Annotated in this window: 49 protein-coding genes, 4 tRNA genes and 1 other annotated feature (1 of these 54 running past the window's edge); of the genes, 21 read left to right on the top strand and 32 right to left on the bottom strand. The window is 45.2% G+C overall.

The window, feature by feature from the left end:
• Positions 1 to 39: 39 nt before the first annotated feature.
• The 14 genes from mepK to nrfB all read right to left on the bottom strand — a co-directional run bounded on the left by mepK (position 40) and on the right by nrfB (position 13,766).
• Positions 40 to 588, bottom strand: coding sequence for a peptidoglycan L,D-endopeptidase MepK (mepK, locus tag C1S73_RS17515; protein ID WP_038871788.1), 549 nt, complete (start codon positions 586 to 588; stop codon positions 40 to 42).
• Between the two features lie 173 nt (positions 589 to 761).
• Positions 762 to 2,327 (bottom strand): L,D-transpeptidase family protein, encoded by a 1,566-nt coding sequence (locus C1S73_RS17510; protein WP_483030212.1) that lies wholly within the window; start codon positions 2,325 to 2,327, stop codon positions 762 to 764.
• Between the two features lie 131 nt (positions 2,328 to 2,458).
• Complete coding sequence (locus tag C1S73_RS17505) at positions 2,459 to 3,541, bottom strand: DUF1513 domain-containing protein (protein ID WP_038871793.1); 1,083 nt, start codon at positions 3,539 to 3,541, stop codon at positions 2,459 to 2,461.
• The gene (locus tag C1S73_RS17500) at positions 3,522 to 4,559 is read right to left on the bottom strand and encodes an imelysin family protein (protein WP_038871796.1); all 1,038 of its coding nucleotides are present in this window, start codon (positions 4,557 to 4,559) and stop codon (positions 3,522 to 3,524) included. Before C1S73_RS17500 ends, C1S73_RS17505 begins: the two co-directional genes overlap by 20 nt.
• Before the next feature lie 10 nt (positions 4,560 to 4,569).
• On the bottom strand, positions 4,570 to 5,952 hold the full coding sequence (locus C1S73_RS17495) for a di-heme oxidoreductase family protein (RefSeq protein ID WP_038871799.1): 1,383 nt from the start codon (positions 5,950 to 5,952) through the stop codon (positions 4,570 to 4,572).
• Between the two features lie 94 nt (positions 5,953 to 6,046).
• Entirely contained in the window at positions 6,047 to 7,309 is a 1,263-nt protein-coding gene (locus tag C1S73_RS17490) for an imelysin family protein (RefSeq protein ID WP_038871802.1), read from the bottom strand.
• 177 nt (positions 7,310 to 7,486) lie between these two features.
• Complete coding sequence (locus C1S73_RS17485; RefSeq protein ID WP_170946265.1) at positions 7,487 to 8,134, bottom strand: GTP cyclohydrolase II; 648 nt, start codon at positions 8,132 to 8,134, stop codon at positions 7,487 to 7,489.
• Between the two features lie 227 nt (positions 8,135 to 8,361).
• Positions 8,362 to 8,538, bottom strand: a complete 177-nt coding sequence (locus C1S73_RS17480; protein WP_038871948.1) for a hypothetical protein — start codon at positions 8,536 to 8,538, stop codon at positions 8,362 to 8,364.
• 144 nt (positions 8,539 to 8,682) lie between these two features.
• The gene (locus tag C1S73_RS17475) at positions 8,683 to 9,093 is read right to left on the bottom strand and encodes a cytochrome c-type biogenesis protein CcmH (protein ID WP_038871803.1); all 411 of its coding nucleotides are present in this window, start codon (positions 9,091 to 9,093) and stop codon (positions 8,683 to 8,685) included.
• The gene (locus C1S73_RS17470) at positions 9,080 to 9,613 is read right to left on the bottom strand and encodes a DsbE family thiol:disulfide interchange protein (protein ID WP_038871805.1); all 534 of its coding nucleotides are present in this window, start codon (positions 9,611 to 9,613) and stop codon (positions 9,080 to 9,082) included. The genes C1S73_RS17475 and C1S73_RS17470 overlap by 14 nt, the downstream gene beginning before the upstream one ends.
• On the bottom strand, positions 9,591 to 11,498 hold the full coding sequence (locus tag C1S73_RS17465) for a heme lyase CcmF/NrfE family subunit (RefSeq protein ID WP_038871807.1): 1,908 nt from the start codon (positions 11,496 to 11,498) through the stop codon (positions 9,591 to 9,593). The genes C1S73_RS17470 and C1S73_RS17465 overlap by 23 nt, the downstream gene beginning before the upstream one ends.
• Positions 11,499 to 11,507: 9 nt before the next feature.
• Positions 11,508 to 12,479 (bottom strand): cytochrome c nitrite reductase subunit NrfD, encoded by a 972-nt coding sequence (gene nrfD, locus C1S73_RS17460; protein ID WP_038871808.1) that lies wholly within the window; start codon positions 12,477 to 12,479, stop codon positions 11,508 to 11,510.
• Positions 12,476 to 13,162 (bottom strand): cytochrome c nitrite reductase Fe-S protein, encoded by a 687-nt coding sequence (nrfC, locus tag C1S73_RS17455; RefSeq protein ID WP_038871809.1) that lies wholly within the window; start codon positions 13,160 to 13,162, stop codon positions 12,476 to 12,478. Before nrfC ends, nrfD begins: the two co-directional genes overlap by 4 nt.
• Before the next feature lies 1 nt (position 13,163).
• The gene (nrfB, locus tag C1S73_RS17450; protein ID WP_038871811.1) at positions 13,164 to 13,766 is read right to left on the bottom strand and encodes a cytochrome c nitrite reductase pentaheme subunit; all 603 of its coding nucleotides are present in this window, start codon (positions 13,764 to 13,766) and stop codon (positions 13,164 to 13,166) included.
• Positions 13,767 to 14,215: 449 nt separating this feature from the next.
• On the opposite strand from nrfB, the gene nrfA reads away from it, so the two are divergent.
• A complete protein-coding gene (gene nrfA, locus C1S73_RS17445; RefSeq protein ID WP_038871812.1) occupies positions 14,216 to 15,643 on the top strand; it encodes an ammonia-forming nitrite reductase cytochrome c552 subunit in 1,428 nt (475 codons plus the stop codon).
• Positions 15,644 to 15,748: 105 nt separating this feature from the next.
• On the opposite strand, the gene C1S73_RS17440 is transcribed toward nrfA, so the two are convergent.
• The 3 genes from C1S73_RS17440 to gyrA all read right to left on the bottom strand — a co-directional run bounded on the left by C1S73_RS17440 (position 15,749) and on the right by gyrA (position 19,739).
• Positions 15,749 to 16,303: a hypothetical protein gene (locus C1S73_RS17440; protein WP_038871815.1), complete on the bottom strand. Its 555-nt coding sequence runs from the start codon at positions 16,301 to 16,303 to the stop codon at positions 15,749 to 15,751.
• Positions 16,304 to 16,345: 42 nt separating this feature from the next.
• Positions 16,346 to 16,969 carry a TPR domain-containing protein gene (locus C1S73_RS17435; protein WP_038871818.1) on the bottom strand — a complete coding sequence of 208 codons (624 nt, stop codon included), beginning with the start codon at positions 16,967 to 16,969 and terminating at the stop codon, positions 16,346 to 16,348.
• A 121-nt stretch (positions 16,970 to 17,090) separates the two neighbouring features.
• On the bottom strand, positions 17,091 to 19,739 hold the full coding sequence (gyrA, locus tag C1S73_RS17430; protein WP_038871821.1) for a DNA gyrase subunit A: 2,649 nt from the start codon (positions 19,737 to 19,739) through the stop codon (positions 17,091 to 17,093).
• Positions 19,740 to 20,048: 309 nt separating this feature from the next.
• Here gyrA and ubiG point away from each other — a divergent pair, with 309 nt between their 5' ends.
• The 4 genes from ubiG to yfaE all read left to right on the top strand — a co-directional run bounded on the left by ubiG (position 20,049) and on the right by yfaE (position 25,029).
• The gene (gene ubiG / locus C1S73_RS17425; RefSeq protein ID WP_038871823.1) at positions 20,049 to 20,756 is read left to right on the top strand and encodes a bifunctional 2-polyprenyl-6-hydroxyphenol methylase/3-demethylubiquinol 3-O-methyltransferase UbiG; all 708 of its coding nucleotides are present in this window, start codon (positions 20,049 to 20,051) and stop codon (positions 20,754 to 20,756) included.
• Positions 20,757 to 21,254: 498 nt separating this feature from the next.
• A complete protein-coding gene (gene nrdA, locus C1S73_RS17420) occupies positions 21,255 to 23,537 on the top strand; it encodes a class 1a ribonucleoside-diphosphate reductase subunit alpha (RefSeq protein ID WP_038871826.1) in 2,283 nt (760 codons plus the stop codon).
• An 80-nt stretch (positions 23,538 to 23,617) separates the two neighbouring features.
• Positions 23,618 to 24,751: a class Ia ribonucleoside-diphosphate reductase subunit beta gene (gene nrdB / locus C1S73_RS17415; RefSeq protein ID WP_038871828.1), complete on the top strand. Its 1,134-nt coding sequence runs from the start codon at positions 23,618 to 23,620 to the stop codon at positions 24,749 to 24,751.
• Positions 24,751 to 25,029, top strand: coding sequence for a class I ribonucleotide reductase maintenance protein YfaE (gene yfaE, locus C1S73_RS17410; RefSeq protein WP_038871832.1), 279 nt, complete (start codon positions 24,751 to 24,753; stop codon positions 25,027 to 25,029). Before nrdB ends, yfaE begins: the two co-directional genes overlap by 1 nt.
• Before the next feature lie 80 nt (positions 25,030 to 25,109).
• On the opposite strand, the gene C1S73_RS17405 is transcribed toward yfaE, so the two are convergent.
• Positions 25,110 to 26,342 (bottom strand): CinA family nicotinamide mononucleotide deamidase-related protein, encoded by a 1,233-nt coding sequence (locus C1S73_RS17405; RefSeq protein ID WP_038871835.1) that lies wholly within the window; start codon positions 26,340 to 26,342, stop codon positions 25,110 to 25,112.
• Between the two features lie 199 nt (positions 26,343 to 26,541).
• On the opposite strand from C1S73_RS17405, the gene C1S73_RS17400 reads away from it, so the two are divergent.
• Positions 26,542 to 27,444, top strand: coding sequence for a DUF3943 domain-containing protein (locus tag C1S73_RS17400; protein ID WP_038871838.1), 903 nt, complete (start codon positions 26,542 to 26,544; stop codon positions 27,442 to 27,444).
• A 240-nt stretch (positions 27,445 to 27,684) separates the two neighbouring features.
• Positions 27,685 to 28,197, top strand: a complete 513-nt coding sequence (locus C1S73_RS17395) for a glycine cleavage system transcriptional repressor (protein WP_038871841.1) — start codon at positions 27,685 to 27,687, stop codon at positions 28,195 to 28,197.
• 81 nt (positions 28,198 to 28,278) lie between these two features.
• On the opposite strand, the gene nspC is transcribed toward C1S73_RS17395, so the two are convergent.
• From nspC to uvrY, 10 genes are all read right to left on the bottom strand, one after another.
• Positions 28,279 to 29,412 (bottom strand): carboxynorspermidine decarboxylase, encoded by a 1,134-nt coding sequence (gene nspC / locus C1S73_RS17390; RefSeq protein ID WP_038871843.1) that lies wholly within the window; start codon positions 29,410 to 29,412, stop codon positions 28,279 to 28,281.
• Positions 29,413 to 29,648: 236 nt separating this feature from the next.
• Entirely contained in the window at positions 29,649 to 30,902 is a 1,254-nt protein-coding gene (locus tag C1S73_RS17385; protein WP_038871845.1) for a carboxynorspermidine synthase, read from the bottom strand.
• A gap of 18 nt (positions 30,903 to 30,920) precedes the next feature.
• The gene (locus tag C1S73_RS17380; RefSeq protein WP_038871847.1) at positions 30,921 to 33,812 is read right to left on the bottom strand and encodes a pyridoxal phosphate-dependent class III aminotransferase; all 2,892 of its coding nucleotides are present in this window, start codon (positions 33,810 to 33,812) and stop codon (positions 30,921 to 30,923) included.
• Between the two features lie 750 nt (positions 33,813 to 34,562).
• A tRNA-Gly gene (locus C1S73_RS17375) sits at positions 34,563 to 34,638 on the bottom strand.
• A gap of 11 nt (positions 34,639 to 34,649) precedes the next feature.
• A tRNA-Leu gene (locus tag C1S73_RS17370) sits at positions 34,650 to 34,736 on the bottom strand.
• 80 nt (positions 34,737 to 34,816) lie between these two features.
• A tRNA-Gly gene (locus C1S73_RS17365) sits at positions 34,817 to 34,892 on the bottom strand.
• Positions 34,893 to 34,913: 21 nt separating this feature from the next.
• Positions 34,914 to 34,987: transfer RNA gene (locus C1S73_RS17360), tRNA-Cys, on the bottom strand.
• A 398-nt stretch (positions 34,988 to 35,385) separates the two neighbouring features.
• On the bottom strand, positions 35,386 to 35,943 hold the full coding sequence (pgsA, locus tag C1S73_RS17355) for a CDP-diacylglycerol--glycerol-3-phosphate 3-phosphatidyltransferase (protein WP_005530466.1): 558 nt from the start codon (positions 35,941 to 35,943) through the stop codon (positions 35,386 to 35,388).
• Positions 35,944 to 35,989: 46 nt separating this feature from the next.
• Positions 35,990 to 37,852, bottom strand: a complete 1,863-nt coding sequence (gene uvrC / locus C1S73_RS17350) for an excinuclease ABC subunit UvrC (protein ID WP_080869603.1) — start codon at positions 37,850 to 37,852, stop codon at positions 35,990 to 35,992.
• A complete protein-coding gene (gene uvrY / locus C1S73_RS17345) occupies positions 37,824 to 38,468 on the bottom strand; it encodes a UvrY/SirA/GacA family response regulator transcription factor (protein ID WP_005434947.1) in 645 nt (214 codons plus the stop codon). The genes uvrC and uvrY overlap by 29 nt, the downstream gene beginning before the upstream one ends.
• A 429-nt stretch (positions 38,469 to 38,897) precedes the next feature.
• Between uvrY and C1S73_RS17340 the strand changes: the two genes are divergently transcribed.
• Positions 38,898 to 41,261 carry a DNA polymerase II gene (locus C1S73_RS17340; protein ID WP_038871850.1) on the top strand — a complete coding sequence of 788 codons (2,364 nt, stop codon included), beginning with the start codon at positions 38,898 to 38,900 and terminating at the stop codon, positions 41,259 to 41,261.
• A gap of 26 nt (positions 41,262 to 41,287) precedes the next feature.
• On the opposite strand, the gene C1S73_RS17335 is transcribed toward C1S73_RS17340, so the two are convergent.
• Positions 41,288 to 42,055, bottom strand: a complete 768-nt coding sequence (locus C1S73_RS17335) for a nucleotidyltransferase domain-containing protein (protein ID WP_038871851.1) — start codon at positions 42,053 to 42,055, stop codon at positions 41,288 to 41,290.
• A gap of 187 nt (positions 42,056 to 42,242) precedes the next feature.
• Between C1S73_RS17335 and efpL the strand changes: the two genes are divergently transcribed.
• Both efpL and C1S73_RS17325 read left to right on the top strand, forming a co-directional pair.
• Positions 42,243 to 42,809 carry an elongation factor P-like protein EfpL gene (gene efpL, locus C1S73_RS17330; RefSeq protein ID WP_005431209.1) on the top strand — a complete coding sequence of 189 codons (567 nt, stop codon included), beginning with the start codon at positions 42,243 to 42,245 and terminating at the stop codon, positions 42,807 to 42,809.
• Between the two features lie 2 nt (positions 42,810 to 42,811).
• Positions 42,812 to 43,132 (top strand): HI1450 family dsDNA-mimic protein, encoded by a 321-nt coding sequence (locus C1S73_RS17325; protein ID WP_005431208.1) that lies wholly within the window; start codon positions 42,812 to 42,814, stop codon positions 43,130 to 43,132.
• Between the two features lie 166 nt (positions 43,133 to 43,298).
• Here C1S73_RS17325 and rluB read toward each other — a convergent pair whose 3' ends face one another.
• Complete coding sequence (gene rluB, locus C1S73_RS17320) at positions 43,299 to 44,237, bottom strand: 23S rRNA pseudouridine(2605) synthase RluB (RefSeq protein WP_038871854.1); 939 nt, start codon at positions 44,235 to 44,237, stop codon at positions 43,299 to 43,301.
• A gap of 345 nt (positions 44,238 to 44,582) precedes the next feature.
• Between rluB and C1S73_RS17315 the strand changes: the two genes are divergently transcribed.
• A complete protein-coding gene (locus tag C1S73_RS17315) occupies positions 44,583 to 45,293 on the top strand; it encodes a calcium-binding protein (protein ID WP_038871856.1) in 711 nt (236 codons plus the stop codon).
• 112 nt (positions 45,294 to 45,405) lie between these two features.
• Here C1S73_RS17315 and C1S73_RS17310 read toward each other — a convergent pair whose 3' ends face one another.
• Both C1S73_RS17310 and rnm read right to left on the bottom strand, forming a co-directional pair.
• Complete coding sequence (locus C1S73_RS17310) at positions 45,406 to 46,026, bottom strand: L-threonylcarbamoyladenylate synthase (protein WP_038871858.1); 621 nt, start codon at positions 46,024 to 46,026, stop codon at positions 45,406 to 45,408.
• Positions 46,027 to 46,065: 39 nt separating this feature from the next.
• Positions 46,066 to 46,941, bottom strand: coding sequence for an RNase RNM (gene rnm, locus C1S73_RS17305; RefSeq protein WP_038871860.1), 876 nt, complete (start codon positions 46,939 to 46,941; stop codon positions 46,066 to 46,068).
• 94 nt (positions 46,942 to 47,035) lie between these two features.
• On the opposite strand from rnm, the gene trpL2 reads away from it, so the two are divergent.
• The 10 genes from trpL2 to luxN all read left to right on the top strand — a co-directional run.
• Positions 47,036 to 47,161, top strand: coding sequence for a tryptophan operon leader peptide (gene trpL2 / locus C1S73_RS17300; protein WP_038871861.1), 126 nt, complete (start codon positions 47,036 to 47,038; stop codon positions 47,159 to 47,161).
• Positions 47,108 to 47,211, top strand: a sequence feature (Trp leader region). Its footprint overlaps the gene before it by 54 nt.
• 125 nt (positions 47,212 to 47,336) lie before the next feature.
• The gene (locus tag C1S73_RS17295; RefSeq protein ID WP_038871862.1) at positions 47,337 to 48,902 is read left to right on the top strand and encodes an anthranilate synthase component 1; all 1,566 of its coding nucleotides are present in this window, start codon (positions 47,337 to 47,339) and stop codon (positions 48,900 to 48,902) included.
• A gap of 16 nt (positions 48,903 to 48,918) precedes the next feature.
• Positions 48,919 to 49,527 (top strand): aminodeoxychorismate/anthranilate synthase component II, encoded by a 609-nt coding sequence (locus tag C1S73_RS17290; protein ID WP_038871864.1) that lies wholly within the window; start codon positions 48,919 to 48,921, stop codon positions 49,525 to 49,527.
• 37 nt (positions 49,528 to 49,564) lie between these two features.
• The gene (gene trpD / locus C1S73_RS17285) at positions 49,565 to 50,575 is read left to right on the top strand and encodes an anthranilate phosphoribosyltransferase (RefSeq protein WP_038871865.1); all 1,011 of its coding nucleotides are present in this window, start codon (positions 49,565 to 49,567) and stop codon (positions 50,573 to 50,575) included.
• Positions 50,576 to 50,588: 13 nt separating this feature from the next.
• Positions 50,589 to 52,028 (top strand): bifunctional indole-3-glycerol-phosphate synthase TrpC/phosphoribosylanthranilate isomerase TrpF, encoded by a 1,440-nt coding sequence (trpCF, locus tag C1S73_RS17280; protein WP_038871867.1) that lies wholly within the window; start codon positions 50,589 to 50,591, stop codon positions 52,026 to 52,028.
• Between the two features lie 64 nt (positions 52,029 to 52,092).
• Positions 52,093 to 53,283: a tryptophan synthase subunit beta gene (gene trpB / locus C1S73_RS17275; protein WP_038871870.1), complete on the top strand. Its 1,191-nt coding sequence runs from the start codon at positions 52,093 to 52,095 to the stop codon at positions 53,281 to 53,283.
• Positions 53,283 to 54,089 carry a tryptophan synthase subunit alpha gene (trpA, locus tag C1S73_RS17270; protein ID WP_038871873.1) on the top strand — a complete coding sequence of 269 codons (807 nt, stop codon included), beginning with the start codon at positions 53,283 to 53,285 and terminating at the stop codon, positions 54,087 to 54,089. Before trpB ends, trpA begins: the two co-directional genes overlap by 1 nt.
• 337 nt (positions 54,090 to 54,426) lie before the next feature.
• A complete protein-coding gene (locus C1S73_RS17265; protein WP_038871875.1) occupies positions 54,427 to 55,686 on the top strand; it encodes a dicarboxylate/amino acid:cation symporter in 1,260 nt (419 codons plus the stop codon).
• 158 nt (positions 55,687 to 55,844) lie between these two features.
• A complete protein-coding gene (locus C1S73_RS17260) occupies positions 55,845 to 57,044 on the top strand; it encodes an acyl-homoserine-lactone synthase (protein WP_038871878.1) in 1,200 nt (399 codons plus the stop codon).
• Positions 57,037 to 57,671 carry the start of a quorum-sensing autoinducer 1 sensor kinase/phosphatase LuxN gene (gene luxN / locus C1S73_RS17255; RefSeq protein ID WP_038871881.1) on the top strand. Its footprint extends 1,909 nt past the window's final position, so 635 of the gene's 2,544 nt are visible here — the first part of the coding sequence; its start codon is at positions 57,037 to 57,039; its stop codon lies beyond the right edge, outside the window. The genes C1S73_RS17260 and luxN overlap by 8 nt, the downstream gene beginning before the upstream one ends.

The raw sequence follows: 57,671 nt of genomic DNA, 5'->3' as shown, positions 1-57,671 counted from the left end.
ACGGCGATTTATCACAAAAAATAGAGTATCAATAAGGTGTTACCAAGAACGTACTGCTCCGGTATCGATATGAACAAAGTTACTGCGTGGATAATAACCAACCCCACCCGCTTTTAAGCTAAGCGCGGCTTCACGCACGGTAGAGAGCTTCACGCCATCTAAACGGAAATCAATGGCCTTTCCTTCCATGTGCATGCTTTTCTTCGCTACACCTGAAGAGCCATTACGTAAAGATGCATTGGTTACCGGAGAGCGATAGCCGGAAATCACAATGACTTCTGACTCAGTCCCAATTAACTTTTGAATTTGGCTGATTTGGTCGAACAAGCGTCGATCCATTGGGTGCACTTCGTTACGGCGATGATCGCGACAGAACTGATCCAAGCGTTTCAACTCTTCATCCACATAACCTTTACCATCGAAGTAGCAGGACTCTAGCAACTCACCTGTGTTTAAGTTGTTCATTGCGAGTACTCGTGGTTCATCAGGCAACGCAGCCCAAGAGATACTTGGCATTGCAGATGCGACAACCACACCACCAGCGGTCATTTTAAGAAAATCACGACGGGAAAAATTACGACTTACCATTTAAAAGATACTGCTCATTTACTGTACAAGCAGCGGACATTACCGAAACCAATTTAGCGCGTCAAATGCATAAATTGGTCCGGCTTGTCACATTTAGGCTGGAATTCTTGTTTACTTATTGAACAGCAAACAGATTTTATGAATTGTAAATTTTTTTAAATTGAGAACGAATCTCACCCTTGATGATCGTATTGATAAATGTCATCACGATAGTAAAGCACACCCTCTTCTAACCATGCCGTTTGATAAATGATATGCACTTGAATGCGTTCACTCAATGGTACGGAGTTATTTGAACGAAGTGAGCTTTGACGCTTCTTAGCTAACCGCTCTTCTAAGCCTTGAGTTTTGAACAGCAATTCTGCTAATTGATCGGCATTCTCTACTCTCACACAACCTGAACTATAAGCCCGTCGATCTTGCTGGAACAAGTTTTTACTTGGCGTATCGTGCAAGTAAATCGCTTGTGGATTAGGCATGTTGAATTTGTACAGACCCAATGCGTTGTGCGCACCAGAAGACTGTCGCATGCGGTAAGGGAACGTTCTTGGATTTACGGTTGCCCAGTTGATCGTCGTAGGGTCGATGATCTCACGCGATGTCCAAGAGCGAATAATCTGAATGTTGTGTTCCATCAGGTACATTGGATTACGCTTCACCTTAGGAATGATGTCTTTCACCATGATTTTCCAAGGCACGTTCCATGTAGGATTAAGAATGACGGAATCTAACGTCCCCGTCATGATTGGTGTCTTACGTGACGCTCGCCCAACCACTACCTTCGATTCAAACAGAGCTTGGCCATCATGCCAATAAGTGACCTCATACCCAGGCACATTAACAAATACGACATTGTCACGCTCTTTTGCCCAAATACGAGAGCGCTCAGCATTTAACGCTAATGAATGTAAACGTTGTTGTGGCGAAAAATTAATCCAACGAAGCGTGTTTGGACCAATCACACCGTCTTGTTTTAGGCCATGAATACGCTGAAACTCTTTGACTGCAAGCTCTAGATTTTCATCGTAAAGTGTTGTTTCAGTCTCCAAATGTCCTACGTCAACACCGACAATTTGCATTCGTGCAATCAAACTTGCTTTATCAAACAAGTCGTCACCCACTTTCGCCAAGCGTTGATCTTGTTGATACAAAGGGAACTCAAATTTGGCGTACGTCGACAAGGACGCAAATGCCGTGTTAAACGACTCATCCATTTGTAGGGGGGAACGAAGACCATCAAGAAATTGGCCCATCTTTCCGACAGTGATTTCATTACTCAACAGAGAAAGGGTTTCAATGCTCGGAGCAGGAAGCTTGATGTGGTCTTTGTTTGCGAACAACCAATTGATGCCTTCTTCAGGCACTTGCTCAAGGTAACTAAGATACATGAGCAATGAGTCCGTCATCACAAGATCGAAGTCAAGCTTATCACCTTGTGCTCTAACTTGTTCGATACGACGAAGCTGATCGTCAAACTCTTGAGTTACGTCTGCTAGTGCCACCAAATTCATCTGGAACACTAATCGATCGACATCACTGTCATTTTCCCAATTCAGGCGGTAATTGGTGCTTTGGTAAAGTTGATCAATCACTTCTGGGTAATGGATCATCTTCTCGACTGACAGCTGAGCAACTGCCCCTTCTTGCTCTGTTTGTGCAGAAGCATCGAGAGAAACTACAGTAGAAAAGCTGCAAAACGGCACCATAAGTGCCGTTATTATAAGGAATCTAGCAATCACTGAATCGATCCTTCCGTTGTTTGCCATAAAAAAAGTATGGCAAATATCTCACGGGTTGCAGCTTTAAAATTAAGAATCTGAAGATGAAATCGGCAACAAATTTCTCAATAAGCAATTAAGTCATGATCTTTCTAGATAATTCGCGACCAATGGTTGTCCCATTGGATGCCGCTAGAGAAGCTTTTTTTTGACTCTAATGGCCGTTGCTCAACCACTTTTCCTGCACCCGAACTCACTCGAAATTCATCGCCATAAATCACGACGCCAGACGCATCCGGCAAGGCATTAAGCTCAACCAACTTGCCGGTAGATTTAGACCAGATTCCATAACAACTACCAGGGGGAGAAGTCGCTAAAATCCATTCATCTGTCGCAGCAATACTCGCCACATAGTGATTGAATCGGGCCCACTCTTCAGGCTCAGCTTGAAGATCTTGCATTTCACCACCACGCGTGTGCATGGCGATCAAGGCTGGATACTCGTCCGGTTCGCCACGATATTGCTGACCACAAAGCACGGTTTCCGCACCATCATGAGCTAAATGACGAATACTTAGCTTATGATCTGGTAAAGAAACCTGATCCAATAACTCGCCATCTTGCGAGAGGTAGCTCAAGCTAGGTGCCATATTGTCGAGGTTTAACGGTTCACGACCGTTGGTGTGTACTCCACCGACTCCAATCGCTAATGCGCCGTCCGGCATCATGATCACTTCATGAGGCCCAAGGCCAAAGCCCGTTAACTCATCGATCTTTTGATATTGCTTTTGCACATCATAAACACCAATGATCCCACGACTTGTCCCCCTCTCCCCTTCTGTGGCAAATAGCAACGTGCCATCATGGGAGTAAACACCATGACCATAGAAATGGCGATTCGGTTTTGCTAGCTGCAGTTTGATCATCTGCTCTGAGCGATAGTCAAACACCATGAAGAAAGTACCAGGTCGGCGGCCAAAAACCACGGCATGACCTTGTGGGTTTGTCGCTACACCATGACCACGCTCTGGGATCGGCAATGTCGTGATCGGCATACCGTGTTCATCAGCGACGACCGCTGCAAACTTATCTCGGCCTATGATTGAACAGCCAATCAATGCAGGCTCTCGCGATGTTGTCGAAGCACAACCAAATGGCATAACGGGTGCTGCCGCTCCAAACAGAGCGGCCTTTAATAATGTGCGGCGGGTTTGATCAGTCACCATCGGTAGCATTGAATCCTATTACGACACCAAGTTCGATCGCCACTTCTTCGTGGATCAAGTACTTCAATTGCTCTAGCTTATTGTATTGAGCGAGCACCATGCGATAGCCTTCTTTTGTTTGTAGTGCAGCAAATAAGCTTTTATCTTCTGGCCAAGTTTCTAACGCCATTTCAAACTGATGAACGACACGGTCTGCGAGATCTGTATGGCCTTGCTCTCTCAGTAGCGCATCTAGACCATTTCCGTTAGCAAAGTACAACGCTTCCATCCCTTGAAGGTTGGCTTTTAAGTTTGAAAGCGAGGTCTCTGAACGCCACGATTCTGAAAAATACGGGCGAGGCTTACCAATCTTCGCTAATGGTCGACTGAGCTTCTTCATGCTGTATTCAAGCTGATTCGACAAAAGAGAAATGTACTCTGACTCCCATTCCGCCATCTCTAATGACTTCCATGGATTTTCTGCCCAAGAATCTGCGATGATCTGTGCTTTCTTATGCAAGTTTTCAGCAATCGCAACGCCAGTTGCACAAGTGTTGTTATTGGTAGAAAGTGTCGATGCATTGTCGTAAATCAACCATTCCAACGCCCCCAGGCCTTGCACAGTAACGCTTTGTGTCGCAATCTGCTCTGATGTCCATTTTTGTTCAGATTTCGTTAGTACCGACATTTTACGTCCAGTAGTGTTCTTTTTATCTGGCCAAAACTGAACATTCCAACTTTGCTCTAATGCCGTAGCAGGACCGCGCTCTTGGCCTTGAAGTGACATCCAAGACAACATGGTTTGGTGCCATTGCTGCTTTACTTGAGCATCATTTTTCGACTCTGATGCACAATAATCTGCGAAACGTTGTTCAAGTTCTGTGCTTTGCGCTAAAAATGTCTGAGCTGATTGAAACTCGACCTCGTACACGCTTTGAGAAATATGACTTGTACTCTCAGGCTTTGCAGAGCTCGAACTAATGGTCGATTGGCAACCAACCAAACTTAACGTTGCGGTAATCGCACTCACTAACAGTGTTTTTTTCATGGTTGCTTCCTTATAGAGAATTCAGAAACGCAATCAATGCATCTCGTTCTTTTTTGTTCAGTGCTAAGACGTTTTGTTTCGCCGTTTCAGCTTCACCGCCATGCCACAACACCGCTTCCATTAGGTTACGAGCACGGCCATCATGTAAGAAGTACGTGTGACCGTTTACTTCTTCGGTATAACCAATGCCCCATAACGGCGCAGTTCGCCACTCACGGCCGTTTGCTAGGTATTCCGGGCGGTTATCGGCTAAGCCTTCACCCATGTCATGCAGAAGCATGTCTGAGTATGGGTGGATAAGCTGCTCAGAAAGCGCTGGCAATTCAGGTCGTTTCGCCGTTTTTACGCTGGTCTTGTGGCAACTTTCACAACCCGATGATGCAAAGATCTGCTGTCCTAGTTGCACTTTCGGATCCTTGACATTGCGACGAATTGGCACCGCCAAGTGCTGGCTGTAAAACTCAACGAAGTCGAGAATATTTTCACTCACTTCTGGTTTGCCGCCATTTGGCATGTCGTCACAAATGCTTTGCTTCGAGGTGCAGTTTTCGTTCGGGAATAAATGGCTTGTCAAACCCACATCGCCATTGAATGCCGCCGCATTTTGCTGCATCAACGTCGGTTGTCCTGCTTTCCATCCAAAACGACCAATTGAGAAGTCACCCTTCTCAATGTCCCACACCTTATTTACTTTGCCTGAGATACCATCTTTGTTGGCATCTTGCTCATCAGCCCAAGTAAGTAGCGTTTCGTCAGGAATACTCTCCAACAAACCAAGACCGATCATTGGCGGCGCAACACGCGCGGAAAATTCCGTATCTGGGTGCATGTCACCATAGCCTAATTCGGTAATTTTCAGGTTTGGTTTTCTCAAAACGACTGTCGTTCCATCTTTAAACTGCACCGGAACATCGGTATAGGTAATGTCGATTTTTCCTTCTGGTTTTTGGTCTTGGAGTGCAAAATCTTGTAACTGGCCGCCGTATGTTGGTTCAGGAATTCCGCCGTCTTTGATGAACGCTTTCTTTTGTTCTGGGGTCATTGCAGGAATGCTTAAGCGCACCAGCATAGACACCGCATGTAAATCGTCTTTTTCTGGTGGATGACCACGGCCATCTTTGATGTGACAGTTCTGACAACCATTAGTGTTAAAAAGCGGGCCTAAGCCATCACGAGCATCTGTTGACGCTGGCGCTTGTACCCAAGGGTTACGAAAAAAGCTGTTACCTACACTGAAATCGAGGCGCTTACTCATCGGCAAGTTGGCAGCAGGAAGAGAATAAGCATTCGCGCCGTCTTTTTTAACACTGGTTTTGCCACCAGACTTAACATCGTAAGCCATGGCAGAAGAAGAAAGGAGCGCGGCTAGCGCAGAAATTAGGTATGGCTTCATATCATTGCTCTACATATACAACAAGGGTGATAACAACGAGCTCAAACGGCAAAAGGGCTCACAAAGAGCCCTTATTTATTATGGTTATGAACGATTAAAACTCGTGGTCAGCAGTATCAGGGCTTAGGCTGTCGATGCCGACAATGTTTGCCGCTCGCTCAATCGCACCGGTCTGGGTTACCAATGACATGATGGTGTCGTTTACTAGCGCGTTGCCTTGTGCGTTGCCCGCTGCGATCAATTGATCGAAGTGCTGGTTGTTCTTCTCAGCAGACGTTACTAATTCACCAACTTGGCTACGAGTCATGTCAAACTGCTTTTGGATCTCTTTCGCTGCTTTTTGATCTTTTTGAGCAACAAGATCAGCGATACTTGGACCAGACAATTCTTTACCGTTTACACCTTTGTAGGTACCAGTGTAAACGTTGTAGATACCTTGCTCATTGTAGTAGTGAGAGTTATGCGTGTTATCTGAGAAACAATCGTGCTCGTCTTCTGTCGAGTTCGCTTCTAGTGCCACCTTCATACGCTCACCCGCCAGCTCACCTAGAGAAAGAGAACCCATGCCGAATAGCATTTTGCGTAGACCATTTTCAGCCGAGCCAGCAAGTAGCTCTTCGCGGTAGTTGCCTTTCACTTCTCCAGACCACTGTTTTTCCATCCACTCAAGGTCTTGAACCAGCAAATCAGCAGCGGCTTTTAGATACTCGCCGCGACGGTCACAGTGACCGTTAGTACATTCAGATCCCACAACAAAATCTGTGTAAGCACGTTGACCAGCACCTGCGTTAGTGCCGTTTAAGTCTTGGCCCCATAATAAGAACTCAATCGCGTGGTAACCAGAAGCCACGTTTGCTTCCGAACCGCCAACTTCGTTCAAGTCCGCAATTAATTCTGGTGTAATTTTTGATACATCGAGTTTAGACGCACCAATCTGTAGGCTTGTATTGGCAATAATGTTAGCAGAGGCGCCTTCGTTGCCTAATTCGTATTGGTAATCTGTCGCAACGTAATCGATCAGCCCTTCATCCAGTGGCCATGCATTTAGCTGGCCTTCCCAATCATCAACGACTGCGTTACCAAAACGGAAAACTTCAGACTGTTGGTAAGGTACACGAGAGTCAAGCCAAGCTTGTTTTACTTCTTCAAGCTTTGCAGCAGATGGGGATTTTAGGAATTCGTCGATTTTTACGTCGAGTGCTTTAGCTGTTGTCACTGAATCAGCAAATACAGCATGAGCAATGTCCGCGTAATGTTCGACAACTTGTTGTTGAGTTACTGAAGCAGCAACCGTAGAACCACTAGCAATGAGAAATGATGCAGCAATAGATTGGACTAACACTTTTTTTGCATTCATCAGAAGCATCCTTGTTGAGCGTTTTTAATAATCTTATTCGTAGTGCTAATTATTCTTATTTGCACTTTTGTCCCGAGATAATACAAATTTACAATTTATTTGCAACTCTAGATACAAAAAAAGCCTCATAAATATGAGGCTTTTAAAATGCTTTATTGTTAGATTTATCTTTAAAGATTAAACCTTTAGGTGATGTTTACCATGGGAAACTTTCGCCTTCAGATAATTTTCATTGCCATCTTTGATGTGCGCAGACGTGTTGACAACCTCTGCGATTTCAATTCCGTACTCTGACAACTCGCGTATCTTCTTAGGGTTGTTAGTAACAAGCTGAATCTTATTCACACCTAGTGCTTCAAGCATTTGTGCTGCTTCTGTGAAGTCACGTAAGTCATCATCGAAGCCCAAATGATTATTTGCTTCGTAGGTATTCATACCCTGACTTTGAAGACGGTATGCATCAATCTTGTTATAAAGACCGATACCGCGGCCTTCTTGACGAAGGTATAGGATAATGCCACCTGATTCACCCATTCGATTGATGGTCTCTTCTAGTTGCTCACCGCAGTCACAGCGTGAAGAGTGAAACACATCGCCAGTCAGACACTCAGAGTGCATACGCACTAAAGGCATATCCTGCGTTTGATCCGCTTGTTTAAAGATAATTGCTACATGCTCTTTATCTGTCTTTAGGCCATGGAAAGACAGGATTTCGGCATCTATGTTGCTGTTAGCCCCGACTTTAAAATCTACTCTGGCACGTACTTCCGCCATATCTACACTCACTCGATTTATTGCTTGATGCATTTTCGTTATCGCATTCATGGGATTGCTCTCATTTGCTCTTCAACTATGGGGATTGATACCGCATTTTTCAATGTTGAGATCACAACGAGGCGTACTCTTATTCTAGCAACAGCGAGAATTCATAGCGAAAATGATCCCCAACTGCCGACTTTACATTTGTTATAGTATAACATTTACAGCTAACTACAATAAAAAAACCCCAGACAAATTTGCCTGGGGTTTAAAGTCGCTAAGTTTGAATCGGTTTAATGAGTTTGGCTTCGCTTCCATACAGCGAGCTCAATCCAAACGGCTTCGAGTTCTTGAATTTCCTCGTCGGTTAAGACGGCGAGAGACGAAGTGACTTGTGGCAGCTTCGGTGACTGCAATGCACGAATCTGCGAATAAAAGTCCTTTTTTAATTGCGATATAACTGAATCCACTGCGTACACCTTTCGTTCTTTTATTACTTCTCCAGCTCATTTTTATGGTCTGCTATTCACTGGAGCCTTCATAAATTCTGCAAAATGATAACATTCTGCTTGTTATGTGCACAATTTATTTTTAATAGTGGAATTATCATCACATTAATTACGTTTTGTCATTCGGATCGAATATAAGACAAAAAAGATCAAAAATAGCGCAGGAAAGATCCACAACAATGCTGTGAAATAATTAAACGGCGGCTGATAAAGAACAATATTCCCATATCTTGCAACTAAATATTCTTTGACCTCTTGTTCACTACTCCCCTCATTCACCATCGTGTAGACCTTCAAACGTAAGTCTTTTGCCGCTGGGGCATTTGATTCAACAAGGTTTTGATTTTGGCATTGAGGACAGCGTAATGTCTTGGCTAGAGCGGTTGCCTGTTGTTGCACTTCAACAGAATGAAACTGAAATAGATCAACATTCTGCTTAATGTCTTCCGCTTTCACTAAAGATGAAAATAACGTAAAAGCCAACAAACAGGCGAGTAGATAATTAAATCGAAACATCAAAATACTCCGAAAATATATCATTCCATTTATCTTTAGTGAGCTCTCCACGATATTTGATCAACACGATTCCATTTTGATCAATCAAGTAAGTTTCTGGTGTACCGATTACACCAAGTTCAACAGCAAGCTTTCCATTGGGATCACTGATTACCTCTTTATATGGATTTCGTTTAAAGCTCAAATATTCACGAGCGGCTTGTTTTTGGTCTCGATAATTCAAACCAATGATGGGTACACCCTGCTCTGCTAATAGAAGTAATTCATCGTGCTCACTCTTGCATATTCCACACCAAGAAGCCCAAATATTCAGCAATTTATAACCTTCGCTTTTAAACACGGTTTGGTTTACTTCCTTTTCAGAAAGCAATGATATCGAGGTAAAGCTAGGAATCACCAACTTGCGCTGCTCAGACAATTCAACATTGGGCCTGTCAGACAGAGCGGTCGCCGTAAGAGCAGCAAACAAAGCTACAACGCTAACAAGAAAAAACAACTTAAGCGTATTCTTCGACACCATGTGCCACCTTTTTTCTTTTGTTCGCGAGTGTCATTAACGCACCAAATACTGCGATTAGCCCACCACTCCAAATCCACCAGATACCGGCTCGATACTGAAGTTTAATTGCATAGGCATTGGAATCTACTTTATCGCCTAGCGTGACATAGTAGTCTCCATGCCACAATGAACGAATGGCTGGCTCGGTCATATTCATAACTCGAACTGGATAATGGCGTTTTTCCGGTTGAAGGGACAAGGTACGACCATCTTCCAAATGAAGATAAATACTTGCTCGTTCTGCGGTGTAATTTGGACCAATTACCCACTCAATGCCATGATAATCAATACTCACGTCTGAACGTTGGTGCGAGCTCTCAGGCTCAACTCGCAAATGATATTCATAAGAATAGTCACTGTTTATCACCGCCCCAGTTGCGGCGAGGGCAAAACCAATATGTGCCATTACCATAGGAACCAGCGTCACCTTAGTCTCAGACGTTAATATCAGCAAAAAATGGGCGACCACAACCCACACCGCTAACATAATCGTGATCAAACTGGTTGTACGCACGCTTTCAACCGAGAAAACAAACACGAAAGCAGAGCTCACCACTGCCAACATAGCAATCAAGGCAAAGATAAAAGCATTTTTATCCGCTCCCTTTTGCCACCTAAGCAAAGGAATAATCGCCATTACGCCCAATGCTAATAATGATAATGGGAATAGCAAGCTGTTGAAGTAAGGAGCACCAACGGAAATATTACCAAGTCCAAACAGTTGGTAGACCATCGGGTAGAACGTACCCAAGAAAACAATCGCTGTAGTAATGACGAACAAGCCTATCGCAACGTAAGTCAAGTATGCTCGGCTAAGAAGAGAAACTAGCTTAAAAGCTTTGATGCCGTCACCTCGAACGATAAGTATCCCAAAAGTGACCACGACCAACAGACTCAACACCGCCAGCAGTAATAAGCCTTTGGTTGGATCAACCGCAAAAGCATGCACCGAGGTAAGAACCCCAGAGCGCACAATGAATGTTCCCAAAATACTCAAACTAAAAGTCGCAAATGCCAACGCATAGGTACTCCATAGAGCACTTTTATGTCTTTGAGCTAGAACTCCGCTGTGTAACAGTGCGGTTCCGGTTAACCATGGTAATAATGAAGCGTTCTCTACTGGGTCCCAGAACCACCAACCGCCCCACCCTAACTCGTTGTAAGCCCACCAAGAGCCAACCAAAATACCGACAGTGAGTGTCCCCCAAGCAAAGAAAGCGGCACGACGAGCAATCCCGTACCATTCACTCAGAGGACATTTACCCAGCAAAGCAGCTAAAGCAAAGGCCAATATCGCGGCATAACCGACATAACCTAAATAAAGCAGTGGTGGATGAATAATAAGCCCAATGTCTTGCAACATCGGATTCAAGTCTCGTCCTTCTGTAGCTAGGACTTGAGCGTATTCAAAGGGGTTAGAAGTTGTTAATGTGAACCACGCAAAGACGGCTATTAAGACGTTCATGATGCCTAAGCAGTCACCTATATATTGCGTACTAATAGGAGATTTAAACGCAATAAATGACGCCCACACGCTAAGCGTTACCACCCAAAACAGCATCGAGCCTTGATGCCCTCCCCATGCGGCAGCAACCTTAAAAGCGACTGGCAAATGGCTATTAGAGTGAGCTATGACATATTCAAGAGAGAAGTTGTCTTTAATGAAACAATGAACAAGAAGCAATAGACAGATAACGGAAGCTAAACTGATGATGTGCGACGTGGCAATTTGATGTGTTAACGCCACGCTCTTTCCGATAGCACGTCGAAACCAGTGCAACAATGCTGCGCTGCTGGACGCCATGACCACCAATACCAGTAAGAAAAACCCCAATTCAGCTTCCATTTTACCTCCTTATACAACCGTCATTTGGCCTGCATAAAGGATGAACGTACGTAGCATGAGTACACCGACCAAGCTCAAAGTGGTAACGACAAAGACATAACTGCCTTTATGGCGCACTTCTGAAGGTATCAGCCAGTTCATGGTAAGAGGTGTTAGCATACCTATTAGTACTACACCAACCCAGAACCACTGCGCCCAAAAGCCACTGGATATCGCGTTCCACGCAGCTGCTTCATTTTGCCCTCCACTGAAGATTAAGCCCGTGAAAAATGTCACCAATACGAACAATTCGAACAACACCACTGGGCGTTCAAACCCGTGAACCCAAGACACGCTAGGGCTGCTAGTCGGTTCTTTAAAGACGAGAATTCCGAACATCAAGCAAGCCGCTGCGCCAGAAGACAAGCTCGAGAACAAGAATAAAATAGGCAGCACTGGGTTGTTAAGCATTGGATAGGTCTTCAATGCAGACAGTAAGAAACCGGTGTATGCAGCTAAGATTATCGCTAAAAATCCCAGAAAAAGTTCTATGGCGTTGTTGCCTTTACCTAACTTAATAAGCAGACCATCAACAAAGTCCAGTAGCTTACTTGGCAGCTTTCCTTCACAGAAGTTGATGATAGGATGGCGGAAAATTACGCCGATCCAGGCAAACAACACAATCATGTACACTTGGAACAGGATAACGCCCATCGACATCACGGAAGTCGGATTGTAGTAAATCATGATCTTCCAAAACTCTAGCGGTTTAGTTAGGTGGAAAATCAGAATAACCAAACCAACAATGATACCAAATGGCGCCAACCAAGCCATGGCCTTCATGATGCCGTTATTTGCTGGGTCACCCTCGATGACTTTACGTTTTAGATAGATGGCAATCATCACCGCACCAGCGGACATACCCGCTAAGAACAAATAGATCGCGATAATCCAATCCCAGACTAACGAGTCAAAGTGGAAAGCACTTTCAAAGCCGTTCATGATGACACCTCCCCTTTGCTATGCGGAATTTTATACAGCTTAGGTTGCGTACCTAGGTGCGATTTATCCCGGTAAACAACGTGGCCTTCTATCGCTTTGCTCACTTCACTCGTCGGATCGTTCAAATCACCAAATATCAGTGCCTTCGTCGGACAAGACTCCACACAAGCTGGCTGTTTACCTTGCGCTAAATTGGTATCGCGACAGAAATTACATTTATCTGCAGAGTGGTCAACAGGGTTGAAAAAGCGCACTTGGTAAGGGCAGGCCGCTAAGCAATAACCACAGCCGACACATTTCTCTTTGTGCACATCGACGATGCCTGTCGTTTCGTCTTTATATGCAGCTCCTGTTGGACAAACATACACACAAGGTGGGTTATCACAGTGCTGGCAAGATTCACGAGTGAATTGGTATTCCACATCAGGGAATTCCCCTATCGGCTCTCCTCGATGAATTTTAAGACGAGTCACACCTTCCGGAACATTATTCACTTCACGACACGCATCAGTACACGCGGTGCAACCAATACAAGCCGTTTCATCGTGTAACATACCTAAACGTTTAGCTCGCTCACTGTCACTGGCATAAAGAGAAGAGCTCACAACGGAAGTGCCTGCAACGCCTGTAGTCAAAATCAGTGCGCCGCCACCGGCTAAGAAATTTCTTCTAGAACATTTCATGCTATCTCTCCTCCTCTTTTGCGAGTTCAGGCTCGATGGCAAATTCAGAGTGACAGTCGACACATTGCTTAATCAGTTCTTTACGGTCGTATGCCAGCGCTTTGGCTTTCGCAGCATGCACATCATGACAATTTGAACACGTCAGGTTTTTCGCGTGTACATCATGCGTCCAGTGACTTTCACGTAACTTCAACGGTGTATGACAATCCACACATTGACTATTGGCTTTAAGGATTAAACTTGGATCAAGAAAGACTTTATCGTGAACGGCTTGAGATTGTGCTGCGGAAAACTTAATCACCTCCGAAGCACCTTCACGGTGATCGGGTCCGATATTACTATGACAATTCGTGCAGTTGAGCTGTTTGCCCTGGCTTAATAGCGCTTGCGGGTCATGCGATAGATTCAGAGTATCTTTGGCGTCCTTATGACACTGGAGACATTTATAGTCTCTGTCACGGATTAATTCGACTTGATGGCGCTCAGTTTGAGCACCTTCAACTGGCTCTGAAGAAGTCGCATGGGCGGCGATGGAAAAACCATAGACGGCAAAGATGAAGAGAAGTTTCAACATTGTCTCTATGGCCAATTTTATATTGCCCATATTTTCTTTCCTTAGCTCTTAAATAAGTGATAATTATTCTCAATTATTTATTTGAGCGACAATTAATTTCCTCTGAAGATATTTTTAACATCTTCAAATGACATCAATTCTTATTTCAGAAAGCCACAACGCTAAACCTATATTTATAATACCTCTATTATTCATAAGAGGTAGAGACAACCGTTCAAAAAGCGAGCTTAATCACCCTATTTTTAAAATGGTTAAAAAGCTAACCCCTTATCAAACAAAGCATTGATAACTACCCCTTTAGGGTTATATAAATTCAAACATGATTGAGATCACTGGTATAAATTGATCTAAAACAAAACAAGTTCCGCTCACTATTTCATCTATTTAATTAAGCCATATTATAAACAGTAGATCTCCGATTCTTATTTGGAATAGCTTCTCACAACGCTGCTAATAAAAATGAATATGGAGATAACACCGTGAGCATAAAACACTGGATGAGCACACCTATCGCGGTTGCGACCTTATTTGCCAGCCAATTATTTTTGGTCGGCGCTCCGTTGGCGGCGGAAGATAAAGGTCTCATCGATCCACGCAATGACGCCTTCGAACAAAACCACCCTGACCAATACCATTCTTGGAAAGCGACATCTGAAAGCGAACATATTGAAGATGCACTCGGAGAAGACCCTAATATGGTCATTCTTTGGGCTGGCTATGGCTTCGCTAAAGACTACAATAAGGCTCGCGGGCACTTTTACGCTCTCGATGATGTTCGTCAAACACTTCGCACTGGTGCGCCCACCGATGAAAAATCAGGTCCCATGCCAATGGCGTGTTGGAGCTGTAAGAGCCCAGATGTCGCACGTGTGATTGATGAACGAGGTGAAGATGGGTATTTCGAGGGAAAATGGGCACGCTTGGGCTCAGAAATCGTAAATCCTATTGGCTGCTCTGACTGTCACGATACTCGCTCTGAGGAGTTCAAAAATGGCGAGCCAGCACTTGCGGTCACTCGCCCGTATGTTGAGCGAGCTTTTGATACGATTGGCAAAAAATTTGATGAGCAATCCCGCCTCGATCAACAAGCCTCTGTTTGTGCACAATGCCACGTTGAATACTACTTCACAGGCCCAACAAAAGCGGTCAAATTCCCTTGGGATATGGGAACTTCAGTAAACGACATGGAGAAGTATTACGACGCACTAAACTTCAAAGATTGGACGCATGCCGTTTCTAAAGCACCCATGTTAAAAGCACAACACCCTGGTTACGAAACTTGGCGAGAAGGCATCCACGGTAAGAACAAAGTAGTTTGTGTAGACTGTCACATGCCGAAAGTAACCAAAGAAGATGGCACTGTGTATACCGATCATAAAGTCGGTAACCCATTTGATCGCTTTGATGATACGTGCGCGCAATGCCACACTCAAACAAAAGAGCAGCTACAGGGCATCGTTTCAACACGTAAGGCGCAAGTATTGAACATGAAGCTAACCGCCGAGAAACAAATCGTTGCTGCACACTTTGAAGCAGGAGCGGCTTGGGATGCCGGTGCAACAGAAGAAGAAATGCAACCAATCTTACAAGACATCCGTCACGCACAATGGCGTTGGGACTATGCAATAGCGTCTCACGGTGTCCACATGCATGCACCTGAAGTTGCGCTCGAAGTGCTCGGTACCGCCGTTGACCGTGCTGCGGATGCGCGTACTAAACTTGTTCGTCTACTTGCGAAGAAAGGCATTACCGAACCAGTACAGATCCCGGACATCTCCACTAAAGCGAAAGCGCAGCAAGCACTCGGTATGGACATGGAGAAAATGAACGCCGATAAGAAAGACTTCTTGGAAACCATTGCTCCAGATTGGGATAAGGCTGCAGCCGAACGCGAAGCCACGTACTAATTAAACTGACAGATATGGTTAAATAGATACGACAAGGGGCGCACAGTACGCCCCTTTCTTTATTTCTTCACCCTCGATCTTATCGAGAGATAAAAATTAGATTCACTAGCGACGAGGAAGCCTCGGCCTAGGTTGGATATTTGGACGTGCTTTAGGCATCTGCACATTTGGACGAGCAACTGGTCGCTGGATTTTCGTTTCCGGTAATGCTTTTCTTTGTTGAACCTTTTCTTTCAAGGCTTTGTCTTGTAAAGCTGCAGGCTCAATACGCTCCGGACGATTTTCCCACTTGGTTTGAATCTCCTGCTTTTGTTCTTCAGGAAGCGATTGCCAATGGTCGTCTAACTGACGCTTCATATTGTCAATATTGGCGGACATATCATCGTCCTTCCAATCTTCTACCTTGTCTTTAATCGATTGCTGTTGGTCTTCATCTAAGCCATTCCACCATTCTTCGAGCTTCTCTTTGTATTCATCGTCGTTGTCGCAACAACCCGGGTAATAATAAATCCAGTAGTCGTCATGATCGTACCACCAAGGATCATAGTAACCTGAAGAATAATAAACCGAAGAGGAAGAGCCAGAATGATCGGAAGAGCTACAACCCGCCAATATAGAGCCCCACAGCAAAACCAATATGCTCAGTGCTTTATTTTTCATTCGTTGCCCACCTTTCCCTCTACTGCTTATTAAATTGTACGCCTACAACAGCTCTTTTGCTTTGTTGATAGAGTTAATGATTTGCACTCTATCTAAGTTTGGATCATTAGAATCTAATAATAGTACCCAAGTATCAATGGCCTCCTGAAAGCGGAATGACAAAAAATGGTCATTTGCGATCAAAGACAAAGCCACTTCATTGTAAGGTTCAAGTTGTAGCGCTTGTTCAAGCAACAAACCCACTTCATCCGTCATTGCTTGCTTATGAATGTAATACAGGGTCGTCGCTTTAGCGGCAAGCTGAGTAGCGCTGACTGGGTCAGTCAATTGGATCGCGTAGTCGAAACAAATAAGAGCACCATCAAACTCTCCTTCAAGCAAATAGCCCTGCCCTAGCTGGAACCAAAGCTCGGCATTATTAGGCTCCTCCCGAAGTTGGGTTTGAATCTCTTCCATGATGTCGCGAGTGGTCATCATGCGTGACATTTCGGCTTGAATCGGCGGTGGCGGCGGTTGTCGAAATAGCAAAAAGCCAGCGGTCGTCAGAACGAAAACTAATACGCAAAAACCAAACCATTTTGCCGGTTTTATTCGAGACGCGCTCAAGGACAACAAGACGATGAACAAACCCATCAACGTGATGGCAACAAAAAACCAAACAGACATAACACGACCTATCGGAGAATGTACGCACAGTTTACCGGTTTATGATTTGAATTGCGGTGATACAAATACAAAAAAGCCGAGCATTTCGCTCGGCTTTCACATTTAGCTATGAAGGTGAAGATTATTCTTCTTCAGAGCCTTCTTCTGCGTCATCTGCTTTTGGCGCTTCAGGTGCTTGTTGCTCTGCATTCACTTCTGTCGTTTCGGCTGCTTCTGCTTCTTCGCCTTCAGGCAATTCAACTTCTTCAACTTCATCGATACGCTGTAGGCCAACCACTGATTCGTCTTCTGCTGTACGGATCAGAGTCACACCTTGAGTGTTACGACCAACTTGGCTAACTTCTGCAACACGTGTACGAACTAGAGTACCAGCGTCGGTGATCATCATCATCTCGTCGCCTTCTTCTACTTGTACTGCACCAACTACTGGACCGTTACGTTCAGAAACCTTGATAGACACAACGCCCTGAGTTGCACGACCTTTCGTTGGGTATTCTGCTAGTTCAGTACGTTTACCATAACCATTTTGAGTAACGGTTAGGATGTCACCTTCGTTCGATGGAACGATCAGAGAAACCACTTGGTCATCGTCTGCTAACTTCATACCGCGAACACCCGCCGCTGTACGACCCATTGCACGTACTTTGGCTTCGCTAAAGCGAACCACTTTACCTGCTTTAGAGAACAGCATGATGTCACTATCGCCGTTGGTGATATCAACACCAATTAGCGAGTCATCATCACGCAAGTTAACAGCGATTAGACCGTTTGAACGTACGTTTGCAAACTGGTTCAGTGGGGTCTTCTTAACCGTACCGTCACCCGTTGCCATGAAGATAAATTTCTCTGGAGAGAACTCATCAACAGGAAGGATTGCAGTAATACGCTCGCCTTCCTCTAGCGGAAGGATGTTTACGATTGGCTTACCACGAGCAGTGCGAGTTGCATGCGGCAATTGGTAAACTTTCAGACGGTAAGTCTTACCACGAGTAGAGAAACATAGGATGTTATCGTGAGTATTTGCAACAAGTAGACGCTCGATGAAGTCTTCATCTTTCATCTTCGTTGCACTCTTACCTTTACCACCACGACGCTGAGCTTCGTAGTCGCTTAGAATTTGGTACTTAACGTAACCTTCGTGAGACAGAGTCACAACCACGTCTTCACGAGCAATCAGCTCTTCCATGTCAATGTCATGGGTTGCTGCTGTGATTTCTGTACGACGAACATCACCGTAACTATCACGAACTGCCTCTAATTCTTCGCGGATCACTTCCATTAGACGCTCAGTGCTTGCAAGGATATGCATTAGCTCTGCAATTTCTTCTAGAAGTGCTTTGTATTCATCAAGAATCTTCTCGTGCTCTAGACCGGTTAGGCGGTGTAGACGAAGTTCTAGGATTGCTTGCGCTTGAGTCTCAGTTAGGTAGTACAGACCATCACGGATACCGTATTGATCTTCTAGCCATTCTGGACGAGCTGCATCAGTACCAGCACGCTCAAGCATTGATGCTACGTTACCAAGATCCCAACCACGCGATACCAAGCCAACTTTTGCTTCTGCTGGTGTTGGTGCGTTTTTGATCAACTCGATAACTTCATCGATGTTTGCAAGAGCAAGAGACAGCGCTTCAAGGATATGAGCACGCTCGCGCGCTTTGCGCAGTTCGAAGATAGTACGACGAGTTACAACTTCACGACGGTGGTCAACGAAGCACTTCAACATATCTTTTAGGTTGAATAGCTGTGGCTGACCGTTGTTTAGCGCAACCATGTTGATACCGAAAGTCGTTTGAAGCTGAGTTTGTGCGTAAAGGTTGTTTAGTACAACTTCACCCACTGCATCGCGCTTACATTCAATAACAATACGCATACCGTCTTTATCCGACTCGTCGCGCAGTGCACTGATGCCTTCTACTTTCTTATCTTTCACTAGCTCAGCGATCTTTTCGATCAAGCGAGCTTTGTTTACCTGGTAAGGGATTTCAGTGACGATGATGGTTTCTTTACCATTCTTCTCCACTTCGATGTCCGCTTTTGAACGCATGTAGATTTTGCCGCGACCAGTTTTGTACGCGTCTACGATGCCTTTACGACCGCTGATAAGTGCTGCCGTAGGGAAATCAGGACCAGGAATGTAATCCATCAGTTCATCAATGGTGATTTCTTCATTATTGATGAATGCAAGACAGCCATCGATCACTTCGCCAAGGTTGTGTGGCGGGATGTTGGTTGCCATACCTACCGCGATACCAGAAGCACCGTTTACCAATAGGTTAGGAATTTTCGTTGGAAGAACCGCTGGGATTTGCTCCGTACCATCGTAGTTAGGTACGTAGTCCACGGTTTCTTTATCTAGGTCAGCCAGAAGCTCGTGGGCAATTTTCGCCATACGTACTTCGGTATAACGCATTGCCGCAGCAGAGTCGCCATCGATCGAGCCAAAGTTACCTTGACCATCGACCAGCATGTAACGAAGTGAGAACGGCTGAGCCATACGTACGATTGTGTCGTACACAGCACTATCACCGTGTGGGTGATATTTACCGATTACGTCGCCGACAACACGGGCTGATTTTTTATATGGTTTGTTCCAATCGTTGCCTAGTACGTTCATCGCGAATAAAACGCGGCGGTGTACTGGTTTTAGGCCATCACGCACATCTGGAAGAGCACGACCCACGATTACTGACATCGCGTAGTCTAGGTATGAACCTCTAAGCTCATCTTCAATGTTTACGGGCGTGATCTCTTTAGCTAAATCGCTCATAGAGCCATTATCCCTCTATTATCTGATCGTAATTACGATACGTGTAAGGTGCAAAAATATAACACACAATTCATCAACGGGGCATCACTTTCCCGCTCCTTTTATCAGGTTGTGAGCTTCGTTATGAGTTAAATGAAGAGAATTTGCACATTCATCCCATATCTTTCTGAAAACTGACTATATTTCCACCAACGTCGTTCAAAAATCTCCCCTGTAGCGATTGTGAGAAAAGAAGCAGTTTTAACGTATCGTACCATTAGAGTATAATCTCGCCTTCCAAAGGACTATTAGCGAAGCGATATAACTATCATGACTAAAGCACAAAACGTCGACCCTAGTGAAATTAAGAAATTCGAAGAGATGGCTTCTCGTTGGTGGGATTTAGAGGGCGAGTTCAAACCTCTTCACCAAATTAACCCGCTTCGCTTGAACTATGTCCTAGACAAAGCCGATGGCCTGTTTGGGAAGAAAGTGCTCGATGTTGGCTGCGGTGGTGGCATCCTTGCCGAGAGTATGGCAAAAGAAGGCGCCGTCGTTACCGGGCTAGATATGGGTAAAGAGCCTCTCGAAGTTGCTCGTCTTCATGCGCTTGAAACAGGCACCAAGTTGACTTACATCCAAAGCACGATTGAAGACCATGCAGAAGAAAATGCGGGGTCTTACGATGTCGTCACTTGTATGGAAATGCTTGAGCACGTGCCAGACCCGCTTTCAGTTATTCGGTCGTGTGCGGCACTTGTGAAACCTGGTGGCCATGTCTTCTTCTCTACACTAAACCGCAACATCAAATCTTACTTGTTTGCGATTGTGGGTGCTGAAAAACTATTAAAGATTGTTCCTGAAGGCACGCACGACCATGAAAAGTTCATCAAGCCAGCAGAAATGATGAAGATGATAGACCAAACTGACCTAACAGAAATGGGCATCACCGGCTTACATTACAACCCACTAAACGACAGTTACAAACTAGGCCGTAATGTGGATGTAAACTACATCGTGCACACTCAGAAGTATTGATAATGTCACCATCTCGCCAAGAGATATCCTTTCATTAAAATATGAAATTAAGTGAAAAGCGGTAGCATAAATGCACCGCTTTTTTTGTCATATTCTGTATAAAAATAGTGCTCTAGATTCCATTTTGACCAATCTATTTTTAACAGACAAAAACTATCAAAGATCAAGGAAAATATTTTTACATGCGGTTATTTATGAACCGATCTGAAAAACGTAATTTTCCCCATTCAAGTCCGCCCTTTTCTCATCGGTTAGTGTTCACTTACTGATTTTTTTTATTTTGTTAGTTATCCACAAGTCATCCCAAACCTGTGCCTTGAAAAATTGGGGTAACAGCACTATCTTGTAACTCGAAAACAAATTAACCCCTATATGTTGTGTTTAAGCTACAATATATAGATAGACTTTGATCACAAAGCCGCCGCAAATTTTACAAGTTTTGCACATAAACAAACAAAAACACGGCTTTTATCAGTTTTCTTAGGGAAATAAAGCAGAATGAACCAACAACTTACCGTCACCAAGCGTGATGGCCGTAAAGAAACTATCGATCTGGAAAAAATCCATCGCGTTATCACTTGGGCTGCCGAAGGTCTTAACAACGTTTCAGTATCTCAAGTAGAACTGCGTGCTCACATCCAGTTTTACGACGGCATCACCACGTCAGATATCCATGAGACGATGATCAAGTCTGCCGCAGACCTGATTTCAGAAGAAACACCGGACTACCAATACCTAGCTGCTCGCCTAGCGGTATTCCACCTACGTAAAAAAGCATACGGCCAATACGAGCCGCCAACGCTATACAATCACGTAGCTCGTCTTATTGATATGGGTAAGTACGATCAGCACATTCTGGAAGACTACACAAAAGAAGAACTAGACGAACTTGATGCGTACCTAGACCACAAACGCGATCTAGACTTCTCTTACGCTGCTGTAAAACAGCTAGAAGGTAAGTACTTCGTACAGAACCGTGTATCTGGCGAGATCTACGAAAGTGCTCAGTTCCTATACATCCTAGTTTCAGCTTGTCTGTTCGCAAATTACCCGAAAGAAACACGCCTTGATTACATCAAGCGTTTCTACGATGCGACATCGACATTTAAGATTTCTCTACCTACACCGATCATGTCTGGTGTACGTACTCCTACTCGTCAGTTCAGCTCATGCGTGCTGATCGAGTGTGGTGATAGCCTTGATTCTATCAACGCAACGGCGAGCTCAATCGTACGTTATGTATCTCAACGTGCTGGTATCGGTATCAACGCAGGTCGTATCCGTGCGCTAGGTTCTGAAATCCGTGGTGGTGAAGCATTCCACACTGGTTGTATCCCATTCTACAAATACTTCCAAACTGCAGTGAAATGTTGTTCTCAAGGTGGTGTTCGTGGTGGTGCTGCGACGGTGTTCTACCCACTATGGCACGGTGAAGCTCGTTCACTGATGGTTCTTAAGAACAACCGTGGTGTTGAAGAGAACCGTGTTCGTCACATGGATTACGGTGTTCAGTTAAACAAACTGATGTACCAACGCTTGGTAGAGGGTGGCAACATCACGCTGTTCTCACCATCTGACGTACCAGGCCTATATGACGCATTCTTCGAAAACCAAGAAGAATTTGAACGTCTATACGTGAAATACGAGAACGATCCTTCAATCAAGAAAGAGACCGTTAAAGCGATTGAAATGTTCACTCTGCTAATGCAAGAGCGTGCATCAACGGGTCGTATCTACATTCAGAACGTAGACCACTGTAACACTCACAGCCCGTTCGACTCAGAAGTCGCGCCAGTTCGTCAATCAAACCTATGTTTAGAGATCGCACTGCCAACTAAGCCTCTGAAGAACGTTGAAGATGACTCAGGCGAGATCGCACTATGTACGCTTTCTGCGTTCAACCTTGGTGCAATCAAATCTCTTGATGATTTCGAAGAGCTATCTGAACTTGTAGTCCGTGCACTAGATGCACTACTTGATTACCAAGATTACCCACTACCAGCAGCATACAAGTCGACAATGAACCGTCGTACGCTGGGCGTTGGTGTTATCAACTACGCATACTACCTAGCGAAGAACGGTGTTAAATACTCTGACGGTAGCGCAAACGGTCTAACGCACCGTACATTCGAAGCGATTCAATACTACCTATTGAAAGCATCGGTAGCACTTGCGAAAGAACAAGGTAAGTGTCCTTCGTTCCACGAAACGAACTACGCGAAAGGCTTATTGCCAATCGACACTTACAAGAAAGACATCGATCTTATCTGTGAAGAAGAACTTCATTACGACTGGGATAGTCTACGCAAAGAAATCGTTGAACACGGTCTACGTAACTCAACACTGACTGCGCTGATGCCATCAGAGACTTCTTCTCAAATTTCGAACGCAACAAATGGTATTGAGCCACCACGTGGTTATGTATCAGTAAAAGCATCGAAAGACGGTATCCTGAAGCAAGTTGTGCCTGATTTCACTGAGCTGAAAGACAACTATGAACTGCTTTGGAACATCGGTTCTAACGACGGTTACTTGCATCTTGTGGGTATCATGCAGAAATTCGTTGACCAAGCGATCTCAGCTAACACAAACTACGACCCATCAGGTTACGAAACTGGCAAGGTTCCAATGAAGAAGCTTCTTCAAGACCTGCTAACTGCGTATAAGTTTGGTGTGAAGACACTTTACTACCATAACACTCGTGATGGCGCGAAAGACGACCAGAAAGACGCAGTTCAACCACAAGATGACGATTGTGCAGGCGGCGGTTGTAAGATTTAATCTTCCCCACTGAACAATACGTAAAAACAGACTATCGAACGCCTCCCCTCTTGGGGAGGTCTAAAAGGAATTGAGGCATTATGGCTTACAGTACTTTTAACCAGAACAAAAATGACCAGCTAAAGGAACCAATGTTCCTTGGTCAATCCGTGAACGTTGCTCGTTACGACCAACAAAAATTCGAAATTTTCGAAAAGCTAATCGAAAAACAATTGTCGTTCTTCTGGCGTCCAGAAGAAGTTGACGTGTCAAGCGATCGCATCGATTACAACAAGCTACCAGATCACGAGAAGCACATCTTCATCTCAAACTTGAAGTACCAAACGCTTCTAGATTCAATCCAAGGTCGTAGCCCGAACGTAGCACTACTTCCGCTTGTTTCTTTGCCAGAGCTAGAAACATGGATTGAGACTTGGTCTTTCTCTGAAACGATCCACTCTCGTTCATACACACACATCATCCGTAACATCGTGAATGACCCAAGTGTTGTATTCGATGACATCGTTGAAAATGAGCATATCCTAAAGCGCGCGAAAGACATCGCACACTACTATGATGATTTGATCCAAGCGACAAATGACTACCACCGCTATGGTGAAGGCGAGCACGTTCTAAATGGCGAAACGGTTAAAGTTAGCCTGTACGACTTGAAGAAGAAATTGTACGTGTGCTTGATGTCAGTAAACGCACTAGAAGCCATCCGCTTCTACGTAAGTTTTGCTTGTTCATTCGCTTTCGCAGAGCGCGAGTTGATGGAAGGTAACGCGAAAATCATCAAGCTGATCGCACGTGATGAAGCCCTTCACCTGAACGGCACGCAACACATGATCAACTTGCTACGCAACGGCCAAGATGACTTCACATTCATGCAAATCGCTGAAGAAGCAAAACAAGACTGTTTTGATCTTTTCAAAGAAGCGGCTGAGCAAGAAAAAGAATGGGCAGAGTACCTATTTAAAGACGGTTCAATGATCGGTCTGAACAAAGATATCCTGAGCCAATACGTTGAGTACATCACCAACATCCGTATGCAAGCGGTAGGTCTACCAATGGCATACCCAGAAGCAACAACGAACCCTATCCCATGGATCAACGCTTGGTTGTCATCGGATAACGTTCAAGTAGCGCCACAAGAAGCAGAGATTTCTTCTTACCTTGTTGGTCAAATTGACAACGAAGTAAGCGCAGACGACTTCGAAGGATTTGAGCTGTAATGCCAACCATCAAAATCAACAAACTCGTCAGCATTGAGTCTAACCCATCCAATACTATTTTGGAGACGATGGAGCAAGCTGGACTGTTACCAGAATATAACTGCCGAGACGGCCACTGTGGTGCTTGTCGCTGCAAGTTAGAATCTGGTGAGGTAGAGTATGTAGGTTTTGCAATGGCTTACACTCAGCCAGATGAGATTCTGCCTTGTATTTGCAAAGCGAAATCCAGTGTTTCGCTTAGTGGCGTAAACTATGCGATGAAAGAAAAACGCGCATAAGCTTAGCTCTAACAAATACAAAAAAGCCAAGACAATCGTCTTGGCTTTTTGCTATGTAAATTGGGCAGTCTGCCATTAGCCTAAAGCGCACTACTTGGAATGTGCATTTCTTTGACTTTCTCTAAGAAAGCGTATTGTGCAGACATTGGCTTGCGTTCCAAATAACGACGTAGCATATCTAGTGCCGCCGCGCTGATGACTTTCACTTGGTCGTCACGTTGGTATTTTCTCGATAACTTATACAACGCGCCCCACTCTCCCGTTGAAGTAGAAAGTGCGACAGAGAAAACGCCCTCATCAAGCTTACCTGTGACTAACGCTAAATCAGTACCACACTTCTCACGCGTCGCCCCCGCCAGCGCAAACGTTGCCGCTAACGGATCACCTTCATCAGTAATGGTTTGGCTCTGCGCTGAGAGCACCCATCCATGTCCAAATTGTTTTTCGACGTTCTCATCGCCATTGAGCCAATAAGTTAAATACCCGGCACTGCTCTTCTCAGAAACCGATAAGGTTAACCCTTTCTCCACCAGCAAGTGGCCGACGTGCTCAACCATTGGTGTGTCAACGCTCACCGTGTTGCTCTCAAGGTGCTTGTGAATGAGCTGCATGAGCTTCATACGCTGCTCTAGTTGATTAGATGGCCCAAACAGTTTCACTTCGATAAAAGGCAAATAAGAGCGGTAGCCAAGCTCATAACCTTGCGGCAATTTCATTTGATCGAGCTTGTCAGAAATACCAGATTCAGAGAGACCAAAGGTATAAATTCGACTGCATGACGAGCTTTCGATTTCAGGAAACTGTTTTTTTAAATCAGGCAGAATCTGCGCCTCTGCCATCAACTTAAATTCACTTGGTACACCAGGGGTAAAATAGAAAACCGCATCATTGATCAGCATCTTAAAACCACAAGCGGTGCCGATTGGGTTATCTACGATTTCTGCCGTCTCTGGCAACATCGCTTGCTTGAGGTTGCTGTCTGGCATTGGGATACCACGACGAGCGTACATCGACTCCAGATTCTCTAACCAATCTTTGAACAGTACTAACTTACATTCGGCGGCTTTTGCCGCTGCCGCGGCGCTCATATCATCTGTAGTTGGGCCCAAACCTCCATTAACAATAACAACATCGTTGTTAAAGCTAAGCATGAGAAATTCTTCAATAAGGCTCGACTGTTTATCTCCGACCGTCGAGCGCTTGGTTAAGCCAAATCCATGTTGATAAAACAAGCTCGACAACCAAGCTGCATTCGTATCAACAATATCACCGTGAAGCACTTCTTCTCCGGTACTAAGCATCGCAATTTTCACAACTGACTCCTGGAAATAGGCAAAATTCACTTTTTTTCGACATTGTGCCTATATCGTTTTCTTTTTATTAGACTAATCTCTTAGTCAAATTGTTGAGATTAAATGTAGGTCAAGTATTTAAATGGCTGTTCTTTTAAGGGATAATTGTGAGCCCGATCATCAAACCAACAACTCGGAGACCTCTGTGTCAAAATCATCCATGTTCAAGAAAACGCTAAGTGGTCTTGTTCTGACAGCATCTGCTTCAGCAAACGCAAGCCAGTACGATATGACTAATCATATTGAGTTTTCTTACACGCCTGATTGCTTGTCAGGTTACTGCGAAACAACCACTCTGTATAGCTTCGAGCCACAAAATCGTAGTTTCGCTATGGGTCTGGATAATGATGACTCTTTAAACCTTGACGCTGGTCTTCAACCAAAACACCTCATCATCCCTAAAGATAAAGATTGGGACTATTTAATGGGGCAGACATACACCATTCTTGGCTTGAGTGTTGCAACCGTCGGTTTGATGACACTATTACCTGAAAGCATTACGAAATGGGACGATGAAGATCGTGACATGAGTAAGCTTGGTAGTAAATGGAAAGACAACGTTTCAAGCGGTCCAGTTTGGGATCGTGATGAACACTTCCTAAACTACGTTATGCACCCATACTTTGGCGGTGTTTACTATACGGCTGCACGTCACGCAGGCTACAACGAGTTTGAATCGTTTTTATATTCTGCGACCATGTCGACGTTCTTCTGGGAATACGGCGTAGAAGCATTTGCAGAAATCCCATCATGGCAAGACTTGTTTATTACTCCATTTTTTGGTGCCGTGGTTGGTGAGATGATGCTAACAGCCGAGCAAGACATTATTGCAGGTGGTGGCGAGGTGATGGGTTCAGAAACAATGGGTGATGTGTCTCTGTTCTTCCTAAACCCGGTTGGTCATATCCACTATTGGGTATCCGACGCTTGGGGTGGTAGCGCAGAGTTCCAATTCAGCTCATCGCCTTGGTTCGGCAACCAAGATGCCGCGAAATTCGCGATGGACGCAGGCGCAAGCTACGACAACGTCTTCTACGGTTTTGAAATGAAGGTAACCTTCTAAAACCAAACATTTAAGAAGCAGCTCACGAGCTGCTTTTTTTGTGCCCCAAGCATAGTTTTCATTATTTACATCACGAATTAGTGTGGAAAATTGACCTTTGTCAAACCTAACCCTCCCCCAACATCTACACTGAATTTAAGGAAAAATTCTAATAACTTAAGTTCTTGAACCTTAAGCCCACATAACTATAGCGATACGTCTACCGTGCCGCACCCAAACCTTATTCCGGGAGGGGACATTATGAACACAGTGTTTATCGTTAATTTTGTCGGTCAGGCATCACCAGCGACCATTAAACAGCTTGCAGCTGTTACACACGAAAACGACGGCAAATGGTTAATCAGTAAAGTGAACTTTATTGAAGATCAGGTCGCCGGTGTTATCAAGGTTGAGCTTCCTGAAGAAAACGCAGACATTGTTAAAGAAGCGTTTTCAGCGTGCCAAACATTGGTCGTAAAATTTGTGGATTCAGAGCCGCATGCTCACTCAGAAGATACGGTTTTTCAATTACGTCTGGATGCGAACGATCGAGCTGGTATCGTCAATGAAATCACTCATGTCCTAGACGGACAAGGCATCTCTATTCTCGATATGGACTGCCAACGTGTGTTTATTGCTGGCGGCGGCGGTGTTAGCTCAAGTCTTTTCAGTGCAAAAATGGCGATTAAGTTGCCAAGTGAGTTAGGCATTGATGACGTAGCGAATGAGCTAGAAGCACTAAGCGAAGATACGCGTGTTATTGTGGAAGGTTAACGCGCTGTTCCTATTCTTTCATCCAATAAAAAGAGCAGCGTTATGCTGCTCTTTTTCGTTTTGTCTTGGACAATTTGGTGGTTACTTCACTGTCCATTGAGACAGAGAGCGTTTGAAATCTGAGTAATCAAACTCGTTCAGTTTTTGAATCTCGCCGCTTGAACGCTCGCAGTACACAGATGGCATACGTAAACCGTTAAACCAGTTCAGCTTCACCATGGTGTAGCCCGCGCTATCTAGAATATGTAGACGTTGGCCGATCTCAAGCGGTTGCTCAAAGTTCGCCACGCAGAACTGGTCACCCGCTAAGCAAGAGCAAGAACCAATCACGTATTCATGCTCGCCGTTTTCAGAGGCTTCCAGAATTGACGCGGGTTCATTGTAAATAAGCGTGTCTAAGCGGTGCGCTTCCGTTGCAGAATCCACAATCGCCGTCTTCTTCACGTTTTCTACGACGTCCATTACGGTAACCACAAGGTCCGTGGTCTTGGTAATGATGGCTTCGCCCGGCTCTAAATACATTTGTACACCGTGCTTCTCGGAGAAAGCTTTTAGTGCTAAGCCTAGCTTCTCAATGTCATAGCCCGGCCATGTGAAGAACACGCCGCCGCCCATGCTTACCCAATCAAGCTTATCTAAATGCTCACCAAACTGTTCAGAGATGGCATCCAACAAGCCAATAAACGCATCGACGTCTTTGTTCTCACAGTTCATGTGGAACATCACGCCATCAATACCATCGAAGATTTCCGGCTTGATATGGTCTGCTCGTACGCCCAAACGAGAGTATTGGCGTGCTGGGTTCGCCAAATCTTGACCCGCGTAGCTCACACCGGGGTTTAAGCGCAAACCAATCGACGCTTTGCCTTCAACAATATGACGGTATGCCGCCAACTGTGACTGAGAGTTGAAGATCATCTTGTCACAGATATCGGCTACTTCACGGACATCATCTTCGCTGTAACCCACGCTGTATGCGTGTGTCTCTCCGCCGAAAGTTTCATAGCCAAGCTTTACTTCAAACGGGCCAGAGCTGGTTGTCCCGTCTAAGTAAGGCTTGATGATGTCGAACACACCCCATGTTGAGAAGCACTTCAGTGCCAACACCAGTTTCACACCAGAGATATCTTTCAGCTGTTTTGCTTTCTCTAAGTTCTCAACCAACTTGTCTTCATTGATCATGAAGTACGGGGTTTTCAGTTGTTCTTTGCTCATAACTAACCATTTATCAACGATTACCCCCTCTAACTCCCCCTTAGAAAGGGGGAGGATTAAACCAAGCCACCTCTACTCTTGCCAAAAAAGTGGAGAGATTGAAGCAACTATCGGCCTGTCTTTGCTCCTCCCCTTTTCAAGGGGAGGCTGGGAGGGGTTAACCTTAAATACGACAAAAGCAGCCACGGCTTCACGCCATGACTGCTCGAGTTATCTAAATAAGTTTGACGTTAAACTTATTTGTTCAGTTCGTGAATCAGCGGCAAACCTTGCCCTGCTTCTAATTCCTGAACATGCCAATCTAAACCGATAGTTGGCATCGTTTCTAGGAACGGGTCTGGATTCAGCTGTTCCATGTTGAACACACCTTTATCTGCCCATTCGCCGCGGAAGAATTGCAACGCAGCTGTAATAGCTGGCACACCCGTTGTGTAAGAGATCGCTTGATGCTCTACATCTTCGTAAGCCACTTCGTGGTCTGCGTTGTTGTAGATAAACACGCTACGCTCTTTACCGTCTTTCTTACCTTGAACCCAAGTACCGATACACGTTAGGCCAGTGTAGCCCGGTGCTAAAGACGTTGGATCAGGCAACATCGCTTTTAGTACGTGAAGAGGTTGAACGACTGTACCATCGTGTAGCGTTAGCGGATCTGGGCTCAATAGGCCGATATCACGCATTACATTGAAGTAGTTTAGGTAACGGTCACCGAAACCCATCCAGAATTCAATGCGTTTCGCAGGGATGAACTCTTTCATTGAGCGAACTTCATCGTGTGCCATTGAGTACACTTTGTGTGAACCACAGTTCGGGAAATCGAACTCTAGCATACGAGAGTGACAAGGTACTTGTTTCCACTCGCCGTTTTCCCAGTAGAACGAATCGCCTTGGATCTCAAGCATGTTCGTTTCTGGGTCAAAGTTCGTCGCAAACTTCCTACCGTGGTCGCCTGCGTTAACGTCCATTACGTCGATAGTGTCAATTTCATCAAACAGATGCTTCACTGCATACGCTGCAAATACTGATACTACGCCTGGATCGAAACCCGCACCTAGGATACCCGTGATGCCCGCTTCTTCGAACTTTTCACGGTAGCCCCACTGCCAATCGTAAGCTTCTGGTACTTGTTGACCTTCAGAACATAGGTCAACCGCTACTGATGTATCTAAGTATGAAACTTTTGCTCGGTAACACGCTTCCATGATTGGCATGTTAACCCACGGAGGACCCGCGTTAATCACTAGATCCGGTTTTACTTCTTCAATAAGAGCAACCAGAGAATCTACGTCGTCAGCATTCACTGCACGCGCGTCTAGTTTCTTAGCTGAATCTTTCAGGTTGTTTTTCTTCTGAATCGATTCGATGATCTTCTCACACTTACCGATAGTACGTGATGCGATTGTGATATCACCCAGAACGTCGTTGTTTTGTGCTGCTTTATGTGCAACAACCCAGCCAACGCCGCCTGCACCAATCTGTAGAACTGCCATAGTTTTCCGTTACCTTTATTAAACTAGCTCAACTGCTAGCGTGTTGATTTTCAAGAGCAAAGATTCAAAGTCCGCTGTCGTCAAACAAGGATTCAAAATCGTAAATTTAAGAGCGGTCTTACCATCAACGATGGTTTCACCAAGAACTGCAATACCGCGAGTCAGCGCTTCAAGACGCAATGCTTTGTTCAGTTCATCTAAATCTGCAGATGCGTTGTTTGTGCGTACATTGGTTGCACGGAATAGAACTGTAGAAAGTGCTGGTTCAGCGAGAAGTTCGAACTGCTCGTGGTTGCGAATCATGTCAGCGACTTGCTGCGTTTGTACCAATAAGTGATCGTACATATCGCCAAGCGCCTTAGGACCCACGTTTTGCATCGTCATAAAGACTTTCAATGCATCAAAACGCTTCGTCGTTGCGATAGATTTGTCGACCAAGTTTGGTAGCTCATCATGTTCACGGTTTAGGTAGTCAGCATGATGAAGCAGGAACTTAAAGTTCGACTTGTCGTTCACCAGCAACGCGCCACAGCTGATTGTTTGGTAGAACAGTTTGTGGAAGTCGACACTGATCGAGTGTGCACGCTCTACACCTTTCAGGCGTGATTTGTGGCTGCTAAGAATCAATGCGCCACCGTAAGCACCATCTACGTGCATCCACATTTCGTGTTTCGCTGCCATATCAGCAATGAAATCTAGGTCGTCAATTGCACCGTGATCAGTCGTACCCGCTGTGCCAACAATAGCGAATGGAATCAAACCTTCTGCTTTTGCCTGCGTTAGAACATGATCTAACTGAGTAATGTCCATTGTGCCGTCAGCGTTCGCATCGACGGTCATCACGGCTTTCTCACCCAGTCCCATCCAAGATGCTGACTTTTGAACCGTGAAGTGTGATTTCTTAGAACACACAATGCGCAGTTTGTCTGCGTAATCAGGAAGACCGAGCTTTTGGATTGAGTGGTTACTAAGCTTGTCAGCAATCCAGTCACGCGCCAGCATTAGGCCCATTTGGTTGCTTTGTGTGCCACCGCTAGTGAAAATGCCATCCGCCTTCTCACCAAGCTCGTACTTGTCACAAAGCCAGTTAATGACCTTCTGCTCAACGTAAGTCGCAGACGATGCTTGATCCCATGAATCCATTGATTGGTTCAACGCTGCAATCATGGCTTCTGCCGCTACCGCAGGCATGAGAGGAGGCGTATGCAAGTGAGCAATACAATCAGGGTGCTGAGTGAAAATCGCATTCTTCGCAACAAGCTCTGCTGATTCATCAATCACTGATTTTAGCGATGCGTTTTTGTTGTCTAGGTCGACCGCGTTAATCGCCGCTTCCAGCAATTTTGGCTCCATTCCCGAGTATGGTGAATTCACCTGCTCAAACACTGACTTCATTGCTGCAGTCATGTGATTCATCACAGACGCAAACTCAGTACCACCAAGCTCACCGGTTTGAATGAAGTGCTTCTTCCACTCTTCTTGTGGGTCTGTTTCAACGTGGCTACCACCCGCCGCGATAATGGCGTCTTCCAATACTCGGAGGGCAAAGTCGATTTGCTCGAAAGAGATGATAAGTGGTGGAAGGAAACGAATCACAGAGCCGTCACGGCCGCCCTTTTCTACCATCAAGCCACGTTCAAGTGCCGCGCGTTGAATATCTAGAGTAAGTTGGCCATCCGACAAAGGCTCGCCAAATTTGTTTAGCTCGCCACTTGGATGTTTAATCTCAACGCCAAGCATCAAACCTTTGCCGCGTACATCTGCAATACAGTTTACGCGTTTTTGAATGCTCTCAAGACCAAAGCGTAGGTACTGGCCTGCAACGTTTGCATGCTCTACAAGGTTGTCGCGCTGGATGATTTCTAGTGCTTTCGCACCTGACACCATTGCTAACTGGTTGCCACGGAAAGTACCAGTGTGCTCACCTGGCTTCCATGTATCGTGTTGTTTGTTGATCACCAATAGTGACATTGGCAAGCCACCACCGATCGCTTTAGACAAACATAAAATATCAGGAACAATACCCGCTTCTTCAAACGCGAAGTTGTAGCCCGACTTGCCAACACCACATTGAATTTCATCGAAGATCAACAAGATACCATGATCATCACAAATACGGCGTAGTTCACGTAGCCAGAACGCAGGAGCAGGAATAACACCGCCCTCACCTTGTACCGGTTCTGCAATGATTGCAGCAGGTTTCATGATGCCTGCTTCGTCGTCGTTCAGTAGACGCTCGATGTAACGAATACTCGCTTTCGCACCCTCGTCACCGCCTAGACCAAACGGACAACGTAAGCTGTATGGGAAGGGCATAAAGTGTACGTCTGACATCAAACCGGTACGACGAGCCTTAGTGCCCAAGTTACCCATCATGCCCATAGTGCCGTTCGTCATGCCGTGGTAGGCACCGCGAAAAGCAAACATGGTATTACGACCTGTGGTTTGCTTCGCCAGTTTGATCGCGGCTTCAACAGCATCTGCACCAGAAGGGCCACAAAACTGAATCACACAGTTGTCGCTCAACTCTTGAGGTAGGAAGCCTTTAACAGACTTAATGAAATGCGTTTTCGCAGATGTTGCGATATCCAGAGTCTGGTACGGCAAACCAGAATCCAATTGTTCTTTTAGCGCTTGGTTGATTTCTGGGTGGTTATAACCCAGAGCCAAAGTGCCCGCCCCCGCAAGACAGTCTAAGAAGATTTGACCACGAGTGTCTTCAACCAAACAACCATAGGCTTGTTTTATCGCGATTGGCAGACGACGTGGATAAGATCGAACCTCAGATTCATGCTCCGCCTGATCAATAAGAATTTGATCTGGCGTTAAATCATACGTTCCTTCAACTACAGGAACCTGGGAAGAAAAAAAGTTTGCGATAGTATTATCGACTTCAAAGGCAGTGCTCATACTACATAATCCCTTGAATTATAATGATTCTCTTTCCTGTATTTATTATCGTTAGTATTAAATAACAGGAGATACAGATACACCTCCGCATTCGTCATTACTTAAATGACAAATACAGATAACCCGTCACGACAAGCGCGACTTTTATAAATATTGGGAAGTAATCAAGGTTCCGTAATGCATCCGTTTTGTAAAACAGGACATTTCGGCAGTATGAAGCTGATTAGTGTGTGGTTGTTAAAAGGTTTCAATGTTGGGTTTCCCATAAACATGCTGCGTTTACAGCATTAGTATCCCGTCTATCGACAAATGGCTTTGCCGATACCTACCCTACGTAGTGTCACAATCAGCTTGAATGGTCACTACGCGTATCCCCCAGAGAATCAAATGTCGTAAAAGTTACGCTCCGAGATTGCGCGCGAATTTATCACAAAATAAAATCTTCTGGCAATATGTTTTCACAGGTTGCATATTGATTGAGATCACAAACAACAGCAAACGTTTACTCCATTCATTTTTAATCATATCAAACCGTATCGCTGCAGTTTTGCACCGCAAAGGTTCGTGCTTTAGAGGAAACAGACTATCGATAACAGCGATTCGAGGAACGGAAGAAACGGCTCAGAAGATCTGAAAAGAAAAAACGTGAGAGGCATATTCAAAGCCCACCAAAAATGAATCCTTGATGAAAACAGCCATGCGGAATGACAGATACGAAAAAGCCCAGCATAAATGCTGGGCTTTCGAATCTGGAGCGACACACGAGGTTCGAACTCGTGACCTCAACCTTGGCAAGGTTGCGCTCTACCAACTGAGCTAGTGTCGCAGATTTTGAGATGGTGCCCCGGGCCGGACTTGAACCGGCACAACGCGAACGTCGAGGGATTTTAAATCCCTTGTGTCTACCAATTCCACCACCAGGGCACACAAATTTCTTTGTGATGCCTTTACAGAAAAGTAAAACACCATCATCTGATACCGCTTAACGCCATATCATTTTTATTTGGAGCGACACACGAGGTTCGAACTCGTGACCTCAACCTTGGCAAGGTTGCGCTCTACCAACTGAGCTAGTGTCGCATTCATTCTCAAAGAGAATAATGGAGGCGCCTCCCGGAGTCGAACCGAGGTCCACGGATTTGCAATCCGCTGCATAGCCACTCTGCCAAGGCGCCTCATTTGTGAAGGAAGGTTAACTTCTTTCACCACCCTTTCGAGCAATGCTCTCTTGGGTACGGGATGCATTCTACGGATTCGAGCGATCGAGTCAACACTATTTTTATTTTTTTAAATCGTTTGACCAGATTTTGTGCGAAAGACGGTAAATTGATTAGTTTTAATACTGAGAATCTCCCAAATACACTTGTTTATCATGAATTTTGGGCTACTTTCCCTCCCTTTATCATGTATTCCGCTAACCCCCAACAGTAGAGAAATTCGTACTTGAGTATCCGACCACGGCCCAGCGAGTAAAAACCAGACTTAGATCACAGTTACTATTAAGGCTGCTTTCTCTAAAGCAATAAAAAAGCAGGCTAATAGCCTGCTTTCTAAATTCATCTGTTTCGATCACTTAGTGATGTTCTTCATTAAGTAAATCATCTTTCGCCGCAGCTAAGTATTGAACCATAGACCAGTATGTTAAGAACGTGGCAACGTAAAGCGCTCCAAAGCCAAGCCATACCATCCAGTCGTCGTAACGCCAGATCAAAACCCAAAGGGCGAACATCTGAGATACGGTTTTGACTTTGCCGACCCAAGAAACCGCAACACTCGCACGTTTACCGATTTCTGCCATCCATTCACGCAATGCAGAGATGATGATTTCACGAGCAATCATTGTGACGGCTGGAATCGTTACCCAAATCGAGTGGTAATGCTCAGTAATCAAAATCAGCGCTGTCGCCACCAGTACCTTGTCTGCTACTGGGTCAATGAAAGCACCGAATCGAGAGGTTTGGCCTAACTTACGGGCTAACATGCCATCTAACCAATCGGTAAAACCCGCAACCCAGAAAACCATTGCCGCAGCAAAAGGAGCCCAAGAGTAAGGTAGATAGAAAACAACCACGAAAACTGGGATTAGGAACAGTCTAAGTAGAGACAGAATGTTCGGGATATTCAAACGCATTTTATTATTCTCTTACACATTGCGTGTTAATGTTGCGGGATTTTCCTTATTGTTTCAATGCTTGGAAAATAATTTCTGCCAAAGAGTGACTAATTCCTGGCACTTTGGCGATTTCTTCGACACTTGCCCGCTTGAGTTCTTGTAAACCGCCCATGTATTTCAGCAAAGCTTGACGACGTTTGGGACCAACGCCTTCAATCCCTTCTAACGCACTGGTACGTCTGGTTTTTCCGCGTTTAGCTCTATGACCTGCAATAGCATGATTATGGCTTTCATCGCGAATATGTTGAATGAGGTGCAGTGCTGGCGCATCACTTGGCAAGTTAAACTCCTCACCATCTACGGTAATTAAGGTTTCAAGCCCCGGCTTACGGGTTACCCCTTTTGCGATACCGATCATCGTTGGACGCTTTGGCCAGTCTCCCCAATATTGCGAAATGATCTCATGAGCTCTATTTAGCTGACCTTTACCACCATCGATAAAGATGATGTCTGGGATCTTTTCTACGTCCAACTGCTTTGAATAACGACGCTCTAACGCCTGCCCCATCGCAGCATAGTCATCACCACCTGTAATGCCCGTGATGTTGTAACGGCGATATTCTTGTTTTACCGGGCCTTCACCATTAAATACAACACACGACGCAATCGTACTTTCGCCCATCGTGTGCGAGATATCGAAACATTCCATACGACTTATCGACTCCATTCCCAACACCTCACGCAGCGCTTTGAAGCGTTGGTTAATGGTCATCTTATGGTTAATCTTAGTCGTAATCGCCGTCAATGCGTTGGTGTTGGACAGTTTGAGGTAACGAGCACGAGAGCCTGTCGGTGAAGTATGAAATTGCACCTTACGCCCTGCTACGTCACTTAACGCTTGCTGTATAGACAACACATCCTGACCTAGCTCTTGGTTCAAAATAATGCGAGAAGGGATGGTACGCGCCTCGTTATGACTCAAATAGTACTGAGTAAGAAAGCTATCGAAGACTTCTTGTTGGCTGGTATTGTGCGGGATCTTAGGGAAGTGACTGCGACTGCCTAACACCTTACCCTGACGGATCATCAAGATATGGATACAAGCGATGCCGTTCTCTTGTGCAAAACCGAGTACATCCATATCGTCCATGCTGTCTTCAGAAACATATTGCTGTTCCTGAACACGGCGAATGGCTTGAATTTGGTCTCGGAACTTAGCCGCGTCTTCAAAGCGGAGCTGCTGACTGGCCAACTCCATCTTTTCGATGAGTTGCTCTAGCACTTGCTTATCTTTGCCTTGCAAGAACAACCGGACCAAACCCACCAGTTCAGCATATTCTTCGTCGGAAATAATGGTGCTGACACAAGGTCCTGCACAGCGACCAATTTGATACATCAAGCACGGTCGAGTTCGGTTAGAGTAAACCGTATCTTCACACTGTCGAACGGGTAAGATTTTTTGCAATAAATGCAACGTCTCGCGCACTGCACCAGAATCAGGATATGGACCAAAGTACTCACCTTTACGTTTTTTAGCACCACGATGCATAGATAATCGAGGATGTTTATGTCCACTAATAAAAATGTAAGGATAGGATTTATCGTCACGTAGTAGGACATTGTACTTGGGTAAATACTGCTTGATGTAGTTATGCTCAAGAATGAGCGCTTCCGTCTCTGTATGAGTTACTGTGACATCAATCTTGGCGATATTGCTAACGAGGGCGCGGGTCTTTTCACTGTCTACTTTTTTACGAAAGTAACTGGAAAGACGCTTTTGAAGATCTTTGGCTTTGCCTACGTAAATAACAACAGCCTCGGCGTTGTACATTCTGTAAACGCCGGGCTGATGAGTTACTGTCTTGAGAAAGGAAGCCGAATCGAAGGGAGGATTCACACTAAAGGGTCTCGGTGTCCAGCATTCCATGGCGAATCGCTAAGTGTGTTAACTCAACGTCACCGTTAATGTCCAGTTTGCTAAACAGACGGTAGCGGTAGCTGTTGACTGTTTTTGGACTTAAATTCAATTGTTCAGAAATATCCGTAACTTTCTGACCTTTGGTGATCATCATCATGATCTGTAATTCGCGTTCTGAAAGGTCTTTAAATGGGTTTTCAGAGGCTGGTGAGAATTGACTCAACGCCATTTGTTGCGCGATCTCTGGGGAGATATAACGCTGCCCACTATTAACAACACGAATTGCATTAACCATTTCATCAGGGCCTGCGCCTTTGGTCAAATAACCAGAAGCCCCTGCCTGCATCACCTTAGTAGGGAACGGATTCTCCGTATGAACGGTTAGTACGATGATTTTTACATCAGGATTCACGCGAAGAATTTTTTTCGTGGCTTCCAAGCCGCCAATTCCTGGCATGTTCATATCCATTAAAACAACGTCGGCATGATTACTGCGACACCATTTTACTGCTTCTTCACCGCTGTCAGCTTCTCCTGCTACGTTCATTCCACGGACGTCTTCAATAATACGTCGTATCCCTGTGCGAACCAGCTCGTGATCATCTACAAGGAAAACATTTATCAAACTTGTATCTCCACACTTTTATTGGCTCTGCACCCACATAACTTGGTTAAATGTGGATATCAGTATGAGTGCCTATATAATAACGCATTAGGCAAAAAATTGCTTTCTATGAATATGTGCTCAAACGCAAAATTTGGCAAGAACTTATTCATAAACCACTCTATTATTTGAGTGAAAGACCTGCAAAGCCGAAATTTAAGACAAGCTAATTAACAACAGAAATTCCCATAAATCAAGCAACTAGGTTTCATATTGTTTAGCAGTGCGCAATATCAACCCTAAATGGTTATTCCATAAGCGAGCAAACGTGGCCTAACAAGCGAAAACATGGGTTCTTCTTCCCCCATACCGACTCAGGGTTTTACTGGTTATTTTTACAGTTCTTAATGTTAGAATAGTGAACTCAAAGAATTATAAGGTTTCTCTCTTTTGAATATCCAACAAGGCTTCCTACTCACTCGTCAAGCACGAGACATCAAAGGCCAAACGCAAATTGAACTTTGGCTTTCGACAGAGGACGGACCAACTCAATTGCTGATTCATGGGGAAAAACCGGTGTTCTTTGTTGAACAAGCGCACCTTGAACAAGTCAATATGATGGCTGCTTCAAAACAGCTCGAGGTGTCAGTAAAACCACTCCAACTCAAAAGCTTCCAACACTCAGCTCTCGCGGCTTGCTACACCCACAACACCAAAGACGCTTTCGGTTTGCAAGATGCTCTGACACAAAATGACATCATTCATTATGAAGGGGATGTGCGCTTAGCTGATCGCTACCTTATGGAACGTTTTATCAAAGGTAGTATTGAGTTTACGGGCAACCAACAGTTCCTTAATGGCTTCCAACGTGTCCAAAATGCGAAATGCCGTAGTGGCGAATATGAACCAAATCTGCACGTTGTTTCCCTTGATTTGGAATGTTCAGAGAAGGGCATTCTTTATTCAATCGGTTTAGACAGCCCTGTAGATTCTCGCGTAATCATGATTGGTGAACCGGAGCCCGCAGAAACAAAAATCCAATGGGTGAAAGACGAGAGAGCATTACTTGAAGCTATGATTGATTGGTTTAAGCAGTTCGACCCGGATGTCATTGTTGGCTGGAACGTCATTGACTTCGACTTCCGCCTCTTACACAAACGAGCAGAATGGCACAGTATGAAGCTAATGATTGGTCGAGCGGATCAAGCCAGCTTTTTCCGGAGTTCAGCGCAAAGCCAGCAAGGGTTTATCTCGATTCCCGGCCGTGTGGTTCTCGATGGTATCGATACCTTAAAGACAGCAACATATCATTTCCGTTCATGGTCACTTGAGTCTGTATCTCAAGAGTTGCTTGGCGAAGGTAAAGAAATTCATAACGTGCATGACCGAATGGACGAGATCAATCGCATGTACCGATTGGATAAGCCCTCTCTTGCAAAATATAACCTGCAAGATTGTGTTTTGGTAAATAAGATTTTCGACCATACCCACCTCCTCGACTTCGCTATTGAACGATCACGTTTAACGGGAGTGGAACTGGATCGCGTAGGGGGCTCAGTGGCAGCGTTTACTAACTTGTATTTGCCACAGATTCACCGTGCAGGTTATGTCGCACCTAACCTACACCCCGAGAACTGGATCGCTAGCCCAGGCGGTTATGTGATGGATTCTATTCCGAATCTGTATGACTCAGTCTTGGTATTGGATTTTAAAAGCCTATATCCATCGATCATTCGTTCTTTCTTGATTGACCCAATGGGCTTAGTCGAAGGTTTACAGCTTGAAATCGGCAAGGCAGATGATGAAGCCGTCCCGGGATTCCGTGGCGGTCAGTTCCATCGCTCGAAACACTTCCTACCGGAGATGATTGAGAAGCTGTGGGCCGCGCGTGATGTCGCCAAAAAGAATAACGAGAAAGCCTTTTCGCAAGCAATTAAGATCATCATGAACTCATTCTATGGTGTGCTAGGTTCGTCTGGCTGCCGTTTCTTTGATACCCGCCTTGCTTCAAGCATCACCATGCGTGGCCACGAGATCATGAAGCAAACCAAAGTGCTGATTGAAGACAAAGGCTATCAAGTGATTTATGGCGATACCGATTCCACCTTCGTATCTTTAAATGGCGCTTATAGCCAAGAAGAGGCGGATGAGGTTGGGAATACGCTGGTCGACTACATCAACCACTGGTGGACGGAACACTTACGGAGTGAATACAACTTAACGTCTATTCTCGAAATTGAATACGAGACCCATTACCGCAAGTTCTTAATGCCGACAATTCGTGGGGCAGAGACAGGCTCTAAGAAACGTTACGCCGGGCTGATTGGCGAAGGCGAACAAGAGCGCATTATCTTCAAAGGATTAGAAAGCGCTCGGACTGACTGGACGCCTCTGGCACAGAAGTTCCAGAACACCTTGTATCAAATGGTTTTTCACGGTGAAGATCCAAGTGACTACGTGCGAGAAATGGTCGAGAAAACCAACAGCGGCGAATTCGATGATCAATTGGTGTATCAGAAACGCCTACGTCGAAAGCTGCACGAATACCAAAAGAACATTCCACCACAGGTGCGAGCCGCACGCTTAGCAGATGACATCAATGCTAAACTTGGGAGACCGTTGCAGTATCAAAACCGTGGTCGAATCGAATACCTGATTACCGTAAATGGACCAGAGCCACACGAATACCTAAACAGTCCTATCGATTACCAACATTACATTGATAAACAACTAAAGCCGGTCGCCGATGCTATTCTGCCGTTTATCGGCACTGACTTTGAGCAACTGTCAGCGCCTCAAATGGGATTATTTTAGAAGATACTGCGCATAGATGGCGTGGCTTAACCTATTCGGAACTCGGTTTTTTGATACTGCTTTACAAGCCAACTTCCAAAGCCATCCATCAAACCAAGTACAGAGCGTTTGGGAATTGCTCGACCAGCCAGCAAGATGCCCAAACGTTCGATCTCCAATTGCTTTTCAGGGTGATACTTCAAAAATACCTCACCGCATTCAACAGGATCATCAAACCAACGTTTATCTCGATACATCACCAACGAATAAGACGCTCGCAGTAATTTCTTCGCAATCACGATTTGTGCCGCTACCTGCTCTTTTACGCTGCTGGCTTGGCTAATCTTACTTCGATAGACTGAGATCCAATCTTCCACATCCATATTCCAGTGTTTAGCAATTTCCCAACTTGGAACATAATCGCCAAAACAATCGCCTAAGCTCTCACCATACACACAAACGCAACAATGCTTGAGCATAAACCCCCAAGTAAAAATACTGTCTAGGTTTGCTACCTCACTCACCAGCGCGGTACGAATAGAAACACCTTGAACTTGTGGGTGTCCCTGCTGCGCTCGCCATTTGATGGTGTTGAGTATTGTTGCTCGGTTGTTGTCAAAACTGGACTTCGTTACCACCAGCAGATCAAGATTTGATTTACCTGCAATGGCACTTTTTCGCGCAACACTGCCATACACGTAAACACTATGCAGGTTAGCACCGAGGCCGCCTTTTAGGCACGCTAGCACCTCTCGAATAAGAGGTTCAAATTCTGGTTGGAAAGGTTGTTTTGGATTGATAACAGAGAGAGACATTGATTGAAACGCGATCTCGAGTTTTTAGCGAACGATGGTCAATATGATCCACTAGCTATGGTTTTGAATCAAGCCCATTCAGCCGTTTCATTAGGATTAAACAACAACGATTAATTTTGGTGCCAGACAAACAAGTTAGCGCTATAATCACCAAGTTTTGCTTAATAAGTGTAAATAGGAAAATACAATGCCAAAGGCAAGTGAAATCAAAAAAGGCTTCGCAATCGAGTCTAATGGTAAAACTCTTCTAGTTAAAGACATCGAAGTTACGACTCCTGGTGGTCGTGGCGGCGCTAAGATCTACAAAATGCGTTGTACAGATCTAAACACTGGCGCTCGTGTAGATGAGCGTTACAAATCTGATGATGTGGTTGAAACGGTAGAAATGAACAAACGTGCAGTTGTGTACTCATACGCTGATGGCGATGAGCACATCTTCATGGATAACGAAGACTACTCACAATACACATTCAAACACAACGAAGTTGAAGATGAGCTTCTGTTCATCAACGAAGACACTCAAGGTATCCACCTTATTCTAATCAACGGCTCTGCTGTTGGTATCGAGCTTCCTTCTTCTGTTGAGCTAGTGATTGAAGAAACTGACCCTTCAATTAAAGGTGCATCTGCATCTGCACGTACTAAACCAGCACGCTTTGCTTCAGGCCTTGTAATTCAAGTTCCTGAGTACATCGCGACTGGTGACCGCGTGATCATCAACACGACTGAACGTAAATACATGAGCCGAGCATAAGCATGTCTGATTTGATTTCTTACGACGACGTTATCGACGCTGCGTACGACATCTTCCTTGAAATGGCTCCAGATAACCTAGAGCCAGCTGATGTCATTCTGTTTACTGCACAATTTGAAGATCGTGGTGCCGCAGAGCTTGTTGAAACCGGTGATGACTGGGTTGAACATGTTGGCTTCGACATCGACAAAGAAGTGTATGCAGAAGTTCGAATCGGCTTAGTAAACGAGGAAAATGACGTACTTGATGACGTTTTTGCTCGTATGCTAATCAGTCGAGACCCAGAACATAAGTTCTGTCATATGCTTTGGAAACGTGATTAACGATTTCCTCATCATTATCAAAAACACCAGCCTCACGCTGGTGTTTTTTTTTATATCTGTAAGTCAAAGTTACTTATGATTGGCAAACACGAAAGATTACGAACGCGAAACGCTAGATAAGAAAAAGGCTTGCCAAGTGGCAAGCCTTTCTAATTTTCGCTATCGATTAACGATGCTTGTTGCGTGCACCCTGATCACCTGCGCTCTTCTTTGGCTTACGGCGAGAAGGGTTGTTGCTGCGGCCTTTAGGCGTATTTACGCGCTCTTCGTGACGCTTAACAGCGCGACGGATTTTTTGGCTACGAGCACGTTCACGTTTACGTGAGGTGTTGTCTTTGTTCAGATCAAGCATGGTTTCTTTTTCTGGACGAAGCTCTACCAATTCGCGTAGGTAGTTTACTTCTTTAAGATCAAGTTCCATCCAACCACCACGAGGCAGTTTCTTATCCAGATAGATATCACCGTAACGAACACGTTTTAGGCGGCTAACCGTCGTATCTTGCGATTCCCACAGACGGCGAACTTCACGGTTACGACCTTCGTTGATAGCAACATAAAACGTGTGGTTCATACCTTCACCACCCGCATATACCACATCTTCGAAACGTGCCATACCATCTTCAAGTTCAACACCACGAACTAAGTTTTTCACTTTCTGTTCAGTTACTTCGCCGAAAACACGAACAAGGTATTCACGCTCAACCTGACGGCTTGGGTGCATAAGGCGGTTCGCCAGTTCCCCATCTGTTGTAAACAGCAGCAAACCTGATGTGTTAGCATCAAGACGACCTACTGAAATCCAACGAGAACCACGGATCTTTGGCAGACGATCGAAAACAGTGCGACGACCTTCTGGGTCGTGACGAGTACACAGTTCACCTTCTGGCTTGTAATAAGCCAAAACACGACAGATCACTTCTTCTTGTACCTTCGCAGACACAACGTGACCATCGATACGAACTACGCTGTTCTCATCTTCTAGTCTTTCACCAAGTTTAGCTACGACTCCGTTCACGCTAACGCGACCAGATTTAATTAACGATTCAATCTCGCGACGAGAACCGTGACCTGCGCGTGCTAATACTTTTTGTAACTTTTCGCTCATTTATCTACCTATGTGTCGTCTTCACAGACGTCGAGACCAGAATTGGTCTTCATTTTGCAAGTTACCCATGTAAATGGGATTTTTTCGGTCGGACATTATACGAGATTCTCCCATTTAATGTAAGTGAAATCGTCCAGATTCTCTCGTTAAAATCTCGCTCTAAAACTCACACTTAACTCATCATCTTCTCCAACTTAGTACTAAGCCGCACTAGGGTAGAACCGCACTATTATGGGTCTGTCCACACCTCTGAATTTTTGGTGCACCTGATAAAATTATCAAGGTTATAAGAAAGATAACTGTTCAGCTTGCTAGCTCCCTTAATCAGATGAAAAGGAATAATAAATGTCTCATACAAATCTTGACCTAAATTGGATATTTGGCACCTCAGAAGACGATAATATGACCGGAACAAAAGGCTCAGATACCAACGACGTTTTCGTCGGTTTTGGTGGCGATGATAAGTTTGTTGGTTTCGACGGAAATGACTATGTCTTTGGTTGCCGTGGTGACGACACTCTATTAGGCGGCAGAGGTGATGACTTACTAGCTGGTGGTTCAGGCGACGATTACTTGTCTGGCGGCTTGGGTAATGACTCTCTATTTGGTGGTTGTGGTGACGATACGATTTTCGACTACTCTGGCAACAACTTCATCAATGCCGGTTGGGGTGATGATACGGTCGTCGTTGGTGATGGCAACTCTGTGATTGCTGGTGGATGTGGTGATGACACGTTCGTAATGACAAACCGTCTTGCGGTTGGCGTTCCAGATCAGCCAGTTTCCTCAAACGACATTGAAGTGAAAGCAGAGATCCTAGATTTCAACATTTGCCACGATAAGCTTGTATTTGATATGGGTCTCGATACCAACGACGATGGTATTCGCGACACGTTCCTCGATTCCGCAGATGACCTAACGCTGTCATACAACGACTTTGGTTGGGCTGTGTTCTCTAGCGACGAGTTTAATGTGGAAGTAACGTTGAAAGGTATTGATGCGGGTTACATGAACTACATTGAGCACCACAATATCGATATCTTTGACTTCGCATAATCCACGAATGTGAACTTCTACTCATTGATTCAAAAATTAAAGGGAGGCGTCTTCGCCTCCCTTTCTTATTTAGCTTTGTGCTAGTTTCGTATTTGCTTTTGAGTTGACGAGCTTACTCAAATGGCGCTGGGTCACCAGAACCTACGCGCGCTATCACTTGCTCACCATCACTAAAGTCAATCACTGTTGTCGGTTGCTCACCCAGATACCCACCATTAAGGATGACATCAACCGCGTGCTCTAATTTGTCACGAATATCCTCAGGGTCCGATTCCGTCACGTCACTACCTGGCAAAATTAGCGATGTTGACATCAACGGCTCGCCAAGCGCTTCTAATAAGTCCAATGCGATACGGTTATCTGGAACACGGATACCAATCGTTTTGCGTTTTGCGTTCATCAAACGACGCGGCACTTCTTTTGTGCCTTTGAAGATAAAAGTGTAAGGACCCGGTGTGTTGTTTTTCAGTAGTCGGAATGCCGAGTTATCCACTCGTGCGTACAGAGAAAGCTCCGACAAATCGCGGCACAACAACGTAAAGTTATGCTTGTCATCCAGACGACGGATCTGACAAATTCGTTCCAGCGCCTGCTTGTTCTCCAATTGACAGCCTAGTGCGTAACCTGAATCGGTTGGGTAAACCACCACACCGCCGTTACGAATGATTGCTACTGCTTGATTGATCAAGCGAGCCTGTGGGTTTTCTGGATGAACGTAAAAAAACTGGCTCATTGTAATTCCTCATTATCGAACCTCTCGGCTCTATATTTTTTATGGCGTTTCGACTTCGTCAGGTTGAGCATTCAACGAAGGATCAATACCCCAATCTTTCCAAACTGGTTCTACACCCGCAGGCAACCAGAGGTTTCTTCCCAACTCCATCCACGGTGACGGATAGTGAAAATCACTGCCTTGAGAAGCTAATAGTTTGTATTGTATAGCATAATCAGCCAAGTTGCGTCTTTCTTGTTGTGCTTGTTGGGGCTGAGCCACTTCCATAGCATCACCACCCGCCTCCACAAACGCAGCCAGCATTCGCTTCACCCACTTGGCGGTAAGTTGATATCGCCCTGGATGTGCTAAAACCGCTTGTCCACCAGCGGCATGAATCGCGTCGACAGCGTCTTTCATTGAACACCAGTTTGGTGGAACATAACCTGGATTGTTACGCGTCAAAAACTTCTTGAACACCATCTGCATGTTCTTTGCGTAGCCATTGTCCACAAGCCATTTAGCAAAGTGAGCTCGTGTGATTGGCGCATCACCGGCAATTAACTGAACTTCTTCGAGCACCCCATCGCGAGTGGCTTTCTGTAGACGCTCTGCAATCAGTTGCGCCCTTGCTACGCGATGCGTTTTCTGTTGCTGAATTAGCCCAACCAATGCTGGGCTTTCCGGATCAATATTCAAACCCACAATATGGATGTCTTTGTTCTGCCAAACAGTCGAGATCTCGATACCGTTAATGATTTTGAGCGGCAGATTATTTTCTTCAACGTATTGCTTGGCCGGAGCTAAGCCGTCAACCGTATCATGATCCGTGATCGCCAAAACCTCGATATCAAAACTTAGTGCCCGATCCACCAAATCACTCGGTGCAAATCGACCATCCGAGGCTGTAGTGTGGCTGTGTAAATCAATTCTCATCTTTTTGTCGTTTTAATGCTGTTTTGGGGTTGACTTTTTATCTCTGCACTAGTTAACTAGTACACAAATACGAAGTACCTATTTAAGGCTCACCATGTTACAAGAATTTAACCAAAACCAGAAAGCGAAAGTTGCGGTTCGTCTGAATAAGATGAATTCCGCAGACGTTGCTTGGTGGCGCACTTGGACAAGTTCTTGGTGGGCGAACGTGTACTTCTAGTTTAGAGAATTAAATGTCACAAAGCCCGCTACTTCAGCGGGCTTTTTGTTTTGTCGTCCATCTCACATTCAACTGCTTAAACATTCATCGAATATGACCAAAACTTGATTGGGTGAACGTTTGCTTTATGCGACTATGTACGGCAGGAAGATGTAAACAGCTATAAGGAGGTCTTGTGAACAAGGCCATTGAAATTAAGAAACTTGGACAGCTTGAAGTGCTAACGGCTTCCGTCCCTTATACTCAAGACCCGACTCGCTTGTTCCACACGCTATGTGAGAACAAAACTGACAGCCTATTGCTGGAATCTGCTGAAATCGATTCAAAGCAAGACTTGAAATCCCTGTTACTGGTTGATTCGGCAGTTCGTATCGTCTGCTTTGGTCACACTGTCACCATGCAAGCTCTCACGGATAACGGCAAAAACCTACTAGCACACTTAAACCAAAATGTCCGTGGTGATGTCTCTCGTCAATTTGACGTTGACACATTAACGCTAGAATTTACACAACCATGCGACACACTGGATGAAGATTCTCGTCTACGTGAAGCGTCATCTTTTGATGCACTTCGCTTGGTTCAGCACAGCTTCGATATCTCAGAGCAAGACAAACACGCAATTTTCCTTGGTGGTCTATTTGCCTACGACTTAGTTGCGAACTTCGAACCGTTGGGCAATGCAGAAGCAACTAACCAGTGCCCAGACTACGTGTTTTACGTAGCAGAAACGCTATTGGTTGTGGATCATCAGACAGAGTCTTGCCATTTGCAGGCAACTTTGTTTGTCGATGATTCTCAAAAGTCAGCGTTAAAAGCAAGAATCGAAGAAATCAGTACTCAATGTACTTCTCCTAAGCTGCTACCTAGTGCCGCCCAACTTGAGAATGTTCACGCTCGACCTAGCATCGAAGATAAAGACTTCTGCCAAATCGTTCGTGACCTTAAAGAGTACGTAGTGAAAGGCGATGTATTCCAAGTCGTACCATCTCGTCGATTCACGCTACCTTGCCCTTCTCCATTGGCGGCCTACAAAGAACTTAAACAGAGCAACCCAAGCCCTTATATGTTCTACATGCAAGATGAGCTATTCACTTTGTTTGGCGCATCACCAGAAAGCGCGCTTAAGTACGAAACCGATACCAACCAAATTGAAATCTACCCAATCGCAGGCACTCGTCGCCGTGGCAAGCGCCCTAACGGCGAGATTGATTTCGACCTAGATAGCCGCATCGAACTTGAACTGCGCACCGACAAGAAAGAAAACGCAGAACACATGATGTTGGTTGACTTGGCACGTAACGACGTCGCTCGTATTGCTCAAGCTGGCACTCGCCACGTAGCAGACCTTCTAAAAGTCGACCGCTACAGCCACGTAATGCACTTGGTATCTCGTGTGGTTGGTCAACTACGTGAAGACCTAGACGCACTGCACGCATACCAAGCGTGTATGAACATGGGCACGTTGACAGGCGCACCTAAGATTCGCGCAATGCAGTTGATTCGCGATGTAGAAGGCGTACGTCGCGGTAGCTACGGTGGTGCTGTGGGTTACCTAACTGGTGAAGGCACACTCGACACCTGTATCGTGATCCGCTCAGCGTACGTTGAGAACGGCATTGCTCAAGTTCAAGCTGGTGCTGGCGTGGTATTCGATTCTGATCCACAAGCGGAAGCAGACGAAACGCGCGGCAAAGCACAAGCAGTAATCTCTGCTATCCAAGCAGCGCATAAGTCACAATAAGGAATAGGGTTCAGAGATGGCTAATATCATTTTTATCGACAACTTTGACTCGTTCACCTACAACCTTGTGGATCAATTCCGCTCGCTAGGTCACTCAGTCAAGATTTACCGAAATAACATCCCAGCACAAACCATTGAACAAGCGGTGAACGAGCTTGAAAACCCAGTGGTTCTGCTATCGCCTGGTCCTGGTGCACCGTCAGAAGCTGGCTCAATGCCAGAACTGATTCAACTGATGAAAGGCAAAGTTCCAATGATCGGCATTTGTCTTGGTCACCAAGCGATTGTTGAAGCGTACGGCGGTACCGTTGCTGGCGCAGGCGAAATCATTCACGGTAAGGTCTCCATGATGGAGCACCAAAACCATGCGATTTACCAAAACCTACCATCACCACTTGCGATTGCACGTTACCACTCGTTGGTTGCGACTAAGGTTCCTGAAAGCCTAACCATCACAGCAGAAGTGGATGACTTGGTAATGTCTGTTGTACAAGAAGAAGATAAAGTTTGCGGGTTCCAGTTCCACCCGGAATCTATTATGACGACCTACGGAGCAACACTGTTGGCCAATGCCATTGAATGGGCACTTGAAGAACAAACTTCAGCGAACCCACTCACTGCTTAAAAAGCACTTGGCACATAAGAAATTTAGGAGAGGAAATATGGAAGCAATCATCAACCCTATTATTACTAAACTGTACGAGCAAGAATCGCTTACTCAGGAAGAGAGCCAACAACTATTCGACATCATTATCCGTGGTGAACTAGACCCTATTTTGATGGCGTCAGCACTGACTGCACTAAAAATCAAAGGCGAAACACCAGATGAAATTGCAGGCGCGGCGAAAGCACTTCTGGCAAACGCAAACCCATTCCCTCGCCCAGATTACGATTTCGCAGATATCGTAGGTACTGGCGGCGACGGTCACAACACCATCAACATTTCAACCACTGCGGCGTTTGTTGCTGCAGCATGTGGTCTAAAAGTAGCGAAACACGGTAACCGCAGCGTCTCCAGCAAATCAGGTTCTTCTGACCTTCTTGATTCATTTGGTATCAACCTAGCTATGAGCGCAGAAGATACGCGCAAAGCGGTAGACGATATTGGTGTTGCTTTCCTATTTGCACCTCAATACCACGGTGGTGTGCGCCATGCGATGCCAGTGCGTCAAACCATGAAAACACGCACCATCTTTAACATTCTTGGCCCACTGATTAACCCAGCTCGTCCAAACATCGAATTGATGGGTGTTTACAGTGAAGAACTGGTTCGTCCTATCGCAGAAACCATGCTACAAATGGGTATGAAGCGCGCCGCGGTGGTACACGGCAGTGGCTTGGACGAAGTAGCAATTCACGGTGAAACAACCGTTGCCGAAATCAAAGACGGTAAGATCACAGAATACAAACTAACGCCTGAAGACTTCGGTCTAGAAGCACACCCACTAGAAGCGATCAAAGGTGGCGATCCTGAAGAAAACAAAGCGATCATTACCAATATTCTGACGGGTAAAGGTACAGACGCACAATTGGGTGCAGTGGCAGTAAACGTTGCTCTGCTAATGCGTCTATTCGGCCACGAAGATTTAAAAGCCAACACGCAACAAGCGATTGAGGCAATGAATTCAGGCAAGGCGTACCAATTGGTACAACAACTTGCCGCACACGCTTAAGGAATTGAAGAAGATGACTGACTTCAACACTCAGCAAGCTGACAACCTGTCTGAACACGTTTCTAAGAAAGAAGCAGAAATGGCAGAAGTACTGGCGAAAATTGTCCGCGACAAATATCAGTGGGTAGCAGACCGTAAGGTGTCTCAACCGCTAAGCACATTTCAGTCTGATTTGCTGCCATCGGACCGCAGCTTCTACGATGCTCTGAGTGGCGAAAAGACGGCATTCATCACCGAATGTAAGAAGGCATCTCCTTCTAAAGGTTTGATTCGTGATCACTTCGACTTGGATTACATCGCATCGGTTTACAACAACCATGCAGATGCCATTTCAGTCTTAACAGACGAAAAGTACTTCCAAGGTAACTTTGACTTTCTTCCTCAAGTGCGTGGTCAAGTCAAACAACCAGTTATTTGTAAAGACTTCATGGTAGATACCTACCAAGTTTACCTAGCGCGTCATTACAGTGCTGATGCTGTCTTGCTAATGCTGTCTGTCCTCAATGACGAAGAGTACAAAGCGCTAGAAGAAGCAGCACACAGCCTGAACATGGGCATCCTGACCGAAGTCAGCAACGAAGAAGAGCTTCATCGTGCCGTTAAGCTAGGCGCACGCGTTATCGGCATCAATAACCGTAACTTGCGCGACCTAAGTACTGATTTGAATCGTACTAAAGAGTTGGCACCGACAATTCGCGAATTAGCACCAAACGCGACCGTGATTTCAGAGTCTGGCATTTACACGCATCAACAAGTTCGTGATTTAGCGGAATACGCAGACGGCTTCTTGATTGGTAGTTCACTGATGGCGGAAGACAACCTTGAACTTGCAGTACGTAAAGTGACGTTAGGCGAAAACAAAGTGTGTGGCTTAACGCACCCAGATGACGCAGCAAAAGCGTATCAATCTGGCGCAGTATTTGGTGGCCTGATTTTTGTCGAGAAGTCGAAGCGTGCGGTTGACCTTGAGGGTGCTCGCTTAACCATGAGCGGTGCTCCACTTAACTACGTCGGCGTTTTCCAAAATCACGATATCGATTTTGTTGCTTCTGTCGTGACCTCTTTGGGTTTAAAAGCAGTGCAGCTGCACGGTCAAGAAGACCAAGCTTACGTAAACCAACTCAAAGCCGAACTGCCAGCAGCGGTAGAAATTTGGAAAGCTTACGGCGTGACTGATGCTAAGCCAGAACTACTAGCAGACAACATTGATCGCCATCTATTAGATGCGCAAGTTGGCACTCAAACTGGCGGAACCGGTCAAGTGTTCGACTGGTCACTGATCGGCGACCCAAGTCAAATTATGCTAGCGGGCGGACTGTCGCCAGAAAATGCTCAACAAGCAGCGACACTAGGTTGCTTGGGATTAGATTTAAACTCTGGTGTAGAAAGCGCACCAGGCAAAAAAGATTCACAGAAGTTGCTCGCGGCCTTCACCGCTATTCGCAACTACTAAAGCTGGATATCAGCTAAAAAATTTAAAGCTATTCGTAGCGAAAAATACGAGAAGGAATATAACGATGGCAAAACTGAATGCCTACTTTGGCGAATACGGCGGTCAGTACGTTCCGCAAATTCTAGTTCCAGCATTGGAGCAACTAGAGCAAGCGTTTATCGACGCGCAAGAAGATCCAGAATTCCGCAGCGAATTCATGACGCTTCTTCAAGAGTATGCGGGCCGTCCAACGGCTTTGACTCTAACTCGTAACCTAACCAAAGGTACGAAAACCAAACTGTACCTAAAACGTGAAGACCTACTTCACGGTGGCGCGCACAAGACCAACCAAGTGTTAGGTCAAGCACTGCTTGCGAAACGCATGGGTAAAAACGAAATCATCGCTGAAACAGGCGCAGGCCAACACGGTGTTGCAACCGCACTAGCGTGTGCACTACTTGGCCTTAAGTGTCGCGTGTACATGGGTGCAAAAGACGTTGAACGTCAAAGCCCGAACGTATTCCGTATGAAGCTAATGGGTGCAGAAGTCATTCCTGTCCACTCGGGTTCAGCGACACTTAAAGATGCATGTAACGAAGCGCTACGCGACTGGTCTGCAACTTATGAAGATGCGCACTACCTACTAGGTACAGCGGCAGGTCCTCACCCATTCCCAACGATCGTGCGTGACTTCCAACGCATGATTGGTGAAGAAACGAAGAATCAGATTTTGGCACGTGAAGGCCGTCTTCCTGATGCGGTTATCGCATGTGTGGGCGGTGGTTCAAATGCGATTGGTATGTTTGCTGACTTCATCGAAGAAGAAAGCGTTCGCCTAATTGGTGTTGAGCCAGCAGGTAAAGGCATCGATACAGACCAGCACGGTGCACCACTTAAACATGGCAAAACGGGCATCTTCTTTGGTATGAAAGCACCGTTAATGCAAGATCCTAACGGCCAAGTTGAAGAGTCTTACTCTGTATCTGCGGGTCTTGATTTCCCTTCAGTTGGTCCTCAGCACGCGCACCTAAACGCAATTGGTCGTGCAGAATACGACAACGTAACAGACGATGAAGCGTTAGAAGCATTCCAAGAGATTGCACGCCATGAAGGCATTATCCCTGCCCTAGAATCTTCTCACGCCGTGGCACACGCACTGCGTATGGCTCATGAGAATCCTGAGAAAGAACAATTGCTGGTTGTTAACCTATCTGGTCGTGGTGATAAAGATATCTTCACTGTACATGCCATCCTAGAAGAAAAAGGAGCGATCTAATGAGCCGTTATGAAAAGATGTTCTCGCGTCTAAACGAGAAAAACCAAGGCGCATTTGTACCGTTCGTAACGGTTTGTGATCCAAACGCTGAACAGTCATATAAAATCATGGAAACCCTGGTTGAGTCTGGCGCTGATGCACTAGAGCTTGGCATTCCATTCTCAGATCCGCTAGCCGATGGCCCAACCATCCAAGGCGCTAACATTCGCGCGTTAGACTCAGGTGCAACACCAGATATCTGCTTCGAGCAAATTGGTAAGATCCGAGCTAAGTATCCAGAGCTGCCTATTGGTCTTCTGATGTACGCGAACCTTGTTTACTCTCGTGGTATCGAAAATTTCTATGAACGTTGCGCAAAAGCAGGCATCGATTCTGTTTTGATTGCAGATGTACCAACCAATGAAAGTGCAGAGTTTGTCGCAGCTGCAGAGAAGTTTGGTATTCACCAAATCTTCATTGCACCACCAACGGCAAGTGATGAAACACTGAAGCAAGTATCAGAGCTAGGTGGCGGCTACACTTACCTGCTATCTCGTGCAGGTGTTACTGGCGCAGAAACCAAAGCAAACATGCCTGTAGGTCATATGCTCGACAGACTGAACCGGTTTGATGCGCCACCAGCGCTACTTGGTTTTGGCATCTCTGAGCCTGCACAGGTGAAACAAGCATTAGAATCTGGTGCTGCTGGTGCAATTTCTGGTTCAGCCGTGGTAAAAATTATTGAAGCGAACGTTGAGCAGCCACAAATTATGCTCGACAAGCTAGGTGAATTCGTTTCTGCAATGAAAGCTGCAACACAAAAATAACGTATCACTGATTTGAAAAATATGAGATCGATTCCTTATTAAACATTCGGAATCGATCTTTTTTTTAACATTCAGTTTCTAAAACCACCCCTCCATTACCATCCGTTTTATAAACAACACCAACCAAAACCATTACCTCAAACAATGGCAAACGATTGCTATTGATTAAAAAACTATCATCAATCAAGAAATTCCCGATCAGTTGATAAGTTTGTACCGGAATTGTATTGCTAATTGTGAATGATAAGTGTAAAAAGCAAGGCGATATAATTATCCAAATAACAACTTTATATTGGTGGGTAATTTTAGGATTTTACATTTTATTAGCACAGAGGTTATGGAAGTGTTAAACAAAAAGAGTTTGCTAAACAACATCGGCGTACAAGTCGTCATTGCAATGATCGTAGGTACTGCCGTTGGTGCCTTCATGGGTCAAAGCGCGACAGTATTTGCACCACTAGGTGCTATCTTCATCAACCTGATCAAGATGCTTGTGATCCCTCTGGTCGCAGTAGCGCTTATCTCAGGTGCAGCAGGTCTAGGCAACAGCCAATCTGCAGGTAAAGTGGGCTTGGTAACCCTAGGTTACTTTGGTCTAACGTCTGCCCTAGCTGTCGCACTAGCACTGTTTATGGGTGAAGTATTCCAACCTGGCATGGGCATCGACGTTTCTGGCGTTGAAGGTATGTTCTCAGCTGAATACGCTTCAAAAGGTGAATTACCTACTTTCTGGGCAACCATCACTGGTATGATCCCAACTAACGTTTTCCAATCACTAAACGAAGCGAACATCCTTCAGATCCTTGTGTTCTGTATGTTCTTCGGTATCGCGATTTCAAAACAAGAAAAATCACGTCGCGAGCCAATCATCAATGGTGTTAACTGCATCGTTGACGCTATGGTTTGGATGATCAACAAAGTGATGATCATTGCGCCTATCGGTGTATTTGGCCTGATGGCAGAAGCAGTAGGCACGTTCGGTTTTGGTGCCCTGATGGTGGTATTCAAACTGTTCGTCGTTTACGTAGCGGCAATCCTAGTGTTCGGCTTCGTGGTTTACCCAGCAATGGTACATATCTTCACTAAGACATCGGCGAAGAAATTCGTATCAGCAATGAAGAAGCCACAAGCAGTTGCCCTTTCTACCGCCTCTTCAATGGCAACGCTGCCTGTAACAATGGATACGTGTGAGAAAGAGTTGGGCGTAAGAAACTCAACCGCTTCATTTGTTTTACCGCTTGGCGCAACCATCAACATGTCAGGTAACGCGATTTACTACGGCCTAGTGGCAATCTTCTTTGCGCAACTGTTCAACATCGACCTAGGCATGGGCGCTTACGTTGCGATCATCGTCACTTCGACACTGGGCGCAGTAGGCCAAGCAGGTGTTCCTGGTCCTTCATTCCTAGTAGTCGCGGTACTGCTTGCTGCTGGTATTCCAATCGAAGGTCTCCCACTATTGTTTGCGCTTGACCGTATCTTCGACATGATTCGTACCGCACTAAACATCACAGGTGATGCAGCATGTGCCGTTATCGTGGATGCACTTATTGAAGAAGAAGCACAACAAACTGAGCTTCAAAAGCAAGAAGCCTAATTTAAATTAACGCTCATTCAAGCCGCTCCATCGAGCGGCTTTTTTTACGATAAACCTGCCTTAGGTAACCGTTTAAATAGAAACTAATGGCATATTTTGTTTTAAATGATATAAGAGCGGCATAAATAAAAAACCATAAACCTTGGCTAGGTTATCTCATGAATTTTACGTCGTCTTTAGGGGTGCTATCTGCGAGCAGCATGCCTATTGAAAAAAAACAGCTCGCGCTGATCAATGCGGTTCTTAGTGGTTTCGATACGCAAGAACGTCAAGTTATATTCCAATCCGTTACTGACTACCGAAGAAATCAACTCATTGCACTCTTCCCAGAACATAAGGCTAAGAGCTTTTCAGTGCTGTTTGAATCGATGGACTATCGTGATTTAGTACAACGTTACCCTTCCACCTTATCGCCTTACATTACGGCGTTAGAGCTTGTCGCATCTCAGTGCTTTACGCACTGGCTAGAGTTTTGGTGTGAATGTGAAATTGCAGCAATCAAGACGAAGCCTCCTGTACAGGAAATCGCTACAATAAGTACCAAATTGCCCTTTGAAGATAGCGCTTATTACGGTGCCATGATTGAACGCATAGAAGATGCTCAACTTATGGTAAAAACACCCTCTCACTCTCAAGCAATATCACTGAGTGATGCAGTCACGTTAAGTAATCTTGAGCTTTTTATAAAAGGTGAAAAGTGGTACGAAATGCTGCCGTTACTGTCGCTGTCGCAAACAGGGAAGCACTTTATATTACTAAAACATCCAGACAATGAAGCGGTTCCTACCCTTGTTGCCTCTGCTTTGGTTCAGGATTGGGCTATTCACAACCGTTGGTTGAGCTACGCACCACAATTTAGCAACGAACAATGGCACTACTGTTTACCAAACCATGGGTACGAAGAACTAACGCGATTACAGCTTTTTACATCATCTACACTGTTAAAATGTTACTCTCTCCCAGAATTTGATCGCGAATTCAAGTTACTATTATCCGATACACAATCCGTGTGTGAAGTCCTGCGCTTGACAGTAAGTGGAAATGCCCAGCAGAAACTCTACTTTCTCTACCTTGCACAAAAAGAGCTAATGAACGTACTGTATCAAGCTGGTTATAAAGTAGGCTTCACCATCATTGAGCAACCTTTCATGCTCAACTTTTATCAGTCGATCGATAAGAAAGCGTATTTCCATTCTGGATATTGCGATCTCAATAATGACGGCAAAGAAACTTACCGGGGATTCTGGAATTTCGAAATGATGGTCAAAGCATTCAATCAAACCGATTTCCGCGCCTACAAACGCGCAGTGAGAGCCAACCGAAAACGAGCGTCATCCGAAAGGGATGAATATGTTTGATTTCGGTTTAGAGACAATCATCTACGCAAAAGCCATTACGCTACTTGCCACGGTAGCAGTGGTTTTTATGTGGCTGATTTACTACTGCTTTCGCTTAAAACAAAAAAACGAGGTTATCTTTGGGACGCATCACGCGCCTTACATTGCTTACTCTGTTTGCATCATTGCTTGGATAAGCAGCAATGCGTATTTCCATACCGAGCTCTTGCCTGATTTGGGGCCGGATTTCGGCATCTTTATGGCAAAGTTTGCTAACCTTGCGTCCTTCTTCGCATTTGCGTTCGCCTATTACTTTTCTTGCCAACTCTCTGCCGAGCAAAGAAAAGGCAAAGTACACCCTTGGCAACAACTGATCTTCGTCACCCTGACGGTCTACTCATTATTTATCAACTTACAACCGAACTTAACGGTAGAGCATGTCGAAATCGTTGGGCCTAGTGAGTTTGTCATTGAGTTTGGCCCACAGACCTCCTACTTCTTCATAGGTTTGGTAAGTTTCGTTGTGCTCACTTTGGTCAACTTAGTCGCCATGCGCGCTAACAGCAGCAGACTAACGCTAGCCAAAACCAACTACATGATCGCAGGCATCTTGGTGTTCATGCTATCAACGGCAACCATACACCTTGG

The organism is Vibrio jasicida 090810c (assembly GCF_002887615.1).
Lineage (GTDB): Bacteria > Pseudomonadota > Gammaproteobacteria > Enterobacterales > Vibrionaceae > Vibrio > Vibrio jasicida.
Note: the sequence above shows the minus strand (reverse complement) of the source record. Positions and strands in the feature narration are given on the sequence as shown.

Coding starts and splice junctions, on each gene's coding strand:
- mepK (WP_038871788.1), bottom strand. CDS start 588: ATGGTAAGTCGTAATTTTTCCCGTCGTGATTTTCTTAAAATGACCGCT.
- C1S73_RS17505 (WP_038871793.1), bottom strand. CDS start 3,541: ATGCTACCGATGGTGACTGATCAAACCCGCCGCACATTATTAAAGGCC.
- C1S73_RS17500 (WP_038871796.1), bottom strand. CDS start 4,559: ATGAAAAAAACACTGTTAGTGAGTGCGATTACCGCAACGTTAAGTTTG.
- C1S73_RS17495 (WP_038871799.1), bottom strand. CDS start 5,952: ATGAAGCCATACCTAATTTCTGCGCTAGCCGCGCTCCTTTCTTCTTCT.
- C1S73_RS17490 (WP_038871802.1), bottom strand. CDS start 7,309: ATGAATGCAAAAAAAGTGTTAGTCCAATCTATTGCTGCATCATTTCTC.
- C1S73_RS17485 (WP_170946265.1), bottom strand. CDS start 8,134: ATGAATGCGATAACGAAAATGCATCAAGCAATAAATCGAGTGAGTGTA.
- C1S73_RS17475 (WP_038871803.1), bottom strand. CDS start 9,093: ATGTTTCGATTTAATTATCTACTCGCCTGTTTGTTGGCTTTTACGTTA.
- C1S73_RS17470 (WP_038871805.1), bottom strand. CDS start 9,613: ATGGTGTCGAAGAATACGCTTAAGTTGTTTTTTCTTGTTAGCGTTGTA.
- C1S73_RS17465 (WP_038871807.1), bottom strand. CDS start 11,498: ATGGAAGCTGAATTGGGGTTTTTCTTACTGGTATTGGTGGTCATGGCG.
- nrfD (WP_038871808.1), bottom strand. CDS start 12,479: ATGAACGGCTTTGAAAGTGCTTTCCACTTTGACTCGTTAGTCTGGGAT.
- nrfC (WP_038871809.1), bottom strand. CDS start 13,162: ATGAAATGTTCTAGAAGAAATTTCTTAGCCGGTGGCGGCGCACTGATT.
- nrfB (WP_038871811.1), bottom strand. CDS start 13,766: ATGGGCAATATAAAATTGGCCATAGAGACAATGTTGAAACTTCTCTTC.
- C1S73_RS17440 (WP_038871815.1), bottom strand. CDS start 16,303: ATGAAAAATAAAGCACTGAGCATATTGGTTTTGCTGTGGGGCTCTATA.
- C1S73_RS17435 (WP_038871818.1), bottom strand. CDS start 16,969: ATGTCTGTTTGGTTTTTTGTTGCCATCACGTTGATGGGTTTGTTCATC.
- gyrA (WP_038871821.1), bottom strand. CDS start 19,739: ATGAGCGATTTAGCTAAAGAGATCACGCCCGTAAACATTGAAGATGAG.
- ubiG (WP_038871823.1), top strand. CDS start 20,049: ATGACTAAAGCACAAAACGTCGACCCTAGTGAAATTAAGAAATTCGAA.
- nrdA (WP_038871826.1), top strand. CDS start 21,255: ATGAACCAACAACTTACCGTCACCAAGCGTGATGGCCGTAAAGAAACT.
- nrdB (WP_038871828.1), top strand. CDS start 23,618: ATGGCTTACAGTACTTTTAACCAGAACAAAAATGACCAGCTAAAGGAA.
- yfaE (WP_038871832.1), top strand. CDS start 24,751: ATGCCAACCATCAAAATCAACAAACTCGTCAGCATTGAGTCTAACCCA.
- C1S73_RS17400 (WP_038871838.1), top strand. CDS start 26,542: ATGTTCAAGAAAACGCTAAGTGGTCTTGTTCTGACAGCATCTGCTTCA.
- C1S73_RS17395 (WP_038871841.1), top strand. CDS start 27,685: ATGAACACAGTGTTTATCGTTAATTTTGTCGGTCAGGCATCACCAGCG.
- nspC (WP_038871843.1), bottom strand. CDS start 29,412: ATGAGCAAAGAACAACTGAAAACCCCGTACTTCATGATCAATGAAGAC.
- C1S73_RS17385 (WP_038871845.1), bottom strand. CDS start 30,902: ATGGCAGTTCTACAGATTGGTGCAGGCGGCGTTGGCTGGGTTGTTGCA.
- C1S73_RS17380 (WP_038871847.1), bottom strand. CDS start 33,812: ATGAGCACTGCCTTTGAAGTCGATAATACTATCGCAAACTTTTTTTCT.
- pgsA (WP_005530466.1), bottom strand. CDS start 35,943: ATGCGTTTGAATATCCCGAACATTCTGTCTCTACTTAGACTGTTCCTA.
- uvrC (WP_080869603.1), bottom strand. CDS start 37,852: ATGGAATGCTGGACACCGAGACCCTTTAGTGTGAATCCTCCCTTCGAT.
- C1S73_RS17335 (WP_038871851.1), bottom strand. CDS start 42,055: ATGTCTCTCTCTGTTATCAATCCAAAACAACCTTTCCAACCAGAATTT.
- efpL (WP_005431209.1), top strand. CDS start 42,243: ATGCCAAAGGCAAGTGAAATCAAAAAAGGCTTCGCAATCGAGTCTAAT.
- C1S73_RS17325 (WP_005431208.1), top strand. CDS start 42,812: ATGTCTGATTTGATTTCTTACGACGACGTTATCGACGCTGCGTACGAC.
- rluB (WP_038871854.1), bottom strand. CDS start 44,237: ATGAGCGAAAAGTTACAAAAAGTATTAGCACGCGCAGGTCACGGTTCT.
- C1S73_RS17315 (WP_038871856.1), top strand. CDS start 44,583: ATGTCTCATACAAATCTTGACCTAAATTGGATATTTGGCACCTCAGAA.
- C1S73_RS17310 (WP_038871858.1), bottom strand. CDS start 46,026: ATGAGCCAGTTTTTTTACGTTCATCCAGAAAACCCACAGGCTCGCTTG.
- rnm (WP_038871860.1), bottom strand. CDS start 46,941: ATGAGAATTGATTTACACAGCCACACTACAGCCTCGGATGGTCGATTT.
- trpL2 (WP_038871861.1), top strand. CDS start 47,036: ATGTTACAAGAATTTAACCAAAACCAGAAAGCGAAAGTTGCGGTTCGT.
- C1S73_RS17290 (WP_038871864.1), top strand. CDS start 48,919: ATGGCTAATATCATTTTTATCGACAACTTTGACTCGTTCACCTACAAC.
- trpD (WP_038871865.1), top strand. CDS start 49,565: ATGGAAGCAATCATCAACCCTATTATTACTAAACTGTACGAGCAAGAA.
- trpCF (WP_038871867.1), top strand. CDS start 50,589: ATGACTGACTTCAACACTCAGCAAGCTGACAACCTGTCTGAACACGTT.
- trpB (WP_038871870.1), top strand. CDS start 52,093: ATGGCAAAACTGAATGCCTACTTTGGCGAATACGGCGGTCAGTACGTT.
- trpA (WP_038871873.1), top strand. CDS start 53,283: ATGAGCCGTTATGAAAAGATGTTCTCGCGTCTAAACGAGAAAAACCAA.
- C1S73_RS17265 (WP_038871875.1), top strand. CDS start 54,427: ATGGAAGTGTTAAACAAAAAGAGTTTGCTAAACAACATCGGCGTACAA.
- C1S73_RS17260 (WP_038871878.1), top strand. CDS start 55,845: ATGAATTTTACGTCGTCTTTAGGGGTGCTATCTGCGAGCAGCATGCCT.